Below are 54,921 nucleotides of genomic sequence, written 5' to 3'. Positions count from 1 at the left end.
GCTCGGAGTTGAGCGTGTCCACGGCTCCACCCGCGTCGCCGATCGTCGTGTAGTCGACGGCGACGAAGTTCACCGGCCGACCGCGTTCCCGCTCGCAGCGGTGGACGCGGTCGAGCACGTACTGGCGGGAGTTGACCTTCCCCGCGTCCAGTCGGCTGCCGCCGTCGATGGTGATGAAGTGGTTGAGCAGGAAGAGACGTTTGCCGGTGCCGCCGCGATACGGTACGCAGCTCATCGCGTCCGGCGTGCGGAACGCGAACGGTGTCTCCATCCCGTAGTCGTAGAAGTTTCGGTACCAGGGCGCCGGGCCGTCGGCCCGCTCGGCGAAGACGATGAGCCGGCGCCCGCTGTCGATCAGCTCACCCAGCGTCGGCCACGGCTTCGCGGGATCGGCGTCCGGGGTGTGCACGAGATCGCTCAACCCGGCCTGCGCGAAGGCCTGTTGCGTGTCCTCGCCGCTGATCGCGTCCTGCACGATCAGCGTGACGACCTCGGTCGGATGGGCACGCATCCAGTCACCGATCTCGCGCAGCACGGGCACCAGGGCGAGAGCGCCGGCCCGGCACACGGAGTGGCACAGCCACAGGCCTTCGCGCGGCGGGTTGAACCTGTCCACGGCCGCGGCGATGAACTTCCGCTGTTCCGGGGTGAAGTCGGACCCGGCGAGCCGCTGGGCGATCTCGTCCGGCCGCTCCCAGTGGTAGGTGTCGATCTGCAGGGCACGCACCCCGTCCTCCAACTGGGCGGAGACACCCGGGTCTTGAAGCGGGCCGATGAACCGGTCGACGGTCGTGGACATCGCGTTGTGCGAGGTGAGGTAGGCGACCTCGTCGTAGGACCGGTCGCACAGTGCCGCGCTGCCCTCACAGGTACGGGACGCGGCGGGCGTGACGGCGTACGGCACGAGCAGGATGCCGGCGACGGCGGCGCCGCCTGTGGCGAGCGCCAGCCAGCGGATGCGGGGCGGTGAGGGGACGTGCGGCCTGACCTGAAGGGCCCAGCCGACGCCGGTCAGGAGGGCGCCGGCCAGTACGGGGACGAGGGCGGTCGTGAGGGCGGTGGTCGTGAGCCGGTCCAGGGCGGTGCGCTGCACGTCGTCGACCAGCCGGGCCAGGCTCGGCGGCCAGGAACCCGGCGGGTCGATCACCCGCCCACCGCTGACCAGCCGGAACAGGACGGCGAGCAGCCCGGCCAGTACCCCACCGGCGGCGAGCGACCAGCCCAGGGGCAGCAGACGGCGGCCCGGAGGCGCGGAGCCCCCGGCGACCCACAGCACCAGCAGGGCCACGGCGAGGAGCGCTGCGGCGAGTGTCTCCGCCAGGCCGAGTCCGACGGCGGTGTAGGCGTGAGCGCGGTGGAGGGGTGCCAGGTCGTTGCCGGACGCGGCGAGGGTGTCCGTGAGGTTCCAGGTGCCGCCGTCGACGGTCGCGCGGAGCCGGGCGGCGGCCGTACGGGTGCGGTCCGTCACGACGGCGGGGGCGACGGTCGCGAGCGCGGTGGCGACATCGCCGTCCCGCAGCGCCGTCTCGACGGCAGGGCGCAGGGCATCCCGTTCGGCGGCGGGCAGACCGCTCACCAGCGTCCCGGCGGCCTGGTCCGCCTGCGCCTCGGTCAGCGGCAGGGCGGGCAGCCCGGCGGGCACGTGCCCCGCGACCACGGCACCCAGGGCGGCGGACAGGTCGGTCGAGAAGCGCTGGAAATCGGGCTCGGGCCGGTCCTGGACCGAGGCGACGAGATCGCCGAAGTAGATCTGGGCCAGGTCGTTCAGGTTGGCCAGCACCGGCCGCAGGTCGACCGTGAGGTCCAGCGCGTCGCGCTTGCCGCCCAGATAGCCCACCACGGCGTCGATCTGCTGCTCGGTGAGATCCCGGACCGTCTCCGGCGGCAGCACCAGCTTCAGATTGGAGGTGACCTGGGCCTCCGGAACGGGCAGCCGGGCCAGCAGCCCCCGGGTGACCGCAGCGGTCCTCGGGTCGACCAGCACCTGGTTGTAGAGGCGGTCGTAGGCCTTCTGCTCGTTCAGTGCGGACCGATAGAAACCTGGGGAGACCACGGTCGAGCGGGCCGTGGCGGTGACGGTGAGGACCGCCGTGGCGAGGACGGCGAGGATCAGGGCCGCGATGCGCGGCAGCCTGCGGGACGCGACGCCGACCGGGTCCATGACTCACATCGTCGTCCCGCCCCGCCGGCCCCGCAAACGCATGGGCGAGACGGCGGCGGACGTGTTTTGATCACCCCGGCTTTCCACGACGGGGAACGGGGACGGTATGAACGACGAGGACCTTCTGGCGGACCGCTTCGAGGAACACCGGGGCCGGCTGCGCGCGGTCGCCTACCGGATGCTCGGCTCGGTGCCGGAGGCGGAGGACGCCGTCCAGGAGACCTGGCTGAAGCTCAGCCGCGCCGACGCGGACGACATCAGGAACCTCGGCGGCTGGCTGACCACGGTCGTCGGCCGGGTCTGCCTCGACCTGCTGCGCTCCCGCGCGTCGCGCCGCGAGGACCCCATGGACGAGACCTTCGCCGAGACCTTCGTCCCCGACCCCTTGATCAGACCCCTCACGGAGCTCGACCCGGAGGAGGAAGTACTCCACGCCGACTCCGTGGGCCTCGCCCTCCTCGTCGTCCTGGAGACCCTGGAACCCGCCGAACGCCTCGCGTTCGTCCTGCACGACATGTTCGCGGTGCCCTTCGACGACATCGCCCCGATCGTGGAACGCGGCTCGGCCGCCACCCGCCAACTCGCCAGCAGAGCCCGCCGTCGAGTGCAGGACGCGAGCCCGTCGACCGACCCGGACCTCACCCGTCAGCGCGAGATCGTCGAGGCCTTCCTCGCCGCCGCCCGCGAGGGCGACTTCGACGCCCTCGTCGCCCTCCTCCACCCGGACGTGGCCCTGCGCGCCGACTCCGGAGCCCTCGTACGAGGCGCGGCCGCGTCCAAGGCGATGCGCGGCGCACAAGCGATCGCCGAGCAGGCGCTCATGTTCGCCCCGTTCGCCCGCCACGCCCAACTCGCCCTGGTCAACGGCTCGGTGGGCGTCGTCAACGCCCCCGAGGGACAGGTGCTCTCGGTCATGGGTGTCACCGTCGCCGACGGCCGGATCACCGAGATGTACATCCTGTCCGATCCGGATCGGCTCGCGCGCCTCGATGCGGGCGCCCTGGGGAAGTGAGTGCTGCCTCGTGCAACGAGGCCAGCAGGTCCAGGGGCCGCCGGTCCGGGAGCTCTGCGCGGGTCAGGTTCATCGTGTACGAGAAGCCGATCCGCTCACCGGGCCAGGCGCCGTGCCGTGAGCCTCCCGCGCCGGCATGGCCGAAGGTGTCCGGCGGCGGGCCGAACAGGCCCAGTCCGGTGCGGAGTTCGAACCCGGCGCCGTACGCCATGGGAGTGCCCCACAAGGCCGAGACGCCCCGGCGCAGTTCCCGCCGCCCGAGCCGTACGGTCGCCTCGTCGAGCACCCGGACACCGTCCAACTCCCCGCCCCGGGCGAGGCAGACGTAGAAGCGGGCCATCGAACGGGCCGTCACATATGCACCCACCGCCGGGAGTTGGGCCCGCCGGAAAGCGGCGGAGTTCCACAGGGCGGGCGCGTCGGGAGTCAGGAGGGGGTTGCGGGTCAGGACCTGCAAGGAGTCGTTCTCTTCGTCTTCGTCCTCCGGGCGCAGCACACCCGGTCCCGCGAGTGTCGTCGCGACCCGGTGGTGCTCCGTGTCCGGCAGGCCCAGCCAGATGTCCAGGCCGAGCGGGCCCGCGAACTCGTCGGCGAACAGGGCGCCCACGGTCCGCCCGTCCACCCGGCGCACCAGTTCCCCGGTCAGCCAGCCCCAGGTCAGCGCGTGGTAGATGAACGCGGCCCGCGGATCGGTCGACGGGGCCTGCGCGGCGAGGAGTCCCGCCATGTGCTCCGGGTTCAGCAACTCCTCGGCGCCGACCGGCTGTTGCACGCCGGGCAGCCGCGCCTGGTGGGACAGGATCTCGCCGACCGTGATCCGCTCCTTGCCGGCCGCGGCGAACTCCGGCCAGTAGCGGGCGGCCGGGGTGTCCAGTTCCAGCAGGCCGCGCTCGACCAGCAGCAACACGCACGCGGTCGTCAGGCCCTTGGCCCCGGAGAAGACGAGTTGGAGGGTGTCCGCGCGCCACGGGCGCCCTGTCTCGGGGTCGGTCACCCCGGCCCACAGGTCCACGACGGGTTCGTCGTCCCGGTACGCGGCGAAGGCGGCGCCCATCTCGCCGTACCGCTCGAAGTTGGCGGCGAAGACCTCCGCGACCTTCTCGAAGCCGGGCGCTGTGCGGCCCTGGACGTCCATCACGCCTCCTGCGCCGACAGCAGGGCGAGGGCCGCCAGTCTGGCGTCCTCGGCGGCTCGGCCGTCCGGGTCGTGGTGGTCGGCCACGACCGTGGCGCCCTCCAGGAGGATCAGCAACTGCCGTCCCAGGAGGGCGGGTTCGCGGGCACCGGCGCGTTCGGCGATACCGGTGAGCAGCTCTCCGTAGCGGGCCAGATGGAGGTCCGCCAGGATGCGCGCGGGCGGAGCGTGCCGTTGCGTCGCCGCGTTGACGATCGCGCAGCCCCGGAAGCCGGGTTGCCGGTACCAGCCGCCCAACACGTCGAAGAGCGCGGTCAGTTGGGCGCGCGGGTCCGGGCCCGCCGCCTCCACCGCCTCCGTCAGCCAGCGCACCACCCGGTCGCTCCGGGCCTCCAGCACTGCCTCGACCAAGCCGTCCTTCGAACCGAAGTGGCGGTACAGCGTCTCCTTGGAGGCGCCGACGGCCCGGCACAGCTCGGCCACGCCGACGCCGTCCAGTCCGCGTTCGTAGAGGATCTCCGTCGCGGAGGCGAGGAGCGTCGCGCGGGTGCGGTCGGGGTCCAGGGCCGTTCCTTTGGGTACGGGCATGGCAGAGATGGTACCGATCGGTTCGATGTGGGTCCAGGGTGTTGCCCGCGCATCAGTAGGCTGGACGTCATGGAAGATCACATAGCGGACCGGCCCGACCTCCGCGGCGACTGCGGCCGGTGCTTCGGCCTGTGCTGTGTGGCGCTGCCCTTCGCCGTCTCGGCCGACTTCGCGCTCGACAAGGCCGCCGGGACGCCGTGCCCGAACCTTCAGGGTGACCACCGTTGCGGAATCCACGCGAAGCTCCGGCCCAGCGGCTTCACCGGCTGCACGGTCTACGACTGTTTCGGCGCCGGGCAGCAGGTCTCGCAGGTCACCTTCGCCGGACAGGACTGGCGCACGGCTCCCCGGGAGCAGGCCCGGCGGATGTTCGACGTGTTTCCCGTCGTACGGCAGCTCCATGAACTGCTCTGGTACCTGACCGAGGCGCTCACCCTCCCCGCCGCCGGACCGGTCCACCCCGACCTGCGCCGGGCCCTCGCCCGTACCGAGGAACTCACGCGCGGGACCCCCGAAGAGCTCGCGGCGCTCGATGTGGGCGCGCATCGGCAAGAGGCCAACGCGCTTCTGCTCCGGACCAGTGAGCTGGTGCGGGCCGGAGTGCGTGGCAAGAAGAAGGAGCGGCGGGGCGCCGACCTCATGGGTGCCCGGCTCAGGGGCGCCGATCTGAGCCGGGCCGATCTGCGCGGTGCCTACCTCATCGCCGCCGATCTCACCGGGGCCGACCTGCGCGGTGCGGATCTGATCGGTGCCGACCTTCGGGACGCCGATCTCACGGACGCGGATCTGACGGGCGCGTTCTTCCTCACCCAGCCGCAGGTCAACGCGGCCCGGGGGAGCGCCGGGACGAAGTTGCCCGAGTCAGTCGTCCGTCCCGTGCACTGGACAGCGGGGCTCTGAGCGGCCGTTGTCGGGGATGGACACGGCTTCTGCGGCCGGGGTTGCTGCCGTGCGTCGGTCCAGGTGCAGGCGCAGGCCCTCCGGCATCAGCGTCAGGCGCTCGGTCACGCGCAGGCGGTACGCGGGGTCGGGGCGCAACTCGTAGCGGCGCAACAGCAGGCCCAGGACCAACGTCGCCTCGTGCAGGGCGAATTGGCGGCCGATGCACGCCCGCGCCCCCGTCCCGAACGGCTTGAAGGTGTGCGGGGCGCGGGAGCGTACGGCCTTGGCGTCGAAGCGGTCCGGGTCGAACTCCTCGGCGTCCGCGCCCCAGACCTCGGGGTCGCGGTGCAGCATCGGCGTGAGGATCAGCGCCCACGCGCCTCGGCGCATCGGGTGGACTCCGGTCAGTTCGGTGTCCCGGGTGGCCTCGCGGGCGTACGCGGGGGCCGTCGGCCAGAGCCGTAGCGACTCGTCGAGGACCCGGCGGACGTAGCGCAGCTTGGCGACCTGCTCGTAGCCGGGGGCCTCGGTGTCGCCCCACACCTGGTCCACCTCGGCACGCGCGCGGGCCGCGATCTCCGGGTGGCGGGCGAGGTAGTGCAGGGCGAAGGACAGAGAGCCCGAGGTCGTCTCGTGGCCGGCGACGAGGAACGTGATGACCTGGCGGCGGACGTTCTCGGGGGAGAGGCGTTCGCCGGTGTCCGGGTGGGTGGTGTCGAGCATCCGGTCGAGCAGGTCGCCGTCGCCGCCCCCGCTTTCACGGCGGCTCTGCACCATCTCGTCCACCGTGCGGTTGAGGTAGGCAATGTCCGCCTCGTTGCGGCGAGTTGCGGTGCGCAGGAGGAGCGGGGCCAGCGGGGACGGTACGGAGTTGAGGCGCTGCGCGTAGCTGAGCGTGCCCACCATCGAGGTCACGAAGGGGTGTGGGCGGCCGCGTTCGAAGGAGCCGAAGTCGTGGCCGAAGCCGGTGCGCGAGATCGTCTCGAGGGTCAGCTTGGTCATGTCGCCGGGGACGTCCACTGACCGTCCGGCCGTCAGTTCGCGGTCCCAGTGGTCGGTGAGGCGCGCGGCCACGGACAGCATCATCGGGTGGTAGCCCGCCATCGCCTCGCGGCTGAAGCCGGGAGCCAACACATCATGCGCCAACTGCCAGTTGGGCTCGTGGTTGTACGCCGTGAACAGGCCGTCCCCGGCGACCGGCCGCAGGTTGGCGACCCCCAGACCGACGTGTTTGGCGAACCGCGACTCGTCCGCCATGTCGGCGACCAGGTCCGCGCCCCACACGAACACGAACTCCTTGCCGAAGGCCTTCCGCCGGAAGATCGGGCCCAGCTGGCGGGCGAAGCGCAGCGAGTCCTGGAGGGGAGTGCGGCGGTCGGCGCCGAGGACGTCACCGAGCAGCGGGACCCGGCGCGGGGGATGCGGGATGCGGTCGAGGTGGGGCCAGCCCTGCTCGGCGTCCCGGAATCCCTTCGGCAGCGCGGGCGGCGTCGCCGTCGTCGTCTCCGCCATGACGCGATCTCCCTTGATCCTGCGGCAGGTTGAGCCTGTTGTACGTGGGTTCAATAACGGCTTTCAGTCTGATCCCGTTGTTGAACCGACGTCAAGTAAAGTGCGGGAATGGCCGCCAATCAGGGTGAGCGCACACGCCGCCGGCTCAGCACCGAGGAGCGCCGGGAGCAACTCCTCACGGTGGGCGCGCGGTTGTTCTCGGAGGATCCCTACGACGACGTGTGGATCGAGCAGGTCGCCGAGATCGCCGGGGTCTCCCGCGGGCTGCTCTACCACTACTTCCCGACCAAGCGCGACTTCTTCGCGGCCGTCGTCGAGCGCGAGAGCGAGCGGATGCTGCGGATGACAGCGGCCGTGCCGGGCGTGCCCGCCCGTGAGCAACTGGCCGTCGCCCTCGACACGTATCTTGAGTACGTGCACACCCACGCGCACGGCTACCGCGCCTTCCATCGCGCCGACGCCGCGGGCGATCAGACCGTACGGCGGGTCTATCAGCGGGCGTTGGCCGCGCAGGAGCGGCAGATCCTGGCCGCTCTGGCGGCGGATCCCGAGTTCGGGCGGGCCGTGGCGGAGCGGCCCGACGCGAAGCTCGCGGTGCGCGGGTGGCTGGCCTTCACCACCGCCGTCTGTCTGGAGTGGCTGCGGGGGCCGGAGCTGAGCCGGGAGCAGGTGCGTGATCTGTGCGCGCGGGCGCTGCTGGGCGTCATCTCGCCCTGAACTCGTCCTGGAGTCGGCCGGAACTCGTCCTGGAGGACTTGGTGGAGAGATTGCGTGGCGTGGTTGGCGTGCGCCCCGATCTTCGGTAAGTTAGGCAAGGCTTACCTAAGGAGGTTCAGGGATGGGTGACAGCCAGACGTGGACGGCCGTGCCTGCCGCGGCCGAGCGGGCCCGCTCGGTGCTCGCCGCCGCATGGTCCTGCGCGGTGACCGCGGAGGGCGGTCGCGAGGAGTTCGTCGGTGCGCACAGTGTGGACGACGACGGCCGGGTACTCCTTCAAGTACCCGAGGACAGCGCCCTGTTGGCGGCCGCGATCTGCGCGCCCCGCGGCGAGCCGTCCGCCGTCCTGGAGTTCGCGGACGTCGCGCCCGTCCCCGTGCGCAATCGTATCCGGGCCCGGCTGTGGCTCGCCGGGTGGTTCGTGCCCGAGGAGGGTCAACTCGCCTTCCGGGCAACGCGCGTGGTGCTGCGCCCGCCGACCGGCGCGGTCGTCATCGACCTCGACGAGTTCGCCGCCGCCGAACCCGACCCGCTGGCCCTGGCCGAGGCCCAGCTGCTGACCCACCTCGCCGACTGCCACTCCGACGCGGTCGAGCGGCTCACCCGGCTCGTCGAACCCGACAGCCTGCACGGCGCGGTCCGCGTCCAGCCCCTCGCCGTCGACCGGCACGGTCTGACCCTCCGCATCGAGCGCGCCCGCGCCCACGGCGACGTACGGCTGCCGTTCCACGCGCCCGCCGACACGGTCTCCCACCTCACCGAGCGCATGCACGTGCTGCTCACCCAGGCCAGCGCCGCGTCCTGCCCGCGCCCCCTACAGCGGCAGCGCACAGACGGCGACCGGTGACGCGAACGGCTCGCCCGCGAGCCGCAGTTGACCCGTGCCGGCGTCCACGTGGAACACGCTGACCGTGCTCGACTTCTGGTTCGCCGTGAACAGCAGCGTGCCGTCCGGAGAGAACGCGATCTGCCGCGGGAAGTCACCGGACACCGGCACCGTGCCGAGCAGCCTGAGCCGGGCGCCGTCCGCCTCGACGGCGTACCGGGCAAGGGTGTTGTCGCCCCGGTTGGCGAGATAGGCGTACGCGCCGTTCGAGGTCACCAGGATCTGCGCCGGGTAGTTGGTGGTACTGCCCGTGCTGCCGCTGGACTGCGGGGCGCCGATCGAGAGGGCGCCCGTGGCCGGGGTGTAGGCGCAGACCGCGATGGTGTCGTCGACCTCGTTGGCCAGGTAGGCGTACCGGCCGCCGGGGTGGAACGTGAGGCTGCGTGGTCCCGCGCCCGCGCGGGTGTGCGCCTGCGAGACCTCGGTGAGCGTGCCCTTCGTGGTGTCCAGGCGGTAGGTGTAGACCGTGTCGGTGCCCAGGTCGACGGCGAGGACATGGCCGCCGTCGGGACTGGTCACGAACTGGTGCGCGTGCGGGCCGTCCTGGCCGGGGCCCGGCTGCGGACTGGAGTGCTTGGCCAGCGCGGTGCGCTCGCCGAGCGCGCCCGCGGTGTCGATCGGGTGCACGGCCACGCTGCCGGACGTGTAGTTGGCGCTGAGCAGCCAGCGCCCGGTGGGGTGCACGGACAGGTGGCAGGGGCCCGCGCCGCCGGTGCTCCGCGCGCCGAGGACCTTGCGGTCCGCCAGGCGTACGGCGGTCACCGCGCCGGCCGTCTGCTCGTCGACCGCGTACAGCGTGCGGCCGTCGGGATGCACGGTGAGGTACGACGGGTCGGCGACCCCGGTGAGCGTGCCCGCGCCGGTGATCTGGCCGGTCGTCGCGTCGTAGGCGGCCAGGCCGATGCCCGTGCCGCCGCCGTCGACCGAGGTGTACGTGCCGAGGTAGAGGGGGCGGGGCCCGGAGTCCTTGCCCTTGTTGCGTGCCCCGGGTGCCGGTGCCTTCGCGGCCGACGATTCCGGTGTGGTCGTACGGGACGATTCGGGGGCCGCCGGTGCCGCGGCCGGTGCGGGGACCGCGACGACCGCCGCGGTTCCGCCCAGGGCGCCGATGAAACGGCGCCTGCTCCAGCCCTCGCGTGACGCCTCCGCACCACTCGTCATGCCCACACCCTCAGGTCGTCGCTCGCCTCGGTCGTCACAGCAACCTTGGCGTGCGGGGCCCGTTGAGCGCAAGACCGGCAACAGGCGTTGCAGACGGTGCAACGCCTGTCGGATGGGTGACTCACCCGGTCGACCGCCGGGTGAGTGGCCTACCAGTCGCCGTCCTCCACCGGCTTGCCCTTCGCGTCCTTGAGGGGCTGTATCTGATCGGCCGCGGGCTCCTGCCAGGGTTCGTGATCGTCGCCCAGCCAGTCGCCGACCGGCTGGACCGCGCGCAGGGTGTCGGTGGGGGCGAGATCCTCGGCATCCTGGTCGTAGTAGTCGAACCAGGGGAGCCCCGCCCGGGTGTACGCGGCCCGGTCCACCGGTGACGGCGGGGGTGCCTCGCCGGTGATGCGGCGCCACTCCGGGGGCGTCACCAGGTGCACGAAGACCCGCCCGGCGGGCGCGTCGGCCCAGGACGTCAGCGGGCGGTCGTCCTCGTAGACCTCCTGGTGCATCGAACCGCCGACTCCGAGGCCCATGGCGGTGGCCCGGGGGCTTGGTGCCGGCGGAGCGCCGGGCGCGGACATCATCGGCATGGCGGGCATGCCGTAGCCCCCGGTCGGCAGGGCTGTCGCACGCGCGCGTGCCTGCTGCGACCGGCGTCGCTCCGCCTCGCGCCACGTGGCCAACTCCCGTTCGTCGAGCGGGAAGGACTGCAGTTGCACGCCGCCCCACACCTCCTCGCCCGTGACCTGCCCCTCGACGGTCGCGCCGAGACCGAGCGGGACCGCGACGAACTGGCGGACCGTGCCCTTGCCGGAGTTGATGCCGTCGAGCCACGGCTGGCGGGGCAGCACCACGTAGTTCTGCGGGTCCCGCGAGAGTCGGTCGCTCCACGGCCTCCCCGAGACCGCGCACACCTTGCCCACCCCGACCTGGAGGGCGGCCGGCTCCCGCGTGCCCGCGAAGCTCAGCCACATCGCCTCGCGCAGATACACCGGCAGCATCACCCCGCCCCGCGCCCGCCACTCCGCGGGCACGGTGTCCGGGAAGTCCGCGACCCGCCGGACCGGGAACTCGCCGAGCCCCGGCGGCAACGCATGCGTGCCCGTCTCCGGCAGCCGTAGCGTGCGGATGAACCGCACCGCCACACCACCGGGCAACTGCAAGGTGTTCCCGTCGATCCGTACGGTGCTGTCCGTCATGCGCCCGCCCCCTCGTTCCCCTGTGTTCTGAGGGGCGACCCGCCCCCTGGGATCCACTGCTGGAAGCCCCCGCCCCCAGGTGACTTCGTCACCTAGAACGATCGGCGCCCCCGTCCCGGTTCCTGCGCAGCCGATCCGGCACGCCCACCCGCTCGCGCAGCCAGGTCAGCCACGGCATGCGTTCCCGCTGCTCGGCGGTGCACCGGTCGAGTTCCTCAAGGAGCCGGCGCGAGCGGTGCTCGGTGTCCAGCTCGTCCAGCATGCGGTTGACCTCGGTCAGCATGGCACCCAGCAGCTGCCACTGGGCGGCATCGCGCTGGACCTCCTCCAGGAGCAGCTGGGCCAGCTTGTCCCGGGTCGCGGCGGCCGTGTGCAGCTCGGTGGTGAGCCGTGACTCCGCGGACTCGGCGCTCACCGTCACATCGGTGGTCACCAGCACCGCGAAACTGACCACGGCGTCCCCGATCTCGGACAGCAGCTGTTCCACGGCGGCCCCCGTCGGCGGTGCGAACAGCGGCTCGGGGTCGCGCTGTTTCGCCAGGTCGGTGAAGGTACGGGCGAGGACACGGAGTACGACTGTGCAGATCTCCAGGGTGTCCAGACCGGTCCGCAGCACGACCCGGTGCAGCAGCCCCTCCCGTACGCGAGGATTGAGCCGCAGGCTGTCCTCCGCCTGCCGCAGGGCCGCGTCCACCTCGACGATGTCGTGGTCGAGCCGGCGCGCCTCGTGCAGCCGCGCGGTGGCGTGGTCGACGGGTGTGCGGCCCGCGGCTTCCTCGCCCATGCGCCGCATCAGCCGCCGTAGCCGACGGGCCAGGCCCTCGATCGACTCGCCGGCCTCGTCCACCCACACCGGGGGAGCGAGCAGCAGATTGCAGCCGAGCCCGACGACCGCGCCGATCAGTGTCTCGACGACCCGCGCCCAGGCCGTGTTCCCGACCGTGGTGACCCCGAGGACCAGCATCGCGCTGATCGCCACCTCGGGCACGTACTCGTCGACCTTCACCAGCCGCCCGACGACCAGCGCGGCCACGATCAGCAGGGCCAGGCTCCACCAGGTCAGACCGACCAGCAGGCTGAAGGCGATGGCGACGAGGACGCCCGCGACCACGGCGTTCACGCGCCGGATGCCGTTGGTGAGGGTGGCGTAGAGGGTGACCTGGACGACGAGGAGCGCGGTCAGGGGAGCGGTCAGCGGAGCGGGCTCCGGGCTCAGACGCAGCGCGACGACGTACGCGACCGTCGCCGCGGTCGCCGACCGCAGCGTCTGGACGACCACCGGGTCCCGGTGCCGCCCCAGGAACCGCACCAGCGGCGCCGTCCACTCCCGGACATCTCGCATCCTTGGCCTATTCCCTCTCACCAGATGCGCCGAACGTTTCTCTTGAGGACAGTAACTGTCCGCAAGTCGTCCTAGATTGTCGGCACCGAACAGAGCAACGGCGAGGGGAACGTTCATGACGAACATCCACGGCATCGAGGTACTGACCCGCTCGCACGACTATCTGCGCGCGGTGGTCGCCGCCGTGCCCGAGGCGGCTTGGGCGGCACCGACACCGTGCAGCGAGTGGACGGTACGGCAGGTCCTCAACCACGCGCGCATCGACCAGCAGGCCTTCGGCCTCGTCCTCACCGGCGACCAGCCCGACTCCGACCCCTTCCACCCCGCGGACGCCCTGGACGGGGACCCGGCCGCCGAACTCGACAAGGTGCTCCGCATGGTGGCGGACGCGTACGCGCACCTGCCCGCCGACGCCGAGCAGGTACCGTCGCCGCTGGGCCCGATGCCCCTCCCGCTCGCCGCGGCGACGGCCGCCATGGACGCGGCCGTGCACGCCTGGGACATCGCGGCGGCCACCGGCCAGAACCGGTCACTGAGCACGGACCTCGCCGAGGGGATCTGGCCGGCCGCGGACCAGCTCGCCGACCAACTCCGCGATTCCTACCAGGTGTTCGCGCCCGCGCTGGAGGTGACGGCCGAGTACGACCGGGCCGAGACGCTCCTCGCCTTCCTCGGCCGCGACCCGCACTGGACACCCGCCGCATCCTGAGGACACCCCACTCCGATACGGAGGACCACCGCATGGTGCGACCTCACTCGGTCACGGCGGCCCGACTGCGCGACCGATAACCCGCGATCTTCGCGAGGTTGCCGCATCGGTCCATCGAGCACCAACGGCGGCGGCGGGCCTGGGAGTCGTCGAGGAACAGCAGGGAACACTCCGGGTTCTCGCACTCCTTGACCCGCTCCAGCAGCGAACTGCCCACCAGCAGCACGCCGTCCCGGGCCACCGTCGCCAGCGCCGCGCGCGCCGGATGCGCCGACTTCCAGCGCTGGTCGCCCAGTTGGGGCGCGAGATCCGGCCGCGCGGCGGCCTCGTTGACCCGCTCGACATCGGCCGCCGCCGGTTCCCGGCCGGCCATCGCGTCCCGTACGACACGGTAGAGCGCCTCGCGCAGGGTCCGCGCGTCCGCCAGCTCCCGGGCCGTGACCCGCACCGGCTCGGCACCCACCGACAGCTCCGCCTCCGTGATCCAGCCGGCCAGGGCGGCGGGATCGGCGAGTCGCTCCAGGGGCGTGCCGTGCCGTTTGCCGAGCGTCGCCACGAAGTTCAGGCACGGGCGTCCGCCGATGAACGGGAAGACGGGCGGGTTGGTCATGCCGGCGAGCTTACCTCGCGTACACCGGTTCATGCGGTGTACGCGAGGACGGCGGCCGCCCTTGACACCAGTTCATCGGGTGTCGCATGGTGACACCAGTTCAACTGGTGTCAGGCGGATCGGCTCGAGTTCGGTGGCCGTGACAGGGAGCAGGTGCGGTATGCGTGCGGTACGGATCGACGAGTTCGGCGGGCCCGAGGTGCTGGTACCGGTCGAGGTGCCCGACCCGGTCGCGGGTCCCGGGCAGGTCCTGGTGCGGGTCGCCGCGGCGGGCGTGAACCGCGCGGACGCCCTGATCAGGTCCGGGAACTACCACCGGGCCGGGAAGCCGCCGCTGATCCCCGGAGTGGAGGGAGCCGGGACGGTCGCCGCGCTGGGGGAGGGCGTCACCGGATTCACGGTCGGGCAACGGGTCGTGGCCCTCGACGGCGTGAACTCACCTGGTTTCTACGCCGAGTTGACCGCCGTACCGGCCACCCGGGTCGCCGCCCTGCCCGACGGAATCGACCTCGCGCACGCGGCCGCGCTGCCCGTCGCCTGGCTGTCGGCCTGGTACTGCCTGCGGCGCCTCGCCCAGGTCACCAAGGAGGACACGGTGGTCGTGAAGGCCGCCGCGAGCGGGGTCGGCAGCGCGGCCGTACAGATCGCGGCCGAGACCGGCGCCCGGGTCATCGCCCTCGCCGGATCACCCGAAAAGGCGGCCTGGGCAGGGGAGTTCGGCGCCCACGCCACCCTCGACACGTCCTCCTACCCCGACGACGCGGAGGTCGACGAGGTGCTACGGCTCACCGGCGGACGGGGTGCGGACGTCGTCCTCGACACCGTCGGCGGCCCGGCCTTCGGGCGCAGCCTGCGCGAGATCGGGCACGGCGGCCGGGTCGTCGCGCTCGCCAATGTCGCCCTGGAGCCGAGCACCGTCGACACCCGCGACTTCTACCCGAAGAACGCGTCGATCCTCGGCTTCCAGCTCACCAACCTCCAGATCCACGGGGGCTACGACCCCCGCGCCGACCTGCGTGAACTGGCGGAGCGGGTGGCCGCGGGCACGTACCGGGTGCCGATCGAGACGGTCGTACCGCTTGCCGAGGCGCGTGCCGCCCATGAGCGGCTGGAGCAGCGGGACAACCGGGGGAAGATCGTGATCGCCGTAGGGCAGGAGTGATCTCGGGTGGGCGGCAGGGCTGACGTCAGACGTACAGCTTGTCCAGGAACGCGGTCAGATTGCCCACCGTCCGGGCGATCTGCTGCTCCACGGTGAGGCTCTCCTCGATGCGGATGCCCGACTCGGGGATCTTCCTGCCGCGTACGTAGAGGGAGCAGGCGAGGTCGGTGCACATGTACAGGCCGACCGAATTGCCCTCGCGGCCGGCCGGGCCGGCCTTGCGCGCGGTCATCAGGGAGACGCCGCCGCCCGGGCGGGTCGTCACGCACAGCGAACACATGCTCCGGTGCAGAAAGCCGCGCTGGGAGGACGGGAACCGCAACGTGACGCCGATCAGCCCGTCCGCCCGCTCGGTGACGAGGTAGCTGCGGTCCGGTGCCCCGGGATCTCGCCAGCCCAGGAAGTCCAGGTCGGCCCAGGGGCGGGTGTCGAGATCGCGGGGGATCGCGAGCCGCTTGGCCTCGCCCTTCGAGCAGTTGACGAACGAGGTGCGGATGTCCTGCTCGGTGAGTGATCTCATGGGGGAGTCTCCTGGTGGCGCCTGTTGGGGTGGTGCCTGTTTCCGAAACCTAGGGGGTCTAGGTTTCGGTCCAGGGTAGTGAGTCGAGAGGCGGAGGATCCAATGGATTTCGGGGGTGTCGGTGCGCGACAGGCACGGGCGTTGCGGCATGTGGCTGAGAGCTCTTCGGGTCCGGCCGTCGACCCACGCCTCCGCATCACCCTCAACTTCCACCCCGACCGTACGGCGACGGCGACCGGCCGCCCGATCCTCGACGCGCTGGCCCAAGACGGCACGTACCACTCGCAGTTCGTCACCGGTACCAGCAACGGCGGCCTCACCGCCCGTCCCGGCGGCGACCGTTGGCGCTGGGAGAGCCGGATCTTCGCCGGTGCCTACGACGACGCGCCCGCGCCCGAGCGACCGGTGTACGGCGCGTTGAACTTCCGGCGCCAAGTGGTCGGCGCCGCCCCGCGGTTCGGCTCCTCGCACTTCCGGCTGAGCGGTACGGTCCTCGCCCGCGCGACCTTCTGCTACCCGGACAGCGCGGCCGAACCGACCGACTTCGGCGTCGCCTCCGGCATGAGTCTGATCGCGCTCGCCGAGGCCGACGAAGACGAACAGGACGCCCTGAACGACTACATCGAGACACAGGTGCACGGCGGTGTCGTCCTCGCCCGGGACATGGAGGCCCTTGTCCTGGACGAGAGTTACCGAGGCACCCCCGTCGAGACCGCGGCCCGCCGCCTGCCCTGCCCCGTCGAATGGCACCCCGGATACCGGCTCGGCGTGCGGGAGTTGCACCGGCACGCGGACTACCGCGGGCAGGAGTACGCCGATCTCGGCGCCCTCATCGCCGAGCGCGGTGTCATCGACCCGAGGGTCATCGGCGACGCGGCCCGCACCGGTCGCCATGAACTCCAGGACCTGAAGATGGTGTGGCACACGCTTGCCCGCTTCGGGGCGCCGGAGGGGGCGGGTACGGCCTACCGTTCGTCGGTGTCCGTGACAGGCGCCGGCGGCCACACCCCAGGCGTCAGCACCCCGAGTGCGTAGGCGCGGGCGACCAGTTCGGTGCGGTTCGCCGCGTCCCACCGGGCCGACAGGCGCCGTAGGTGATAGGTCACGCCGTCCGTCGTGAGGCCGGTATCGCGGGCCGCGCGGGCTGTGGTGGCGCCGCCGGCCAGCAGGGCCAGGATGCGGGCCTCGATCGGGGTGACCTGCGCGGGGGTGTCCGCGTCGTGCCTGCCGTCGCCGGGTTCGCCCTCGCCCTGTACACGGAGCATGACGAGCAGTGCCGGGGTCTCCTCGACCGTGTCGCTGACCGGGTCGGCCGTCAACTCACCATAGCGCTCAGTGCCGTTGGTGGACCGCCACCGTACCGACACCTGGTAGCGCGACCGGTGCCGCAGCCGTAGCGCCTGCGCGATCCGCTCGACCTGTCCCGACTCCTGCGGCTGGAACAGGTCGAGTACATCCCGGCCGCGCAGCCGCCCCGGTGTCGTACCGCACTCCGCCGCCATCGCGGGATTGGCGACCTGCACCGAGCCGTACACGTCGCACACCGCGACCGGCACCGCCACCCGGTCGAAGAGCATCAGGGCACGGTTGCGCCACACCACGCCCTCTCGACGGTCCCAGTCCACCGGCCCCACACAACCACGTGAGGTGATCAGAGCGAAACGACCGGGTCGGGGCGGCTCAGTCGCAGGTCCCGCTGCCGCTGTAACAGGGCGAGTAGCCGGCGCGCGGAGTGGGCGCTGGGGCGGGATGAGTGCGGTGGTAGTCGTGCTGTGCGCTCACGAGCAGCACGGCGACGATGCCGGCGACAACGAGCTGTGACGCCATCGTCCAGGGCGCGCGGGACAGCAGCGCGAGCGCGGCGAAGGCGAGCGTGACGCAGAGGAAGCCTTCCATCCAGGCGATGTCCGCGAGCTTCGCCGCGTCGAGCGCGGCCGGGTACCTCTGTGCGGCCAGCCCATCCAGGCCGTAGGTGAACGTCATCCCCATGAAGACGGCGGCCTCGCCGACGAACAAGAAGACGGCGACGGCGATGTCCGCGCCACGGGACGTCCTGCTGGACCATGGCCGTCCGCGGCGCAGAGGCGGATGTTCGGGAAATGCTTGCGTCATGACCACACCCTGCCGGACCGGTCACGAGGTGCGCATGAGTACGCGCACTCACTAGCCGCACGGAGTTCTCGGCGCAAGACGCCATCCGTGCTTTCCGCTACACGAACATGTAGTCCCGTGGCGCGGGTCGCCGAGGCGGGGCGAGCACGCTGGAGCGCAGTACTCCCGTACCGCGAAAGGCAGTTGTCGCGCCATGCCCCCCACCGCGCCGCACCCCCAGCCCGCCGACACGCTCCCCGGCGTGCCCGTCGTCGACATCTCCGAGACCGGCCCCGGCCGTACCCCGATGCAGCAGATCATGGAGCTGATGCGCCGTCATGGACCGGTGTTCGTAAGGCGGTTGCACGGGCGGGACGCGCTGTTCGTCAGCGATCTGGACCTGGTGACCGAGCTCGCCGACGAGCAACGGTTCGCCAAGCACATCGGGCCCGCCCTGGAGAACGTCCGCGCCTTCACCGCCGACGGACTCTTCACGGCCTACAACGACGAGACCAACTGGGCCAAGGCGCACGACATCCTGATGCCCGCCTTCGCGCTCGGCTCGATGCGCACCTACCACCCCGTGATGCTGAAGGTGGCCCGTCGGCTCGTCGAGGCCTGGGACCGGGGCGCCCGTGACGGACAGCCGGTAGACGTGCCCGACGACATGACCCGGATGACCCTCGACACCATCGGACTCGCCGGATTCGACTACGACTTCGGGTCGTTCGAGCGGGCCGAGCCGCACCCCTTCGTCGAGTCCATGGTGCGTTGCCTGGAGTGGAGCATGACCCGGCTGGCGCGTGTCCCGGGCGAGGACCACTCGGCGGCCGACGCGGCCTTCCGCGCCGACGCCGACTATCTCGCCCAGGTCGTCGACGAGGTCATCGCCGCCCGCACCGGCACCGACCAGGGCGACGCCGAGGACCTCCTCGGGCTGATGCTCAGCGCCGAGCACCCGGTCGACGGCACGACGCTCGACACCGCCAACATCCGCAACCAGGTGATCACTTTCCTGATCGCGGGCCACGAGACGACGTCCGGCGCGATGTCGTTCGCGCTGTACTACCTGGCCAAGCACCCGGCCGTGCTCCAGCTCGTGCAGCGCGAGGTGGACGCGCTGTGGGGCGACACGGCGGACCCGGAACCGACGTACGACGAGGTCGGCCGGCTCACCTACACACGCCAAGTCCTCAACGAGGCACTGCGGTTGTGGCCCACGGCCGCCGCGTTCAGCCGGCACGCGCTGGAGGACACCGTGCTCGGCGGGCGTATTGCGCTCCGTGCCGGGCAGGCCGTCACCGTGATCGCGCCGATGCTGCACCGGCAGCCCGGCTGGGGAGACAACCCCGAGCTGTTCGACCCGTCGCGCTTCGCCCCCGAGGCGGAGGCGACCCGTTCCGTGCACGCCTTCAAGCCGTTCGGCACCGGTGAACGTGCCTGCATCGGGCGGCAGTTCGCGCTGCACGAGGCGACCATGCTGCTCGCGATGCTCGTCCACCGCTACCGGCTGCACGACCACGCGGACTACGAACTCACGGTGAAGGAGACCCTCACCCTCAAGCCCGACGGCTTCACGCTCACCCTCACCCCGCGCACCCCCGCCGACCGTGTGCACAGTCCGCTGCCGGGTGCCGTCGAGGCTCCTGTGGTTCCTGCAGCCGACACGGCCGCTCTGCCGGCCCGCGTCCGGCCCGGCACCGGCGCCCTCTTCCTGCACGGCAGCAACTACGGCACCTGCCGTGAGTTCGCCGCCCAACTGGCCGACAATGCAGCCGTGTTGGGGTGCTCCGTGGAAGTGGCGCCGCTGGACGCGTACGCCGACGGCCTGCCCACCGACCGGCCCGTCGTCATCACCTCCGCCTCCTACAACGGCCGCCCCACCGACGACGCCCTCGCCTTCGCCGCCTGGCTGGAGGAGACCCACGACCTCGACGGTGTGGCCTACGCCGTCCTCGGCGTCGGCGACCGCAACTGGGCCGCCACCTACCAGCACATGCCGACCCGCATCGACGCCCGCCTCGCCGAACTCGGCGCCACCCGCCTGACCGACCGCGCCGCCGCCGACGCCTCCGGTGATCTCACCGGCGCCGTGCGGGAGTTCACGTCCCGGCTGCGTACGGCCCTGCTGGCGACGTACGGCGATCCCGACGCCACGGACGCCGAACCCGTGGAGCAGATCTCCGCCTACGAGGTCCGCACCCTCACCGGCGGCCACCCGGACGCCCTCGCCGAACGGCACGGCCTCGTGCCGATGACCGTCACCGACGCCCACGACCTCACAGCCCCCGGCCACCCGCGCCGCAAGCGCTTCGTCCGCGTGGCCCTGCCGGACGGGACCAGCTACCGGACTGCCGACCACCTCACCGTCCTGCCCTCGAACGCCCCGGCCCTCGTCGACCGTGCGGCCGCGGCCCTCGGCATCGACCTCGACACCGTGCTCGACATCCGCCCGGCCCGCCCGCGCCGCGACGGCCTCGCGGTCGACCGGCCCGTGACGGCACGTCAACTCATCACCCACTACGTCGAGTTGCAGGACCGCCCGACCGCCGACCAACTGGTCGCGCTGGCCGCCGCGAACCCCTGCCCGCCTGAGCGCACCGCCCTGGCCGCTCTCACCGACGACCCCCGCACGTTCGTCGAACTCGTCGAGGACCACCCGGCGTTGCGCGGCGCCCTGGACTGGCCCACGCTCCTCGAACTCCTCACCCCGCTGCGCCCCCGGCACTACTCGATCTCGTCCTCGCCTGCCGTCGACCCCGGCCACGCGGACCTCATGGTCTCCCTGTTGGAGGCCCCGGCGCGCTCAGGCAGGGGCGTCTACCGGGGCACGGGCTCCGGTCATCTCAACACCGTCGCACCCGGCGACACGATCTACGCCCGCGTCCAGCCGTGCCGCGAGGCCTTCCGGATCGACGACTCCACCCCGGTCGTGATGATCGCGGCGGGCACCGGTCTCGCCCCCTTCCGCGGCACCATCGCCGACCGTAGGGCCACCCTCGCCACCGGAGCCCAACTCGCCCCGGCCCTCTGCTACTTCGGCTGCGACGCCCCAGACGCCGACTACCTCCACGCCGACGAACTCCGCACCGCCGAGCGCGCCGGAGCCGTCTCGCTCCGCCCAGCCTTCAGTGCGGCCCCGGAGGGCGAGGCGACCTTCGTCCAGCACCGCATCGCCGCCGAGGCCGACGAGGTGTGGACCCTGTTGGACGCGGGCGCCCGGGTGTTCGTCTGCGGCGACGGCTCGCGCATGGCACCGGGCGTGCGGGAGGCGTTCCGTACCCTGTACCGGGACCGCACGCCCGGCGCCGACGACGAGGCGGCCGAGCGGTGGCTCAACACACTGATGGCGGACGGGCGTTACGTCGAGGACGTGTACGCCGCCGGCTGACCGAGAGGGAGAGGTGGGCGCCCGGTGACGGACTCCTCGGAGCGAGCCCGACAGGTACTCCGCGCGGCGGGCATCCCGCCCGGCGACCTCGCCCACCTCCGCCCCCTCGGCGGCGGCACCTACAACACCGTCGAGGAACTCACCCTCACCGACGGCAGCCGCTATGTGTTGAAAACCGCGCCCACCGCCCCCGGCCTCGCGCACGAGCGCCAACTCCTCATCTCCGAGGCCGACTTCTACGGCGCCGCCGCCAAGGCCGGGGTGCCGGCGCCGCGCGTCGTGGTCCTCGACGGCGACACCCTCCTGATGACGCTCTGCCCCGGCGAACCCTGGGACGACACCCTCACGGACCCCGAAGTGGTCGACCTGCGCACGGAGTTGGGCCGTCAACTCGCCCGCCTGCACGAGATCACCGGCCCCGGCTTCGGCTACCCCTCCGGCGCCCTCGGCCCGCTCGCCCCCGACTGGCGGACCGCGTTCACCACGCTCTACGACGCCGTCCTCGACGACACCCGCCGCTACGCGGCCTGGCTGCCGCTCCCCGCCGACGACATCGCCCGCACGGCCCGGTCCGCCTACGACGCCCTGGACGAGGTCACCGTCCCCTGCGCCGTCCACTTCGACCTGTGGCAGGGCAACATCCTGGTCGACCGCACCACCGGAACGCCCCGTATCGGCGGCCTCATCGACGGCGAGCGCATGTTCTGGGGCGACCCGCTGGCCGACTTCGTCTCCCTGGCGCTGCTCGGGGACATCAGGAAGGACGAGGCGTTCCTCGCGGGCTACCGGGAGGCAGGCGGACGGGCCGAGTTCGACCGGTCGGCCGGACTCCGTTACGCCCTCTACCGCAGCTATCTCTACCTGATCATGCTCGCCGAGGCGGTCCCCCGGGAGTTCGGCGACGAAGAGAACCGCCGGCGGCGGGAGAAGGTCGGCCCCGAGCTCCTCGCCGCCCTGGGAGAGATCGACGAGACGGCTTCCACCACGTAGTGTGCATTCCGTCGCCCCTTAGTTCAGGGCGTGAATTAAGAGGGTGCGGGGTTCGGAGGGAGCCACATGGCGGGGCGGAACGGGCGCACGGTACGCGACCTGAGGCGGGCCAACCGCACGGCCGTACTGCAACGGCTGTACTTCGACGGACCCCTCAGCCGCTTCGAACTGGGCCCGGCGACCGGGCTCAGCTCCGGCTCGGTGAGCAACGTCGTCGCGGACCTCGTCGCCGACGGTCTGGTCGAGGAGGCCGGCAGCGTCGACTCCGACGGCGGCCGCCCCCGCACCCTGCTCCAAGTCGCCCCGCACAGCGGCCACATGATCGGCGTCGATGTCGGCGAGACCCGCGTCCGCGTCGAGCTGTTCGACCTCACCCTCACCGAACTCGCCCGCGCCGAACGCCCGTTGGAGCAGCAGCGTTACGAGGTCGAGGTCATCGTCGGCCACATCCGCGACGGCATAGCCGAGGTCCTCGCCGCCGCCGACATCGCACCGGAACAGCTCCTCGGCGTCGGCATCGGCGTCCCCGGCATAGTCGAGCACACCCCGGACCACGGCGCCGTCGTGCACGGCCAGACGATCGGCTGGGACGCGGTCCCCCTCGAAGAACTGCTCCGCTCCACCTCCCAACTCCCCGACGCCGTCCCGTACTTCATCGACAACGGCGCCAAGACCCTCGGCCAGGCCGAGATGTGGTTCGGCGGCGGCCGCGGCGCGCGCAACGCGATCGTCGTCCTCTTCGGCTCCGGCGTCGGCGCCTGTCTCGTCACCCCCGAGGTGGAGCACGGCCGGGCCGTCGAGTGGGGGCATCTGACCGTACGGGTCCGCGGCCGCCGTTGCCGCTGCGGTGCCCTCGGGTGTCTGGAGGCGTACGCGGGTGCCGAGTCGCTGCTCGACCGCTGGCGCGAGCAGGGCGGCCGTCCGCCCGAGGGTACCGACGAGGAGACCGCGATGACCGCGCTGCTGGTCGCCGCCTACCCTCCCGAGGGCACCGAGGCCGACCCCGTCGCCCTCGCCGTCCTGGAGGAGACCGCCGAGTACCTCGGCGCCGGCCTGTCCGACCTGATCAACCTCTTCCAGCCCGAGCGCATCCTCATCGGCGGCTGGGCCGGACTCCAGCTCGGCTCCCGCTTCCTGCCCGCCGTACGTCACCACGCCACCGCGTACGCGCTGCGCCACCCCGCCGGACGCGTGACCATCGAACTCGGCCGCCTCGGCCCCGACGCGGTCACAGTCGGCGCCGCGATCCTTCCCCTCGCCGACTTCTTCGCCCGCGGCGGCCGCCGGGCCGAACCCGAACCCGAGGGCCCGCCGCCCGCCTGGCGCACGGCACTTGAGGAACGGGCCCCGCACTGAGCGGACGGGCAGGTGGGGGATGATCACTCCATGAGCGAGATCATCCTGATGTCCGACGCCCGGGTCGCCGCCATCCCCGTCGAGGAGTGCGGGGAGCCCCTCGTCGATGTGAGCGGCGCACTGCTGGTCGACGACCGCAAGAGCGACAGCGGCGCCGAACTCCACCTGCGCCAGGGCGTGTTGGACCGGCTCCTGGAAGCGGAAGCCCTGCTCCCCGAAGGCCTGCGCCTGCTGTTCGTCGAGGGATACCGGCCGCCGGCTCTCCAGCGCCGCTACTTCGAGGGCTACGGCGACGAGCTGCGCGCCGCCCACCCGGACTGGTCCGCCGACCGCATCCGGTCCGCCGCCAGCCGGTACGTGTCCCCGCCCGAGATCGCCCCGCACTCCGCCGGCGCGGCCGTCGACCTGACCCTCGCCGACACCGACGGCCGCGAACTCGACCTGGGCACCCCGATGAACGCCAACCCGGAGGAGAGCGACGGGGCTTGCTACACCGGCGCCGACAACATCACCGCCGAGGCCAGGGCCAACCGCGCCGTGCTGGGCAAGGCGCTCGACGCGGTCGGCCTGGTCAACTACCCGACGGAGTGGTGGCACTGGTCGTACGGAGACCGCTACTGGGCGTTGACGATCGGCGCGCCCGCCGCCCTGTACGGGCCGAAGGATCTCGACCTTTCGTGAGGCTGTGTCCGGGACTATCCGGCAAACGCGTCCACACCGGTTAGGTCGGCGGACAGCTTCCACAGCCGGGCGGCCTGCTCGGGGTCGATCGCCCACTCCTTGACGCCGGTGCGCTCGCCGTCGGCGGGGGCGGGCTCGGCGATGTCGCAGTCCTCCAGGTAGACGCCGCCGAGGCCGTCCAGCTGGGGCGAGGTCGCGGCCCAGACCTGGGTGGCCGCGCCCTGTTCCGGGGTCTTGAAGAGCTCGGGGTGCAGCATGTTGCCGTCCTCGTCGATCCAGCCGCGCTCCACCATCTCCTCCGTGGCCAGGTGGCGCTGGAGCGGCGTGAGGATGCCACCCGGGTGGAGCGCGAAGGCCCGTACGCCGTGCTCGGCGCCCAGCCTGTCGAGGTGGACGGCGAACAGGACGTTCGCGGTCTTCGCCTGCCCGTAGGCCTCCCACTTGTCGTAGCCGTGGCTCCAGTGGATGTCGTCCCAGCGGATCCCGGAGGCGTGGTGGCCGGTCGAGGACACCGAGACCACCCGCGCGCCGCCCGCCGCGATCGCCGGCCACAGCCGGTTGACGAGGGCGAAGTGGCCGAGGTGGTTGGTGGCGAACTGCGCCTCCCAGCCGGGCCCGACCCGGGTCTCCGGGCAGGCCATGATGCCGGCGCTGTCGATCACGAGGTCCACGGTGCGGCCGGAGGCGAGGAAGCGGTCGGCGAAGCCGCGCACGCTCTCCAGATCGCCGAGATCCAGCTCGTCCAGCTCGACGCCGTCGATCCCGGCCACGGCCTCGCGCGCGCTGTCGGGACGGCGGGCGGGGACGACGACCCGGGCCCCCGCCTTGGTGAGCGCACGGGTGGTCTCCAGGCCGATGCCCGAGTAGCCGCCGGTGACGATCGCGAGCCTGCCGCCGAGGTCGAGGCCCTCCAGGACGTCGTCGGCCGTGCTCTTCGCGTCGAATCCCGAACCGATCTTGTGCTGTGCAGTGGTCATGAGAGGAACGCTACGAATTGAAGTGCGCTCGAAGTCAAGTGAACGGGAGCGGGTGCGCGAACCCGGACATGGGGAAGCCCCGACCGCGACGGGGGAATCACGGCCGGGGCGGCCAAGTGGTGGGCACGGATGGCGGTCGCCTCGCGGCGAAAGGCTCCACAGGGCTTCAGCCGAACGATCTTCCCTGTGGGCGGAGGTTGAGGCCCGGGGACACTGTCCCATCCGCACCCACGATCTGTTCAACGGCGAACTACCGGCGGGTGTTCCTGCGTAGGTCACAGCGAGCGGTGATGTGCATCACTCGCCATTGGTCCAGTCCAGTAGTGCGCCGGCCGACCAGGTCGTCACCACCCGTTCGGCGGGCACCCCGCACTCCTCCGCCCGCGCACAGCCGTTGATCTGCCAGTCGAGCTGCCCCGGCGCGTGCGCGTCGGTGTCGACCGAGAACAGCACCCCGGCGTCGACGGCCTTCCGCAGCAGCCGCCTCGGCGGGTCCAGCCGCTCCGGACGACTGTTGATCTCCACGGCCGTACCCGACTCGGCACAAGCGGCGAACACCTCGTCCGCGTCGAAGGCGGACTCCGGCCGCGCGGCACCCCCGTCCCGCCCGATCAGCAGCCGCCCGGTGCAGTGCCCGAGGATGTCCGCGTGCGGATTCCGTACGGCGGCCACCATGCGGCGGGTCATGGCACGGGACTCCATCCGCAGCTTCGAGTGGACGGAGACCACGACGACGTCGAGCCGCTCCAGCAGCTCCGGTTCCTGGTCCAGCGAGCCGTCGTCGAGGATGTCGCACTCGATGCCCGTGAGCAGCCGGAAGGGCGCCCAGGTCTCGTTCAGCGCCGCCACCACGTCCAGCTGCTCGCGCAGCCGCTCCGGGGAGAGTCCGCGGGCCACGGTCAGCCGGGGGGAGTGGTCGGTCAGCACCGCCCACTCGTGGCCGAGCCGGGCCGCCGTACGGCCCATCTCCTCGATCGGGCTGCCGCCGTCCGACCAGTCGGAGTGGAGGTGGCAGTCGCCGCGCAGCAGCGCCCGCAGTTTCTCGCCGCCGGGGCCGGGCGGGGCGGGGGCCTCGGCCTCCAGCTGCTCCAGATAGGCGGGTACCCGCCCGTCCAGGGCCTCGCGGGCCACCTGCGCGGTCTTCGGGCCGATGCCCTTGAGGGACTCGAGCGTCCCGGCCGCGGCGCGGTCGGCGACCTCGCCCTCGGGGAGCGCCGTCAGGACCCTGGCCGCCGTACGGAAGGCGCGTACGCGGTACGTGGGGGCCAGGGAGCGTTCCAGCAGGAAGGCGATCCGGTCCAGTGCCTGCACGGGATCCATCGAGCCTCCTCCCGCGAGCGGCCCCCGGCCGGGAACCGTGGACCACTCGCGTCCGCGTGATGCGTTCTAGGCTCTATTGCATGACCGAAATGTCCAGCCCGCACATCTCCAGCCCGCGGATCATGGTGCTCAAGGTGCAGCCCGGTACCCCGCCGTTCCGCATCGTGGAGATCGACGGGGAGATGGTCGCCCAGGCCACGGGGATCACGGACGTGCTCCAGGTCGCGGCCGTGTGCGGCATCACGGTCCGCGACCTGGACGACCCGGACGTGGTCCGCTGGGTCGGGGGAGACAAGTTCACCTGGTTGCCGCACTAGGCGCTACGGATTCAGCCGACGGTCCACTTCTGGTTGGCGCCGCCCGAGCAGGTCCAGATCTGGAGCGGGGTGCCGTTGGCCGAGGTGTTGCCGGTGACGTCCAGGCACTTGTTGGCCTGGGGGTTGACGATGTCGTTCGCCGAGCTGACGGCCCACTGCTGCGCGGCGGACCCGTTGCAGTCGTAGAGCTGCACCTTGGTGCCGTCCGCGGTGCCGCCGGCGTTCACGTCCAGGCACTTGCCGAGCGCGCGGATCGTGCCGTCCGAGCCCACGGTCCACTGCTGGGCGGCCGAGCCGTTGCAGTCGTAGAGCTGTACGGCGGTCCCGTTGGCGGAGTTCGCGCCGTTGACGTCGACGCACTTGCCGGCGAGGCCCTTGATGGCCACGCCGGTGGCCGTGTCACTCGTGGTCACCGACACCGAGTCCACCAGCAGTTGGGCCGGGAAGGCCGTGGCGCTGTTCGGGTCGCCGGGCCAGTCGCCGCCGACCGCGAGGTTGAGGATGAGGAAGAACGGCTTGTTGAACGCCCAGGTGTTGCCGCCGACGTCGGCGGGCGTACGGGTCTGGTAGACGACCCCGTCGACCGACCACTTGATCGAGTTGGGCGCCCAGTCGACGGCGAACGTGTGGTAGGCGTCGGCGAAGGCCGCGCCGTTCGCCAGCGTGTAGCCGGCGCCTATCCCGTTGGCGCCGGAGTAGCCGGGGCCGTGGATGGTGCCGTGGATCGTGGAGGGCTCGAAGCCGACGTTCTCCATGACGTCGATCTCACCGGAGTTGGGCCAGCCGACCGACCCGATGTCGGTGCCGAGCATCCAGAACGCGGGCCACATGCCCTGCCCGCGCGGGATCTTCATCCGGGCCTCGACATGCCCGTACTGCGCGCTGAACTTCCCGGAGGTGTTCATCCGTGCCGAGGTGTACTGGCAAGTCCCGTACCAGCACTGGTAGTTGGCCGGGTTCTCCTTCTTCGCCGTGATCACCAGATGGCCCTGGCCGTCCAGGGATGCGTTGTTGGTGCCGGACGTGTAGTACTCGCGCTCGTGGTTGTTGACGTTGTCGCCGGTCTCCTGCGTCCACTTCGAGGAGTTGACCGCCGAACCGGCGGCCCCGTCGAAGGTGTCGGAGAACGTGACGGCGTCGGCCTGGTCGGCCGACGTGGAAGCCGCCCGCGCCGGACCGATCGCGGCGGACGCGACCAGTGCGGCGGACAGGGCGGCGAAAAGACATCTGCGGAGCATGCGTGGGGAGGCCACGGCATTCCCTTCTGTACGGCGGACGTGGGGACCGACACGCCGACTGAGGTGGGGGGTGAAAGCGTCGCCTCTTGATTTAAGGAGTGAGATAAGGAAAGCGTCAATACCTTGGTACGGACCAGTAGTTGAATGTTACGGACCGGTAGTCGAGCGTCATGAAGCGGCCTTCGGAGCTTTGGACGCCTTCGATGCCTTTGGTGTCCTTGCCGCCTTCTCGACGGGCTTCCGTGCGTGCACCGCCCGGCCCAGCCGGCGCCCGAGCAGGACCCAACCGATCAGCGCGCCCGAGGTGTTGAGGATGACGTCATCGATGTCGAAGGCCCGCCCGGTGATCAACGCGCCCTGCGCGAACTCCACCAGGAGCATGACGGTCGCCGTCAGCAGCAGCACCTTCAGGATGCCGCGTGCCCGTGGCGCGAACACGGGCACCAGCACACCGAAGGGGATGCCGAGGACCACGTTCCCGCCGATCTGCTTGATGGCGTCCCGCATGGCCGGCTGGTCGAGATAGGCCTTCAGGGAGCGGCCCGGGTGCAGATTGGTGTGCACGAGGGCCTTGGACGCGGGGGACGGCTCCAGCGTGAGCTTGGCCAGTACGACGGCGAATCCCACCATGAGGACGAACCCGATCAGCATCGCCAACACACGCACGGGGAGGGACATTTGGTGGCGTCCGCGATCGGGCCGGGCCGGCTTCGGCTCGGGCTCCGTCTTCTTGGTGGTGCGCAGGCGCGGGACGGTACGGGCCATGCGGTGGGCCTCCAGCTTTCCATGGTTCAGCAGCGCCCGGTCAGGCGCTGTACGAGATGTTCACGGTCGTGAAGCCGAGCGAGCCGAGGAGACCCTTGAGCATGCTGGTGGTGTTCGTCTGGGCACGCGTGGTCAGCCCGCTGGTCTTCGCCGCCTCGGCGATGTGCTTGGAGGCGAGTTTCTGCACGGCCTGCTCGCTGTTGGGGTTGTCGGAGAAGATGTCACCCAGGCGGTCCAGCAGGCCCCGCTGCTTGGAGACCGTGTAGGAGTGGTCCGGGTCCAGCGCCGGCTTGCCGAGCGTCGCCTTCGGCAGCTTGATGCTGGCCGTCGTGCGGTCGGCGTTGACCGTCACGTCCTGCTTCCCGAGCTTGCCGAGGTCGACATAGCCCTCCACGGTGCCCGCGCCGACGTACAGCGTGCGGGTGCCGCGGATCGCGTCGGGCAGGAACTTGGCGTCCTTCTCCAGGTCCACGACGACCTGGAAGTTGCCGGAGGCCGCGTCGTAACGGCTCATGTCCTGGATGGACTTGAGCAGCGCCGGACCCGAGTTGTCGTGGGTCTCGGTGCCGAAGATGTCCCGCAGGCCCGGGAGCACGGCCAGCCGGAGCCCGGCGAACAGCACGGCGATCACAACGACGACGGCGGTGAGCACCTTCGCCCAGCCCGGCATGCGCCGGGGTATACGGCTGATGGAAGTCGTCATGGGGACGGCCCTCCCTTCCTCGGTATGCGCATGCCCCCCAAATGCCTTGTCAGACCGACCTGTTGGTCGAATGGTCCATCTGACGGAGGCATGGAGGGCGCACAGGGGTGAAAAGTCACAGTTCCGGCCCGCCAGGAGTCCCGGCCGGTCGCAGACAGCATTTCCCGGCAGCTTCGCCTCATGCGTCCCGTGACCTTTCCGGAGCACGGTCCGTTCCGTGTCGTGACACTGGCCCCGGGTACCCCGGCCGCGCCGTCCGTTTCCTGCCTCCCGCGCTGGTGAACACCCTTCAGTGCGGCCGCAGTTCACGGTCCCCGGACGGCCGCGACCACCACATCCCCTCCCCGTGCGTGAGCCCGGGCAGGGCCAGTTCCACGTCCCGCACCCGCCGGGCCGGCAGCTCGCCGGTGATCAGCCAGGAGCCGACGCCACCCGTCGTTCCCGCGAACTCGGCACGGCAGGACGCGAGACGAGCGGTCACCGGCGCGAGCGCGTCCACCGGGACCTCCGTCTCGAAGGCGACGTACGGCTCGTACAGCCGCGTCCGCGCCAGCCGCAGCGCCCGGCGCAGCACGATCGGGGTGAGACCGCGGAAGTCCGCCGCCGTGCTGAGCGGGGCGGCATAACCGGAGCGGGTCAGGGTGACCCGGTAGTCCGTCACGGGCGCGCTCTCCAGCCCGCGGAGCAGCGTCGCGTGGACCGTGTCCTCGATGGCCTGGTGGAACGCCCGTGGGAGCGCGCCGAGTTCGGTCTCGTAGCCGAAGACCCCGCCCGAGCCGCGCTCCGCCGGTTCGACGCGCAGCCCGATCGTCGCCCAGTAGTGGGTGTGGTCGTGCCACGGGAACTCGTCGCAGGCCTCGCCGGTCCCGGCCGGGCGTTCCAGGAACCGCACCCGGCTCGGTTCGAAGTCGGCCTCGATTCCGAAGTCCTGCACCAGCGTCGCCGCGAGGACCTCCTTCTGGACCTCCCCGTACAGGAGCAGCACGGTCGCCCCGGACGCGGCCGGCCGCGCGTGCAGCAACGGGTCCTGGTCGGCCAGCGACAGGAGTGCCCTGCGCAGTGCCGCCGCCTGCTCGGGCCGCCTCGCCCCTACGACCGTCTCCAGCGTCGGCGGCGCGAACTGCGGTGCCCGCTCGGTGAGTTCACCGAGCCGGTCGCCCACCCGGAGGTCCTTCGGGCCGGTCAGCGCCCCGATGTTCCCGGCGGTGAGCGGGCCGGACCGGCCGATGACATCGAGGCGCGTGACCCGTCCGGAGACTTCGAGAGTCCGTCCGTCGGCTCCGTGACGGCGGAACGTGAGCCGCTCCTGCGGGGCCACCTCACCGTCGTAGAGCCGCAGATACGCAGTGCGTTCGCGGCCCGGGCCGGGGCGTACCGCGAAGACCGTGCCCCTCGGGGTGCCCGAGCCGGTGGCCGAGGGTGGGATCAGCCGGACCAGGTGCTCGACGAGTTCGGGGATGCCCTGGCCGCCGAGGGCCGAGCCGAACAGGAGTGGGTGGATCGAACCGTCGGCGGTGCGGGTGGCCAGGGACTTGCGCAGGTCGTCCGGGGTGGGGCGGGGGCCGTCGACGACGGCCGCGAGCACGGATGGGTCGACGTCGGCGAGAGCCTCGGCCAGGTCCGGGTCGGCGGGTGGGCGGGGGTGCACGCGTGCCGCGGGTGTGCCGAGTGCCGTCACGTCCGTCAGCGGTACGACGTGCGGGGTCAGGCGGCGGCGGATGTCCGCGACCAGGTCCTCGGCGCGGGCGCCCGCCCGGTCGATCTTGTTGACGAAGACGAGCGTGGGCAGCCGTAGCCGACGTAGGGTCCGCATCAGGACGCGGGTCTGCGCCTGGACGCCCTCCACGGCGGAGAGGAGCAGAACCGCGCCGTCGAGCACCTCCAGGGCGCGCTCGACCTCCGCGATGAAGTCCGAGTGGCCCGGGGTGTCGATCAGGTTGATCTGGGTGTCGCCGGACGTGAACGCGGCGACGGCCGAGCGGACGGTGATCCCGCGCTGCCGCTCGATCGCGCCGTCGTCCGTACGGGTGTCACCCGCGTCGACGCTGCCGAGCCGGTCGATCGCGCCGTGGTCGAACAGCAGGCGCTCGGTGAGGCTGGTCTTACCGGCGTCGACGTGGGCCAGAATTCCGATGTTCAGGGTGTGCATGCGTGGTCGAGTCCTCAAGAACCGTCGTCCAGTGGGCAGGGCGGTGGATTCCGAGGAGTCGGCGCATCTGGGGCTCCTGACATGCGGGGGAGTACGGGCGCCGCCATCATGGCGTGCAGGAGTGGGCGGTACGCAAGCCGTTTTCGCGGGTCAGTAGCATGAGGCACGGCCGGGAATGATCATGCGAGGAGCAGATCGTGCGAGACATCGCCGTGTTCAGCGGGAGTGCCCATCCCGAGTTGGCCAGGGAGGTCTGCGCGCATCTCGACGTACCGCTCAGCCCCACCCGGGTCAGCCGGTTCGCCAACGACTGCCTGGAGGTACAGCTCCAGGCCAACTGCCGGGAACGGGACGTCTTCCTGATCCAGCCGCTGGTCAAGCCGGTGCAGGAGAACCTCGTCGAACTGCTGCTGATGTGCGACGCGGCACGCGGTGCCTCCGCCGGGCGGATCACCGTCGTCATGCCGCACTACTCCTACGCCCGCTCCGACAAGAAGGACGCCCCGCGCATCTCGCTCGGCGGCCGGCTGGTCGCCGACCTGATGGTCGCGGCGGGCGCGAGCCGCGTGCTGGCCATGACCCTGCACTCGCCGCAGGTGCACGGCTTCTTCTCGGTACCGGTCGACCATCTGCACGCGCTGCGTGAACTGGCCGCGCACTTCCGGCAGTACGACCTCTCCCGCACCACCGTCGTCTCCCCGGACCTCGGCAACGCCAAGGAGGCCGCCGCGTTCGCCCGGCTGATCGGCGCCCAGGTGGCCGCCGGCGCGAAGCAGCGGTACGCGGACGACCGGGTCGTGATCAGTTCCGTCATCGGTGACATCGCCGACCGGGACGTCATCGTGCTGGACGACGAGATCGCCAAGGGCAGTACCGTGCTCGAACTCCTGGACCGGCTGCGGGACTTGGGGCCGCGCTCGATCCGAGTGGCCTGCACCCACGGTCTGTTCGCGGCGGGGGCGCTGAAGCGGATCGGGGAGCAGCCCGACGTCCTGGAGATCGTCTGCACCAACACGGTGCCGGTGCCCGAGGAGGAGCGCACCGAGAAGCTGCGCATCCTGTCCATCGCCCCGGCCCTCGCCGAGGCCGTACGCCGCATTCACAACGGTGAGTCCGTCAGCGCCCTGTTCGACGCGCCGCCGAACGAATAGACATGAGGGGACGGAGCAACGCTCGGCATCAACCGAGGTGATCAGGAGGACTCGCCGTGGCGAAGGCGAAGTTCGAGCGGACCAAACCCCATGTGAACGTCGGCACCATCGGTCACATCGACCACGGCAAGACCACCCTCACAGCGGCCATCACGAAGGTGCTGCACGACCGGTTCCCCGACCTCAACCCCTTCACGCCGTTCGACCAGATCGACAAGGCGCCCGAGGAACGGCAGCGCGGCATCACCATCTCGATCGCCCATGTCGAGTACCAGACGGAACACCGGCACTACGCGCACGTCGACTGCCCCGGGCACGCCGACTACATCAAGAACATGATCACCGGCGCCGCCCAGATGGACGGCGCGATCCTGGTCGTCGCGGCCACCGACGGACCCATGCCGCAGACCAAGGAACACGTCCTGCTGGCCCGGCAGGTCGGGGTGCCGTACATCGTCGTCGCCCTCAACAAGACGGACATGGTCGACGACGAGGAGATCCTGGAACTGGTCGAGCTGGAGGTGCGGGAGCTGCTCACCGAGTACGAGTTCCCCGGCGACGACCTCCCGGTGGTCAAGGTGTCCGCGCTTCGGGCCCTCGAAGGGGACCCCGAGTGGACCGCCTCGGTGCTCGAACTCCTCGCTGCCGTAGACGAGTTCGTGCCTCAGCCGGTACGGGACGTCGACCGGCCGTTCCTGCTGCCGATCGAGGACGTCTTCACCATCACCGGGCGCGGCACGGTCGTCACCGGCCGGATCGAGCGCGGGATCCTGAAGGTCAACAACGAGGTGGAGATCATCGGCATCCACCCGCAGAAGACCAGGACGACCGTCACCGGCATCGAGATGTTCCGCAAACTCCTCGACGAGGGCCGGGCCGGCGAGAACGTCGGACTGCTGCTGCGCGGCGTCAAGCGCGAGGACGTGGAGCGCGGCCAGGTCGTCATCAAGCCCGGATCGGTCACCCCGCACGTGGAGTTCGAGGCCCGCGCCTACATCCTGTCCAAGGACGAGGGCGGCCGGCACACGCCCTTCTTCCACAACTACCGCCCGCAGTTCTACTTCCGCACGACCGACGTGACCGGTGTGGTGACCTTGCCGAAGGGCACCGAGATGGTCATGCCGGGTGACAACACGACCATGCACGTCGAGCTGATCCAACCCATCGCCATGGAGGAGGGGTTGAAGTTCGCGATCCGTGAGGGCGGCCGGACCGTGGGGGCCGGTCAGGTCACCAAGATCCTCAAGTAGCCCTGCCCGTAAGGGAGTTCACGGAGGAGCGCGGCAGATCGCGGCTCACAACGTGCCGGACGTGGCCTCGGGCTGCCCCAGGGCCGCGTCCAGCGTCGGCTGCGGAGGGAGCAGCCGGTTGAGCCCGGTGACCCGCAGGATGCGCAGCGTCAACGGGTGGGTGCAGACGAGGTGCAGCCGACCGTCGCGCTCCAGCACCCGCTGCCGCGCCCGGAAGAGCAGGCGCAGCCCCGAGCAGTCGAAGAACTCGACCTGCGTCAGGTCGATCACGATCCGGGCGCGGGGCCGCGCCGTCACCCGGTCCAGATACGGCAGGATCTCCGTCGCCGCGGCGATGTCGATCTCCCCGCGGAACTCCAGGACCGTGAACCCGCGGTCCCGGTGGACACGCAGATACCGGGTCAGCGGCGCGGGTTCCTGCTGCACGTCCACTTCGCCTCCAACCGGCCCTCGGTGAAGCGGGGTTGAGCGTAGAAGCGCTCCCCGCCCTGCAAGTTACCCTCGATGGAGTGAATTTGAGCATGTTCGATTGACATATGTCTTCGAATCTAGCCAGAGCTTTCTGTGATGTGCGCGGCAGCCACGGACCGGCGTACGCCCGGGCTCACGACAGTGCGTGCCAGGCCTTGGACAGTGCCTGCCGGAACTGCTCGCTCTGATGTGCCGTGAGCTGCGCGACCATCCGTTCCTCCAGCTCCCGTACCGGCCCGGCGCACCCCGTCAGCAGCGCGCGCCCCTCCCCGGTCAGCAGGATCAGCAGCTCGCGGCGGTTCCGCGGATTGCGCTCCCGGCGGATCAGCCCGCGCCCCTCCAGGGAGCGCACCAGATCGGCGATCGACTGCGCGGTGACGAAGGAGTCCCGGGCGAGCTGCGCCGCGGACAGGCCGTCGTGTCGCTCCAGGACCGTGAGCGCGGTGTACTGGAGTGCGGTGATCCCGTACGGCCTGACCAGCTCGTCCAGGCGTGAGCGGACGACCAGCTCCACCTGCTTGACCATGTACAGCAGGGACGGGGGTGCCTTCGTCGCGTGGGCGCCAAGCAGGGATTCAGCCATGGATTCACCCTAGAGCATTGACAGGAAACCTGTCTGTAATGAGACTGCGAACCAGACGGGAAACCAACAGGAATCCTGTTGGTTGAAATCTTGGCAACGATAATCCTGGCAACGATGCTGAGGAGTGGCGATGACCGCCTTCGAGATCGAACCCGGCCGCCTGTTCGTCGGGGGGCAGTGGCGCGAGGCCGCCGACGGAGCGCGCACCGAGGTGGTCGACCCGTCCCGGGGCCGGGTCGTCACCACGGTCGCGGAGGCGGGCCCCGCCGATGTGGACGCGGCCGTCCGCGCCGCCCGCGAGGCCTTCGACAACGGCCACTGGTCCGGGCTCAGCGGCCGCGAACGCGGCCGGATCCTGCACCGCGTCGCCGAGCTGATCCGCGAGAACGCCGACGAACTGGCCGAGTTGGAGAGCCTGGACGTAGGCAAACCCATCACCCTGTGCCACGCCGTCGACGTGACCAACGCTGCCAACGACTATGAGCACTACGCCGCCCTCGCGTTCTCCCTGGACGGCTCGACCCGCGACACCCCGCTCAACGCGCTCGCCTACACCAAGCGCGAGCCGCTCGGCGTGGTCGCCGCGATCACCCCCTTCAACTTCCCGCTGATTCTGGCCGGTTCGAAACTCGCCCCCGCCCTCGCGGCCGGCAACACCGTGGTCCACAAGCCCGCCGACGAGACCCCGCTCAGCGCCCTCTACATGGCCGGACTGCTCCAGCGGGCCGGCGTCCCGGACGGCGTCGTCAACGTCGTCACCGGCGCGGGCCAGGTCGCCGGCGAGGCCCTGCTGCGGCACACCGGCGTCGACAAGATCGCCTTCACCGGCTCCACCGCCGTCGGCCGGCACGCCGCGAGCGTCGCAGGCGAGAACCTCACGCCCGTGACCATGGAACTCGGCGGCAACGCGGCCCACCTCGTCTTCGAGGACGCCGACCTGGAGAAGGCCGTCGGCGCGGTCATCAAGGGATTCGTCTTCAACACCGGCCAGTTCTGCATGGGCGGCCCCCGCCTGCTGGTCGCGCGCCCCGTCTACAGCACCCTCCTCAACATCCTCGCCGACGCCGTCCCCGGCGTACCGGTCGGCAACCCCCGGCTGCCCGAGACCGTCGTAGGGCCGATGGCGGGGGAGAGGCACCTGCGGAAGGTCGAGGAGTACGTCGACCTCGCCCGCAAGGAGGGCGCCCGCATCGTCTGCGGCGGCGAACGCCTCGACCTGGACGGCGGCTACTACTACAAGCCCACCGTCATCGCCGACCTCGCCAACGACTCCCGGGTGATCCAGGAGGAGATCTTCGGCCCGGTCCTCACCGTGCAGCCCTTCGACACCGAGGACGAGGCCGTCGCACTCGCCAACTCCACGCCCTACGGCCTGGCTTCGGGCATCCAGACCGGCAACGTCGGCCGCGCCCACCGCATCGCCGACCGGCTCCAGGCGGGCATCGTCTGGATCAACGACTGGGCGATGCTCGACCCCAACGTCCCCTTCGGCGGCGTCAAGGACTCCGGCTTCGGCCGCGAGTACGGCCCCGAAGGCCTCGCCGCCTACACCCGGACCAAGTCCGTCGTCGTCTCCCTCGACTGACCACGCCCACCAACGCGACCGACCACGTTCGTCTGCTCAACTGACCACGCCCACCAAGGAGTTCGTACGATGCCCACCACCACGCGCGCGGCCGTCGTCGAGTCGGGCGGCGCGCCCTTCACCCTCACCGCCGTCGAACTGGCCGAGCCGGGCCCGCACGAGGCGCTGGTCCGGGTCGTCGCAACCGGCCTGTGTCACACGGACCTCGGCGCGGCGAGCGGCGGACTGCCCTTCCCGCTCCCCGGAGTTCTCGGTCACGAGGGCGCCGGTGTCGTCGAGGAGGTCGGCTCGGCCGTCACCGGGATCGCACCCGGCGACCACGTCGTCCTGTCCTTCACGTCCTGCGGCGACTGCCGCAACTGCCAGGGCGGGCACCCCGCTTACTGCGCGACCTGGCTGCCGCTGAACCTGATCGGCGGGCGCCGTGCCGACGGCAGCAGCACCATCAGCCGCGACGGCGAACCGCTCGGCGGCCACTTCTTCGGCCAATCCTCGTTCGCGGAAAGGGCGTTGGTCGACGAACGCAGCCTGGTGAAGGTCGACCCGGACGTGCCGCTGGAGTCGATCGCCCCGCTGGGCTGCGGAGTTCAGACCGGGGTCGGCGCCGTGTGGAACGTCTTGAAGCCCCGGCTCGGCGACACGATCGTTGTGCTCGGCGCTGGAGCCGTCGGCCTGTCCGCGGTGATGGCGGCCGCGCTCACCCCGGCCACCCGGATCATCGCCGTCGACCGCGTCGGCGAACGCCTCTCGCTGGCAAAGGAGTTGGGCGCCACCCACACCGTCAACGCGGGTGAGGCCGACCTCGGCGAGACCCTTGCGGTACTGACCGACGGCCAGGGCGCCGACGGCATCGTCGAGACGACCGGCAACGTCGGCGTCCTCCGTCAGGGCGCCGACGCGCTGGCCGCCCGGGGCACGCTGGTCGTCGTGGGGGCACCGCCCTTCGGCAGTGAAGTCGCCCTGGACGTCAACGGGTTGCTCCCCGGGAAGCGGATCGTCGGTCTCACCCTCGGTGACAGCGAGACGCAGAGCTTCATCCCCGCGCTGGTGCGACTGGTCAAGGAGGGGCGGCTGCCGCTGCACCGCCTGATCACCACGTATCCGTTCGCGGACATCGACCAGGCGGTGCGGGACATGAGCGCGGGCAAGGCCATCAAGCCGGTACTCACCTTCTGACCCTTCGGCCCGGCCCGTGCTCAACCTCAGACTCGCCAGCCCGCGTTGACCCTCAGACTCAGTCGACCGTCAGCACCAGCTTGCCCGCGGTGCGGCCGGTGGCGCCGAGCGCGTGTGCCTCGGCGGCATCGGCCAGCGGGAACGTCTTGGCGACGGTCGCGCGCAACTTGCCCGCCTCGACGAGTTCCGCGATCGACTCCATGTCGGCGCGGTCGGCATCGACGAGCATCCGGACCGCCCGCACACCGAGCCGCTCGGCCTCCTCGTAGAAGTCGTCCTTGCCGATCGGCACGATGGAGACCACGATCCCGCCCGGCCGCAGCACCCGCAGCGACTTGAGCGCGGTCTCGCCGCCGAGCATGTCCAGGACGACGTCGACGTCCTTCACGGCCTCGGCGAAGTCGGTCTCCCGGTAGTCGATCGCCTCGTCGACGCCGAGTTCGCGCAGGAAGTCGTGCTTGGCCGCGCTCGCCGTGCCGATCACGTGGGCGCCCCGCGCCTTGGCGATCTGGACGGCCACGTGCCCGACGCCGCCGGCCGCGGCGTGGATCAACACCCGCTGTCCCGGCTGGAGTTCGGCGTTCTCCACCAGCGCCTGCCACGCGGTCAGCGAGACCAGGGGCAGCGCGCCCGCCTGGACGTGGTCGATCCCGGCCGGCTTGCGTACGAAGGCGCGGGCCGGGGCGGCGACGTACTCGGCGTGCGAGCCGTGGCCCCACGGGTACGACAGCATCCCGAAGACCTCGTCGCCTGGTGCGAAGCGGGCGACACCGACGCCGACGGCCTCGACGACGCCGGAGACGTCCCAGCCGAGGGTGAACGGCGGCTCGCCGAGGAAGCCGCCGGTGGCCCGGTGCTTCCAGTCGGTGGGGTTGAGCCCGGCGGCGCGGACCCGGATCAGGATCTCGTTGGCGCGCGGCGCGGGCCGCTCGACCTGTACTTCTTCCAGGACCTCGGGACCGCCGAGGGCGTTCTGCGTGATGACGCGCATGGTGTTCACAGTGCTCATGGTCAGTCAGCCTGCCGGGTCCCGCACGACAAGGAAATGGCACGATGGCCAACCTTCGATAGAATCGTGCCATGCAGCATGTGGAACGGGTCGTGGTCCTGGCGCTCGACGGCGTCTACCCCTTCGAGCTGGGCATCCCCAGCCGTATCTTCGGTGCGGCCGACGGCCACTACGAGGTGCTGACCTGCACGGTCGACGGCCGCCCGGTCCGCACCAACGCCGACTTCTCGGTCGCGGTGGAGCACGGCCCCGAGATCCTCGAAACGGCGGACACGGTCGTGGTCGCCTCCATGGCGACCCCGCGCATCCCCACCGGGCTGCCCACCGAGATCGCCGACGCCCTCGCCCGGATCCGCCCGGACGCGCGGATCGTCTCGATCTGCACGGCCGCCTTCGTGCTCGCCGCCGCCGGTCTCCTCGACGGCCGCCGCGCCACCACCCACTGGCAGGTCGTCGACCGCTTCCGGGCCCTGTATCCGCAGGTCGACCTGGACCCGGACGTGCTCTTCGTCCAGGACGGCCGGATCCTCACCTCCGCCGGCGCGGCCTCCGGAGTCGACATCTGCCTGCACATCGTGCGCACGGACCACGGCAGCGAACTCGCCAACGCGGTCGCCCGCAGCTGCGTCGTTCCGCCGTTCCGCGACGGCGGCCAGGCCCAGTACATCCAGCAGCCGGTGCCGGACGTCGGCGCCACCAGCACGGCCGCCACCCGCGACTGGGCCCTCACCCGCCTCGACGAGCCCCTCGCCCTGACCGACCTCGCCCGGCACGCCGGCATGAGCCTGCGCACCTTCGCGCGCCGCTTCAACGACGAGGTGGGCCTCAGCCCCGGCCGCTGGCTGATCCAGCAGCGGGTCACCCGCGCCCGCGACCTCCTGGAGGCCAGCGACCTGTCCGTCGACCAGATCGCCGGCCGCGTCGGCTTCGCCACGGGCGCGTCCCTACGACAGCACCTGCACGCGGCGATCGGCGTCTCCCCGCAGGCGTACCGGCGTACGTTCCAGACAACCCGCTGAACCCCAACGTTTCGGCCCGCCCGTGCGTCGTAGGAACAGGACGTGAGGGGGATGGCATGCGCAGAGGACTGGCAGGGGTCGCCGTGCTGGTGGCCGTGACGGCGGCGGGATGCGGTACGGGGGACGGGAAAGACGTCGTGGTCGCGGGCACCCCGCCGGCCACGCCCTACGCCGGACCGCTGTACGTACCGGCCAACGCCTCCGACGAATCGGGCGCCGCAGGGCGGGCGTTGGAGTGCGACGGCCCGATGTACGCGGGCGGCGGCGCCGAGACATGGAGCAAGGGCGACGGCGGCAAGACCCCCGAGGGCGGCCTGCGGGCGTACTTCGACATGGAGCAGCCGGACGTGCCGCGCACGGGCTATCGCGTCGAGCGCAAGGCGGACGGTCGCGTCCTGTTCTCGTACGACGTCGGCGGTCGCACGAAAGTCGCCGTCGTCGTCGCCAAGGACCGCAAGAACAGGCCGGGTTGGGGCCCGGAGACCAGCGCCTCCTGCGACCCGGCCGAACTCCCGGAGAGTTTCACCAAGGCGCACGGGTACGAGATCTGGACGGACAGGGACGGGAAGCGGGTCGCGACCACGGTAGTGAGCAGTTCGGCCGGCGCCGCGCATTGCGACTGGCAGAAGGCGCACTTCCTGCAGACCGGCGACGGCGAGAAGGGCAGGCTGTACGCCCGCGATCCGGACGGAGTGCTGGAGCCCGGCATGCTCACCTCCCCGTACGACGGCGACGTCCGCATGCCCAGGACCGCTCGCGACACCGGATACCGTTACCAGGACTGGCAGTTGTGGCTCGCGGCCGACGCTTCGAAGGCCTACGTCCACACGCCCGACGGCGTGGAGGCGTGGCCGCTGGTCAAGGACGGCATGGGCTGCCGCTGAGCGACCGTCACCGGCTCATGTGCAGCGCGACCAGCAACTGCCATACTTGGTCGGCGATTTCTTCCGGCGTGCCCTCCAACAGCCCGTGCAGCCAGTCCGCGAGGACCCCGCCGAAGGTCCCGGCGACGGCCGAGGCGACCAGCGGTGCGTCCGCCGCGCCCGCGAGTTCACGCTCGCGGAGGCTGTAGGCGCGCAGGTCCCGGTGCAGGACCCGGCCGAGCGGTCCGCCGCCGCCCGGGCTCAACAGGGCGCGGTACAGGGCCGCGTGGGGCAGCAGGCCGGCGAAGAACTCCGGCAGCGCGGGCGGCGCGTGCACCGGATCGGGTCGGCCGCGCCACGCGTGCAGTGCCTCCACGGCCTCCCGTACGACGTCCGCGCAGGCGTCGACGGCAAGCGCTTCCAGGCCGTCGTAGTGGACGTAGAAGGTGGCCCGGCCGACCCCCGCGCGGCGTGCCAGGGCGGCCACGCCGACCTCCTCCAGTGGGTGTTCGGCGCACTCGTCGAGGAGGGCCTGGCGCAGCCGTGCCCGGGTGCGGGCGGTCCGCCGGTCCTCGGGCTCGGCGCGGCTCACCGGGCGATCAGGACGGCGGCCAGGGCCACCGCGCCGGGCAGCGCCTGGGCGAACAGGATGCGCCGGTTCGCCGTCACCGTGCCGTAGACGCCCGCGATCACGACGCAGCTGAGGAAGAAGACCTGGGCGCGGAAGCCGGTCGGATCGGCGGCGATCAGGCCCCAGACGAGACCCGCGGCGAGGAAGCCGTTGTACAGACCCTGGTTGGCGGCGAGCGGTGCGGTGGCTCTGGCCATCTCGGGGTCGAAGCCGTGCAGACCGCGCCCGGGCTTCTTCTCCCAGAGGAACATTTCCAGCACCAGGATGTACAGATGCAGCGCGGCCACCAGTCCGACCAGCACGTTCGCGAGCGTTTCCATGATCGATCGACTCCTCGTCCTCTTGGATCGTCTTCTTGGGCAGGTGTCTACTATAACTGGACACCTGTCCATGTTCAGACTTCTCGGAGCGTGACGGAACCCTCACTTCCGCACCACCTCGAGGTTGATCTTTTACCGTTCAAACCCGATAAGCTCCCCTGCGGCGCAGCGAGTTGACGTGATCGTGACCGGTCGGCTCGTGGTGCGTCCTCCCGAGTGCGGTCTGTCCTCGCACACCCCCCTGTTCGTTCGTGTCGCTTCGAAGGATGCAGATGGAACTCGCCACTCCGCCACCGGCGGCGCGGGCACCTGTCGCCTGGTACAGCTGGTGGCTGATGCCGCTGGCCTTAGGGGGTGGGACCGTCGCCGCCACGTTCATGAGCTCGGAGCGAATAGCCGTGACCGCGGCCGGAGCGGCGGCCACGGCGGCCAGTGCCATGTGCGTGCGACTGCTCGTCCGAAGCCAGGCTCAACTGCGCCGTTCCGAAAGCGTTTTCCGCACCGCGCAGGCCGAGCACTCCCAGCAGTGGCAGCAGCATGTGGCGGGTCTGGAGCGGAAGTTCAGCGCCGAGCGTGCCACGCTGGAGGCGCAGCTGACCGAGCACGCCGGTGCCTACGAGACCCGGCTCGCCGACAGTTCCGGCGCCTACGAGGTCCAACTCGCCGAGCAGGCGAGGGCGTTCGAGGAGCGGCTGACCCAGCAGGCGGCGTCCTACGAGGCGCAGCTCGCCGACCAGGCCGAGGTCTGGCAGGAGCAGCTGGCCCACCAGCTCGCCGCCGTGGCCCGCCTCGCCGACGAGCAACTCCCCGTGGCTCTCAAGCAGTTGCGTGCCGGTGACGCCATCGACGACCTGCTGCCGGCCGCGAGCCAGTGCGCGAAGGTCAGCGCCGAGCTCCAGGCCGAACTGCGCAAGGTGCTGCGGATCTCGCTCATCGGCGTCGAGGAGGAGTTCAACCGCTCCACCGCCGCAGAGCAGGCCGTCATCAGCATCGGCAACCGCATCCACGTACTGACCAGCAAGCTCCGCGGCCGGCTGCACGAACTGCAGGGCGAGCACGGGCGGTTGCCCGCCGTCGCCCGCGGTCTCATGGAGCTGGACCAGGAGATCGGCCCCGCCGACTGTCTCGCCGCGAGCGTAGGTGTCCTCGGCGGCTCGGACCGGCCCGGCCGGCAGTGGCAGGAACCGCAGCGCCTGCTCAGCGTGGTGCGCGGCGGCATCGGCCGCATCAAGGACTTCCACCGCGTCGACGTACGCCGGCTGCCCGAACTCGGCGTCGACGGCGGTCTGGTGGACCACCTCACGCTGATCTTCGCCCACCTCCTGGACAACGCGGCCCGCTACTCGCCGCCCACCGAGCCGGTCATCGTCTCCGGCAAGGAGGTGCCGAACGGCGTCGGCATCGAGATCCAGGACTCCGGCAAGGGCCTGAGTGGGGAGTCCAAGCGCGAGGCCGAGCACGCCCTCGCCGGCACCGGTGCCGGACCCGGACTCGGCGGTGTCTCGGAGGACGCCAGCATCGGCCTGCGCGTTGTCGGCACGCTCGCCCGCCGCTACGGCATCCGTGTCACCTTCGCGGACTCGCCCTGGCTCGGCACCTCGGTGGTCGTCGTGGTCCCGCACAAGTACTTCAGCCGGCTGCCCGCGTCCGCCGTCACCCCCTCGTTCCAGGCCGCCGCGACGGCCGCGACCGCGGCGGTGAGCCGTGGCACCGGTGTCGCGGAGACCTCGGCGGAGACCGTAGAGGCGGAGGACACCACACCCGGCGGGCTGCCCAGGCGCCGTAGCAAGCGTGGCGAGACGGCTCGGCCCCAACCGGCCGGGCGGGCCGGGGAGATGGCCGTCTCCGCCGTACCACCCGACGCCTCTTTCACCGGCCTGGCGGCCTTCGCCACGGCCGGACGGGAGGCCCGGGAGGAGGAACCGGCGTCCGCAGGCCGCGAGTTCACCGAGCACAGCACTGAAGAGAGCGACGAGTCCACATGACGCAACAGGGAACCGACGTGAGCTGGGCGCTCCGGGATCTGGTGGAGAGCATCCCGGAGATCCGCTTCGCCCTCGTGGCCTCCAGCGACGGCAAGGCGATCACCTCCTTCGGCGCGGAGGACCCCGACGACGTGGACCGCTTCGCGGCCGTGGTGGCCGGCCTGCAGGCGCTGGCCCAGCCCGTCGCCGAGCAATTCCCCAAGTACGCGGGGCAGTTGCGGCTGGCGATGATCGAGGTCGACGGCGGCCACCTCTTCGTCGTCCGCGCGGGTGTGGAGACGTATCTCGGCGTGCTGGCCCGGGAGGGCCTCGACCAGGGCCTGCTCGGACACCAGATGCGGGACCTGGCCCGCAGGATGGGTGAACTCCTCGGCACCACCGCGCGCCTGGAGGAGCACTCTGGATGAGTGCTCCCCGCCGGCCAATTGACCCCTCCGGTCTGGAGCGTTACTACGTCCTCACCGGAGGGCGCAGCGGACCGGGCGGTTCGGCGTCGAGCCTCGACGTGGCGACCCTCATCGTCTCCCGCGCCGCACCCGTGCCGGGCATGCAGCACGAGCACGAGGAGATCCTCCGGCGCTGCCGCGAGCCGCTGTCGGTGGCCGAACTCGGCGCCCACCTCGGACTGCCCTTCAACATTCTCGCGGTGCTGCTGGCGGATCTGCTGGAGGCAGACCGCGTCGAAGCACGTGACCCCATCCCGGCGCACGACGCCGGTCGCGGGCCCGACCTCGCGCTCCTTGAGGAGGTACTCAGTGGACTTCAAAGGCTTTGACCGGCCCGGTTCTCCGGCCGGTGACGGTACCCGCTCGGTGAAGGTGATGATCGCCGGCGGTTTCGGCACCGGGAAGACCACGATGGTCCGCTCGGTCAGTGACATCAAGCCGCTCACCACCGAGGAGACCCTGACTGAGGCGAGCGCCGGCGACGACCGTCTCATCGGGGTGGCCGACAAGACGGAGACCACCGTCAGCCTCGACTTCGGCAAGATCGGCCTCAACGACGAACTGGTCCTCTACCTGTTCGGGACCCCGGGCCAGGAGCGGTTCTGGTTCCTGTGGAACGGCCTGTTCAAGGGCGCGCTCGGCGCGGTGGTTCTCGTCGACACGCGCCGCCTCGCCTCCAGTTTCCGGGCGATCGAGGAGATGGAGCGGCAGGACGTCCCCTTCGTCATCGCGCTGAACGTCTTCCCCGACTCCCCGGAGCATCCGGTCGACGAGATCCGGGACGCCCTCGACATCTCCCCGGACATCCCCGTCGTGGCCTGCGACGCCCGCGACCGCTCCTCCAGCCGGGACGTACTGGTCGCGCTGATACGGCACTTGAAGGACCGCTCGGCCGTCGCCGCACTGGAGCCCCGATGACCGACCAGACGTTAAACGGCCCCGATGCGCCGAGGGGCTGCCCTGTCGCCCACGGCTCGGGTGACGACCTCACCCGGCTGTACGGGCCGGACGCGGCGACCGATCCGCGCGGCATCTACGAGCGGCTGCGCGAGCAACACGGTTCTGTGGCACCGGTGTTGCTCGAAGGGGACGTGCCCGCCTGGCTGGTCCTCGGGTACCGCGACAACCGGCGGGTGCTGGACAGTCCCCGGCAGTTCTCCCGGGACGCGCGGATCTGGCGGGACTGGCGGGAGGGGCGGGTGCCGGACACCTCGCCGATCATGCCGATGGTGGGATGGCGGCCGGACTGTGTCTCCCAGGACGGCGAACCTCATCGTCGGTTGCGGGGTGCGGTGACCGACGGGCTGTTGGCTGCGGCCGGGCGGGGTGTTCGGCGGCACGCAACTTACTTCGCCAACAAGCAGATTGACGCGTTCGCCGAAGTCGGCCGGGCTGATCTGGTGGCGGATTATGCCGAGTATCTGCCGATGCTTGTCCTCACCCGGATCCTGGGGCTTCCCGCGGGGGACGGGAATCGGCTGGTCGAGTCCAGTGCGCAGGTTCTCAAGGGTGGGGAAGACGCCCTGCTGCACAACGACCGCATCATCGAGATTCTCGGTGAACTCGCCGAGCGTAAGCGGGCCGAGCCCGGTTCCGACTTCACCACCGCGTTGATCGGGCATCCGGCTGGGCTCGATGCGGAAGAGGTCGTCATGCATCTGCGGCTTGTGCTGATTGCCGCGCATACGACTACCAGCAACTTGTTGGCTCGGGTGTTGCAGCGGATCCTCACGGACGCGTCGCGGCTGTCCGGGCTGGTGAGCGGGCAGTTGACTGTCTCGGCCGTTGTTGAGGAAGTCATGTGGGACACCCCGCCGTTGGCTGTTCTGCCGGGGCGGTTCGCTACGGTGGATCTTGAGCTCGGGGGGCATCGGATCGAGGAGGGGGATCTGCTCGTCCTGGGGCTCACTGCGGGGAATGGGGATCCGGAGGTTCGGCCTGATGCGGGCGCTTCTATGCAGGGGAACCATTCGCATCTGGCGTTCAGTTCGGGGCCGCATGAGTGTCCGGGGCAGAGCATTGGGCAGGCGATTCTTGAGGTCGGCGTCGATGTGTTGCTGCATCGGTTGCCGGGGTTGCGGTTGGGGGTGGCTGTGGAGGAGCTGACTTCTACGGCGTCTACGTGGGAGTCTCGATTGGACCGGCTGCCGGTTGAGTTTGCCGTGTGAGTCGGTTATTTCTTTGTCTGCAGGCGCGTTGGGGCTGGTCGCGCAGTTCCCCGCGCCCCTAAAAACAGGCGAGCTGCCCAGCCCTTGGTTGGGCAGCTCGGCCCCGTCTCACACTGCCAGCAGGTCGTCCACCGAACCCTTTGCCGCTGGGCCTTCTTTCGCTGCCGTGTAGCGGCCTGACACCAGCGCCCACTCGTAGTTGCCGTTGATCCAGTGCTGGATGGCCTCCACGCCCTGGTGGACTCGGAGGCGTTCGTCCTCGTTCAGGGCCAACTCGTCGCACATCTGGGGGACTTGGGCTTCCAGGTCGAGGTACTCGGTGAGGCGGGCGTTCGTCATGCGGTACGCCTCATCCGCCGCCGCTTCCCATGACAGGGCGCGGTCGCGGTGGAGGACGGCTATCAGGTTGTGGCCGTCGCCCCGGCGGCGTTCGCGTTCGAAGGAGTGGATGTCGTTCATGAAGCCGATGGTGTCGGCGGCGAGGTCGCGCATGCGTTCCATCAGCGGGTGGGCCTGAACCTGGGCCGGGACCTCGAAGCCCCGGCTGCGTTCGCCGGCGTCGATGCTGTGGTGGATGCCGACCGTGCGGCGCCGGAACTCCGTGTACTCGTCGAGGTCCAGCGTGCCGGCGATGCCCCGGGCCGCCAGGTCGACCTCCTCGCAGTGCGCCACCAGGAACCGGCCCCAGGACGCGGCGAACCGGGTTCGCCAGGTCAGGGACATGCCATCCGAAAGGTGGTCCCAGACCTGCGCCCAGGCCACGGTGACCGGGCAGACCACCCGGGGCCTGCTGCCCGCCGGACGCAGGGGCGTGACGATCAACTCCCGCGCCACTTCGAGTATTCGGTCGGCGCGGTCGTGCCGGCCCGCGTCGAACTGGTCGTCGAAGAGGAACGCCAGCGAGAACCAGTTCATCAGGACGACCATGTCCGCGGCCGACGCGTGCGGATAGGTGCGGGCCGCGGCCTGCGGGAGATCCCACGACCGGTACTCCTCGAACCCGGCCTGGCTGCGCACCAGGCCCATGTCCCAGATCCAGCGCAGATGGCGGGCCCGGGCGTACTCCAGATGGTCGCTGACGGGGGTGTCGAAGGGGAGGTCGAAGGTGACGTCCTGAGGCATGCGCTTCCTTTCGGGAGACGGAACACTGGTCCCCCCACTGCGAGCGGGCGGTCCGTTCGACCGCCCGCACCCTCGAACTGCGCTTCGTGGTACGAAAGTTGGTCCCACAAGCGCTTACGAGGCTGCCCAGAGCCTAGATGATCTACACCGCGCCCCGATCGTGATCCCTGTTACTGCTCACGCCTCCTGAGCTGCGTACACTCCCGTTCCTCCCACGTAGGTAAGCGCTACCTGCGTCTCCGCGATCTCCTCCGGCGGAGCGGCGAACGGGTCGCGGTCCAGGACCACCAGATCCGCCAACGCCCCTGCCGCGATGCGGCCCGTGTCGTCCAGGTGGTTCGCGTACGCCGAACCCGCCGTGTATGCCGTGATCGCCGCCGCGAGGTCGAGGCGCTCGCCCGGCAGGAACACCGGCCCGGAGCCCCCGGGTTCGACCCGGTTGACCGCGACATGGATGCCCTCGAGCGGGTCGGGACTGCTCACCGGCCAGTCGCTGCCCGCGGCCAGGGTGGCTCCGGAACCGAGCAGCGCCCCGAACGGGTACTGCCACAAGGCCCGTTGGGGCCCGAGGAACGGGATCGTCAGCTCGTCCATCTGTGGTTCGTGCGCGGCCCAGAGCGGTTGGATGTTCGCCACGGCGCCGAGCCGTGCGAAGCGCGCCACGTCGTCGGGGTGCACCACCTGGAGGTGTGCGAGGTGCGGTCGGGTGTCGCTCGGCCCGTTCGTGGCCCGGGCGGCCGCGACCGCGTCCAGAGCATCTCGTACGGCTCGGTCGCCCAGCGCGTGGAAGTGGCACTGGAAGCGGAGCGCATCCAACTCGGTCACGTAGGCGGGGAGTTGCTTCGGGTCGATGAAGCTGGTGCCCCGATTGGCCGTCGCGCAGCCGCACTTGTCGAGGTACGGGTCGAGCAGGGCGGCCGTGCCGGTCTCGGCGACCCCGTCCAGCATCAGTTTCACGCTGCTCGCGCGGAATCGTCCGTGGCTCAACTCGGCCCGCCGCTCGACCAGTTCGGGGATCTGCTCGGCCCCGCGCTCCCGGTCCCACCACAGCGCGCCGACGACCCGCGCGGTGAGCGAACCGTCCCGGGCGGCGGTCAGATAGGCGTCCGACGCATCGGCCATCCCCGCATACCTCCCGACGATCGCGTCCTGCCAGGCCGTGATGCCGAGCGCGTGCAGATGCCGCTGGGCGTGCAGCAGCGCGGCCAGCCGGTCGGCCGGAGTGGTGGGCGGCGTGAGCCGTCCGACCAGTTGCATCGCGCCTTCCTGGAGCGTCCCGGCCGGTTCGCCGGACGCGTCCCGCTCGATCCGGCCGTCCACCGGGTCGGGCGTGTCCCTTGTGATACCCGCGAGTTGGAGGGCCCGGCTGTTCACCCAGGCGCCGTGATGGTCCCGGTTGGGCAGATACACCGGCCGGTCCGGCACGACCGAGTCCAGCAGCTCCTTCGTCGGCGTACCCCCCTCGAACGCCTCCATCGACCACCCGCCCCCGGTGATCCACTCCCGCTCGGGATGCGCGTCGGCGTAGGCCCGTACAGCGGCGATCGTGTCCTCGGCCGTCTTGGCCCGCGTCAGATCGCACTGGGTCAGCTCAAGCCCCGCCGGCACCGGATGCACATGCGCGTCCTGGAACCCGGGCAACAGCAACCGCCCCGCCAGATCGACGACTTGGGTGCGCGGCCCGGCGAGGTCGTGCACCTCGGCATGGCCCACGGCGGTGATCCGGTCGCCGGTGACGGCCACGGCGGTCGCGGTGCGGCCCTCGGGGGTGAGGACGGGGCCGTTGGTGAAGAGGAGGTCTGCGTGCATGGTTCGTATCCTTGCGGGGTTAGCGGGAGGTGGCGAGGAGCTGCGGCGCGTCGGCGTCGGTGCCTCGGCCCGAGTGGAAGTACGGCGATCTGCGCACCCACTTGGCCCACGCGGCGGCCAGGAAGCCGGACGCGATCATGGCCAGCGGGGTGAGCAGCAGGAACCAGCCGTTGTCCGCGCTGACTTCGAGGTGATCGGTGGACGTGTAGAAGGACCAGCAGAGGTAACCGCCCAGTGCCAGCAGGGACATGGCGCTCAGCGTGGGCAGGACGACGGCGCGCACGCCCTGCCGCCGGTCCTCCCGGAGGAGCGAACGGAAGCGGACGGCTGCGGCCAGAGCGGTCAGGGCGTAGGAGAGCGCTACGACGATTCCTACGGCGTTCACCGTGGCCATGATCATGTCGGCCAGGCGGGGTATCACGAGCGACAGTGCCGCGACTGCCGTTGCCAGCGCGCCGATCAGCAGGGTGCCGAGGGCCGGAGTGCCGTAGCGGGCGCTGACCTTGCCCCAGACCGGGCCGAGGGTGCGGTCGCGGCTCATCGCGAACATGCCTCGGGCGGTGGGGATCACGCCCGCCTGGAGGGAAGCGACCGCCGAGAACATCAGGGCGACCAGGGGGAGTGCGGCCAGTGGCCGGGAGGCGAGGCGGTCGCCGAAGTACGCCAGGCCCTGGGCGCCGTGGCCCGCCAACTCGTCCTCGGACAGCACCCGTTGGAAGGCGATCGAGCCGAGCAGGAACAGGCCCAGCATCGTCACCAGGGTGATCAGCCCGGCCCGGGACGCGTCGCGTGGGTCGCGCACTTCCTCGTTCACGGTGAACGCGGCCTCGAATCCCCAGTAGCAGAACACCGACAGCAGCAGGCCCTGCGCGAGCGCCGACGCCGAGGGGATCGCGAACGGGTCGAACCAGCTCAGGCTGAAGGCGTGCGGGCCGGTGACGATGCCGTAGCCGCAGAAGCCGAGGAGGACGACGTACTCGAAGATCAGTAGTCCCGTCTGGAGGCGGGCCGCGGTGCGGACGCCGGTCACGGCGGTGAGGGTGACGGCGACGAGGATCAGGATGCCCACGGCGGTTGTCTGTGCCGTCGAGCCCGGGTCGAGGGTGAGGCCGCCCGCTTGGTGTACTCCGGCCTCGCCGGCCAGCTGGATCATCGCCGAGCCGGTGACCGCCGTGGTGTAGGCGAGGAAGGCGATCGTGGCGACGATGTTCACCCAGCCGACCAGGAAGCCGAGCCACGGAGTGAGTGAACGGCCCACCCACACATAGCCGTTGCCCGCGTTCGGCTCCACCTTGTTCAGCCGGGAGTAGGCGCCCGCGATGCCCAGGATCGGCAGGAACGCGAGCAGCATGATCGCCGGCAGATGCAGCCCGACCACCCCGGCGGTCACGCCCAGACCGATGCCGATGCTGGTGGTCGCGGCCGTGCTGGACGCGGCGATGGCGACGCCGTCCAGCAGACCGAGGGACTTGCGCAGTGCGGGCCCCGACGGGGGTGGCGTGTCGTTCATGGCGTGCTCTCCGCTCGCACCGGGGGGCCCGAACGGCCCCGGTGAACGCACATGAAACTGCCCGCGCACTTAACAGGTCAACGGTGTTGTCGTAAGGTGCGGACACCCGGACGGACCATCGAGGAGGTTGCGTATGAGCGAGCGTGTCGTCCCGGCCGCCGCCCGGCAGCGCAGGCGCCCCACCAAACAGGGCGTCGTCCTGTCCGAGGAACTGATCGTCGAGACTGCCTTGAGATTGATCGAGGAGCATGGGGCCGATGCCCTGTCCGTGCGCCGACTCGGGCGCGCTCTCGGCGCCGATCCCAGCTCCTTGTACCGCTACTTCCGGCACACCGACGACCTGATGCTGGCCGTCGCGGACGAGCTGATCGGGCGGACGCTGCGCACCTGGCGGCCCAGCGGCGACTGGCGGGCCGACCTGCGGGAACTGGGGCTGCGCGTGCACGCAGGGGCGCTCGCGCATCCCCGGGCGGCGGTGCTCAGCTCCTACCGGGTGACCGGGCGGGTGTACGAGATCCAGGCCGTGGAGGCGATCCTCGGGGTGCTGCGCGGGGCCGGGTTCCCCGATGTCGAGGCGGTGCGGATCTACCACGCCTACGTCGACCAGGCCCTCGCCTTCGGCGCCCTCGACTCGGCGAACACGGCGCTGCCGAAACCGGCCCGCGAGGCGGAGGCGGCCGTATGGCAGGCGACGTACGCGCGGCTGCCCGCTGACACGCACCCGCACATCGCGGCGACGGCCCGGCATCTTGTGGCCACCATGCGGCACAGTTCCTACCCGGCGGCCCTGGATCTGCTGCTCAGCGCGGCTGCGGCGCGGCTCGCCGAGATCCGTGCGGCGGCGGAGGGCTGAGCGGCAGACTGGGGTCATGACTCACGAGCCCGCACGCACCGCGAAGCAGCGCAAGCAGGACACGCTCCGTCGGCTGGAGCAGGATGAGGACGCCTGGGTCGCCACGGCCGGTGAGGACGGGGGAGCGCCCTATCTCGTTCCGCTGTCGTTCGTGTGGGACGGCACGACCCTGCTGTTCGCCACCCCGGCCGCGAGTCCCACCGGCCGTAACCTCGTCTCGACCGGCGTCGCCCGGCTCGGCATCGGGCCGACCCGGGACGTCGTGATGGTCGAGGGCACGGTGGTGATGCTGACGCCGGACGACCTGCCCGAGGAGGACGCCGAGATCTTCGCCTCGAAGACCGGCTTCGACCCGCGCGAACTGACCACGCCCTACCTGTACTTCAGGATCCGGCCGCAGCGCGTGCAGGCCTGGCGGGAGGCCAACGAGCTGAAGGGGCGGGACCTGATGCGGGACGGGGAGTGGCTGGTGGCCGACTGAGCCCGATCGCTACGACGAGGGCGGGGTTTGCGAGGCGCGCGGGGCGAAGGCCGTCGTCGTGAACGTCGCCCTGTTCGCCGCCGTCGTGCCCTCGGTGATCCACCAGCGTGTGGCGCGCTCGCCGTATGTGCCGAACTTCGCGTCCGCGCCCCAGTTCAGGACCAGTTCGTCCCTGCCGTCGCCGTTGAAGTCGGCGGCCCCCGCGGGCCGGGCGTGCCGCCACTTCGCCGGTATCTTCCTGCCGTCCTCCGCGGCGGGCCCGTCGCGCAGGACCGTGGTCCGCCGGGTGCCGTCGATGAGTGTCGCGCCCTCGTACGTGGCGACGAGGATGCCGTCACGGCCGTCGCCGTCCGGGTCGGCGGACACATAGCCACCGGGCCCGTACTGGGTGCGCGCGGACTTCGGCGCCTCGGGGAGCCGGTACGTCACCGGTGCGCCGCCGGTACCGGGATACACGGCGAGCGAACCGTCGACATCGGCCGGCTCGGTCTCGTAGCCGGGCTCGTCGTTGCGGCTGCCGTCGTCGCCGACCGCCACATCGCGCTGCCCGTCACCGTCGAAGTCACCGAACGCGTGGGCGTTGCCGCTCCTCAACTGACGTCCGGTAGAGGACAGTTGGGAACCTCGGTGGGCGGTGTAGAGCGTGTTGCCGGACTGCTCGCCGTCGCTCACCGCGTGCATCAGGAGCGAGGTCGCGCGCGGCGTGCCGGACGGGGCGACGGCGTCGGCGGTGAGATCGCCGTCCGCCCAGGGAAGGCTCGTGTCGGTGCGGGCGGGTGCGCCCGAGCGCGAGAACGGGCCGTACATCACCACCAGGGACGAGTGGTTGTACGCGAACCCGGCGAGATCGTGGTGCCCGTCGCCGTCGAAGTCGCCGCGCACCACGGACTGGATGCCCAACTTCGTCGCGCTCCGCGGGAGTTGGACCGGCGTGGCGGAGGTCTTCCCCGTCGGTCCGCCCGGGCCGCCCCACGCTATGTACGGGAGGGTGCGCGGGGCGATGACGTTGTTGTCCGACGTCATCGCGCCCTGGACGGTGGTGATGAAGTCGGGGAAGCCATCGCTGTCCAGATCGGCGGTGGTGAGGTCGGCGGCGGACAACGAGCCCTTGGGGGCGAGGAGTTGCCTGCCGGGTTCGGGCAGGCCCAGGTCGGCGCGGCCGTAGACCGTGCGCGTCGACGGGTCGAGTCCCTTCGCCGATCCGTAGACCACACCGACCCGTTCGTCGGTGGCGCCCTCGCCGCCGCCGACGACGATCGGCACCACGAGGTCGCGGTGACCGTCGCCGTTGATGTCGTCGGGGTCCTTGGAACCCTTGCCCGGAGCGGGAGTTCGGCTCGCGGCGGCCGTCGTAGGTTCTTCCGGGGACGGCGACGATTCATGGGCGCCGGTACCGCTCCCGCATCCGCTGAGCGGAGCGAGCGCGGTGCAGACGGCGAGGGTCACTACGGCGATACGAGGCTTCACCCGTCTCACTCTTGCATCCTGTGTCCCACCCGAACCAGGAGAGCCGTGCGGTTGTTGCATGTTCGTCGATCGACTCCGGTTCTCGGCATCAACTGACGGAACGGGGATATCCGTTGGGGGCGAGGCAACCGGACTCGACCCTTGCCCGCCCCAGTCTTCGGAGGACACATGGCATTGGTCAACGCTAGCTTCGTGGTGCTCGACGCGGTCGAGCCGGAGAAACTCGCCGTGTTCTACACGGAGTTGCTGGACGGCGAGCAGACGGACATCACCCTCGACCAGGTGGAGATCAGGGGTGCCGACGGGACCCGGCTGGCGTTCCGCCGGGACCTCAGCGCCACCCCGCCGAGCTGGCCCCGCGCCGAGAACAACCAACAGGTCCACCTGGACTTCCTGGTGGAGGACATGGACGAGGCCGAGCGCAGGATCGTCGGACTCGGCGGCCGCCCGCTGGAGACCAAGGACATGCCGGGCCCGCACGAGGAGCGCGTGTACGCGGACCCGGCCGGCCACTCCTTCACGCTCCGCCCGGTACCGCCGACGGCCGCCGGCCAGGTCTGAGCGACCTCGCTCCCGGCCGCCCCGGTCCCAACTGCCTTACTCCCGGCCGCCCTTGTCCTTCGCCGGCCAGATCCCGGTCGAGCGTTCGATGGCCTTCGCGCCGGTGCGGTCCGCCGCGCCGCGCGCCACCGCGAAGAGGGCGCCCTGGAGCGCGGCGGCGATCAGGATCTCGGCCCAGCCGCGGTCCCGGTCCAGTGGATCGGGGGCGTTGTCCTCGTGCCGTATCGCCTTCCACGTGGCGCGGAAGGCACGGCCGGCGAGGGCACCGCTCACCAGACCCAGGACGAGGCCGACGGGCTGGTAGAGGAGGGGGAGCTTCTTCTTCTTCTTCTTGATCTTGGCCACGGGGATCTCCTTCTGCGCACGAACTGACGGGTCGGGACGGTCGCCGTCCCGACGGTGTCATCGAAACCGGTCCTCCGGTAGAGGGTGTGAGCAGTACCTTCAGGGGCAGTCGGGGTGGATGAGCGACACAGCTGCCGACCACGAATCCGACCGCAAGACCCGCGTCACCGTCCTCGTGGCCCTCGCCGCCAACCTGGTGATCGCGGCCGCCAAGGCCGTCGGTGGTCTGGTCGCGGGGTCGCCCGCGCTGCTCTCCGAGGCCGCGCACTCCGTGGCCGACAGCCTCAACGAGGTCTTCCTCCTCGCGGCCCTGCGCCGCAGCCGCCGCCCCGCCGACAGCCGGCACCCCTTCGGCTACGGCAAGGAGCGGTTCTTCTGGTCGCTGCTCGCGGCCGTCGGGATCTTCGTGATGGGCGCCTGTTTCTCCGTGTTCCAGGGGATCGAGGCCCTGCGCAACGGGGCCGAGGAGACGTCCACCGGCTACCTGGTGGGCCTGATCGTGCTCGCCGTCGCCCTGGTCGTGGAGGGGATCTCCCTGCTTCGGGCCCTGCA

Annotated in this window: 54 protein-coding genes (2 of these 54 only partly in view); 27 read left to right on the top strand and 27 right to left on the bottom strand. The window is 71.0% G+C overall.

What is annotated here, in order from left to right; all coding sequences use genetic code 11:
* On the bottom strand, window positions 1–2,161 hold the 5' portion of the coding sequence (locus tag OG504_RS07130; RefSeq protein WP_405988964.1) for a PI-PLC domain-containing protein. The gene continues 5 nt to the left of window position 1, outside the view; only the first 2,161 of its 2,166 coding nucleotides appear in the window; the start codon lies at window positions 2,159–2,161; the stop codon falls past the left edge of the window.
* Between the two features lie 106 nt (window positions 2,162–2,267).
* On the opposite strand from OG504_RS07130, the gene sigJ reads away from it, so the two are divergent.
* Window positions 2,268–3,173 carry an RNA polymerase sigma factor SigJ gene (gene sigJ, locus OG504_RS07125; protein ID WP_405988963.1) on the top strand — a complete coding sequence of 302 codons (906 nt, stop codon included), beginning with the start codon at window positions 2,268–2,270 and terminating at the stop codon, window positions 3,171–3,173.
* Here sigJ and OG504_RS07120 read toward each other — a convergent pair.
* On the bottom strand, window positions 3,103–4,308 hold the full coding sequence (locus tag OG504_RS07120) for a serine hydrolase domain-containing protein (protein ID WP_405988962.1): 1,206 nt from the start codon (window positions 4,306–4,308) through the stop codon (window positions 3,103–3,105). The two genes, sigJ and OG504_RS07120, sit on opposite strands and share 71 nt — an antisense overlap.
* Window positions 4,308–4,895 (bottom strand): TetR/AcrR family transcriptional regulator, encoded by a 588-nt coding sequence (locus OG504_RS07115; RefSeq protein ID WP_405988961.1) that lies wholly within the window; start codon window positions 4,893–4,895, stop codon window positions 4,308–4,310. The genes OG504_RS07120 and OG504_RS07115 overlap by 1 nt, the downstream gene beginning before the upstream one ends.
* 69 nt (window positions 4,896–4,964) lie before the next feature.
* Between OG504_RS07115 and OG504_RS07110 the strand changes: the two genes are divergently transcribed.
* On the top strand, window positions 4,965–5,795 hold the full coding sequence (locus tag OG504_RS07110) for a pentapeptide repeat-containing protein (RefSeq protein WP_405988960.1): 831 nt from the start codon (window positions 4,965–4,967) through the stop codon (window positions 5,793–5,795).
* Here the strand turns inward: OG504_RS07110 and OG504_RS07105 are convergent.
* Window positions 5,757–7,289, bottom strand: coding sequence for a cytochrome P450 (locus OG504_RS07105; RefSeq protein WP_405988959.1), 1,533 nt, complete (start codon window positions 7,287–7,289; stop codon window positions 5,757–5,759). The two genes, OG504_RS07110 and OG504_RS07105, sit on opposite strands and share 39 nt — an antisense overlap.
* Before the next feature lie 108 nt (window positions 7,290–7,397).
* Here OG504_RS07105 and OG504_RS07100 point away from each other — a divergent pair, with 108 nt between their 5' ends.
* Window positions 7,398–8,006, top strand: coding sequence for a TetR/AcrR family transcriptional regulator (locus OG504_RS07100; protein WP_405988958.1), 609 nt, complete (start codon window positions 7,398–7,400; stop codon window positions 8,004–8,006).
* 121 nt (window positions 8,007–8,127) lie between these two features.
* Window positions 8,128–8,853 carry a DUF2470 domain-containing protein gene (locus tag OG504_RS07095; protein ID WP_318020559.1) on the top strand — a complete coding sequence of 242 codons (726 nt, stop codon included), beginning with the start codon at window positions 8,128–8,130 and terminating at the stop codon, window positions 8,851–8,853.
* Here OG504_RS07095 and OG504_RS07090 read toward each other — a convergent pair.
* The 3 genes from OG504_RS07090 to OG504_RS07080 form a co-directional block, all read right to left on the bottom strand.
* The gene (locus tag OG504_RS07090) at window positions 8,821–10,053 is read right to left on the bottom strand and encodes a lactonase family protein (RefSeq protein WP_405988957.1); all 1,233 of its coding nucleotides are present in this window, start codon (window positions 10,051–10,053) and stop codon (window positions 8,821–8,823) included. The two genes, OG504_RS07095 and OG504_RS07090, sit on opposite strands and share 33 nt — an antisense overlap.
* A gap of 149 nt (window positions 10,054–10,202) precedes the next feature.
* Complete coding sequence (locus OG504_RS07085) at window positions 10,203–11,243, bottom strand: hypothetical protein (protein ID WP_405988956.1); 1,041 nt, start codon at window positions 11,241–11,243, stop codon at window positions 10,203–10,205.
* Between the two features lie 88 nt (window positions 11,244–11,331).
* Window positions 11,332–12,585 carry an FUSC family protein gene (locus OG504_RS07080; RefSeq protein WP_405988955.1) on the bottom strand — a complete coding sequence of 418 codons (1,254 nt, stop codon included), beginning with the start codon at window positions 12,583–12,585 and terminating at the stop codon, window positions 11,332–11,334.
* 115 nt (window positions 12,586–12,700) lie between these two features.
* On the opposite strand from OG504_RS07080, the gene OG504_RS07075 reads away from it, so the two are divergent.
* Window positions 12,701–13,294 carry a TIGR03086 family metal-binding protein gene (locus OG504_RS07075; protein WP_405988954.1) on the top strand — a complete coding sequence of 198 codons (594 nt, stop codon included), beginning with the start codon at window positions 12,701–12,703 and terminating at the stop codon, window positions 13,292–13,294.
* Between the two features lie 43 nt (window positions 13,295–13,337).
* On the opposite strand, the gene OG504_RS07070 is transcribed toward OG504_RS07075, so the two are convergent.
* Window positions 13,338–13,904, bottom strand: coding sequence for a CGNR zinc finger domain-containing protein (locus OG504_RS07070; protein WP_405988953.1), 567 nt, complete (start codon window positions 13,902–13,904; stop codon window positions 13,338–13,340).
* A gap of 160 nt (window positions 13,905–14,064) precedes the next feature.
* On the opposite strand from OG504_RS07070, the gene OG504_RS07065 reads away from it, so the two are divergent.
* Window positions 14,065–15,066 (top strand): zinc-binding alcohol dehydrogenase family protein, encoded by a 1,002-nt coding sequence (locus tag OG504_RS07065; RefSeq protein WP_405988952.1) that lies wholly within the window; start codon window positions 14,065–14,067, stop codon window positions 15,064–15,066.
* 25 nt (window positions 15,067–15,091) lie between these two features.
* On the opposite strand, the gene OG504_RS07060 is transcribed toward OG504_RS07065, so the two are convergent.
* A complete protein-coding gene (locus tag OG504_RS07060; RefSeq protein WP_405988951.1) occupies window positions 15,092–15,586 on the bottom strand; it encodes an FBP domain-containing protein in 495 nt (164 codons plus the stop codon).
* A 102-nt stretch (window positions 15,587–15,688) separates the two neighbouring features.
* Here OG504_RS07060 and OG504_RS07055 point away from each other — a divergent pair, with 102 nt between their 5' ends.
* A complete protein-coding gene (locus tag OG504_RS07055) occupies window positions 15,689–16,621 on the top strand; it encodes a DUF3626 domain-containing protein (protein ID WP_405988950.1) in 933 nt (310 codons plus the stop codon).
* Here the strand turns inward: OG504_RS07055 and OG504_RS07050 are convergent.
* Both OG504_RS07050 and OG504_RS07045 read right to left on the bottom strand, forming a co-directional pair.
* Entirely contained in the window at window positions 16,552–17,163 is a 612-nt protein-coding gene (locus OG504_RS07050) for a PAS domain S-box protein (RefSeq protein ID WP_405996270.1), read from the bottom strand. The two genes, OG504_RS07055 and OG504_RS07050, sit on opposite strands and share 70 nt — an antisense overlap.
* Window positions 17,164–17,266: 103 nt before the next feature.
* A complete protein-coding gene (locus OG504_RS07045; RefSeq protein ID WP_405988949.1) occupies window positions 17,267–17,698 on the bottom strand; it encodes a DUF6234 family protein in 432 nt (143 codons plus the stop codon).
* A 193-nt stretch (window positions 17,699–17,891) separates the two neighbouring features.
* Here OG504_RS07045 and OG504_RS07040 point away from each other — a divergent pair, with 193 nt between their 5' ends.
* The 4 genes from OG504_RS07040 to OG504_RS07025 all read left to right on the top strand — a co-directional run bounded on the left by OG504_RS07040 (window position 17,892) and on the right by OG504_RS07025 (window position 24,095).
* On the top strand, window positions 17,892–21,068 hold the full coding sequence (locus OG504_RS07040; RefSeq protein ID WP_405988948.1) for a cytochrome P450: 3,177 nt from the start codon (window positions 17,892–17,894) through the stop codon (window positions 21,066–21,068).
* Window positions 21,069–21,092: 24 nt separating this feature from the next.
* Window positions 21,093–22,058 carry a phosphotransferase family protein gene (locus OG504_RS07035; RefSeq protein WP_405988947.1) on the top strand — a complete coding sequence of 322 codons (966 nt, stop codon included), beginning with the start codon at window positions 21,093–21,095 and terminating at the stop codon, window positions 22,056–22,058.
* Between the two features lie 66 nt (window positions 22,059–22,124).
* Window positions 22,125–23,414, top strand: a complete 1,290-nt coding sequence (locus tag OG504_RS07030; RefSeq protein WP_329263081.1) for an ROK family transcriptional regulator — start codon at window positions 22,125–22,127, stop codon at window positions 23,412–23,414.
* A gap of 30 nt (window positions 23,415–23,444) precedes the next feature.
* Window positions 23,445–24,095: a M15 family metallopeptidase gene (locus tag OG504_RS07025; RefSeq protein ID WP_405988946.1), complete on the top strand. Its 651-nt coding sequence runs from the start codon at window positions 23,445–23,447 to the stop codon at window positions 24,093–24,095.
* 14 nt (window positions 24,096–24,109) lie between these two features.
* Here the strand turns inward: OG504_RS07025 and OG504_RS07020 are convergent, their stop codons facing one another.
* Both OG504_RS07020 and OG504_RS07015 read right to left on the bottom strand, forming a co-directional pair.
* The gene (locus OG504_RS07020; protein ID WP_405988945.1) at window positions 24,110–25,072 is read right to left on the bottom strand and encodes an SDR family NAD(P)-dependent oxidoreductase; all 963 of its coding nucleotides are present in this window, start codon (window positions 25,070–25,072) and stop codon (window positions 24,110–24,112) included.
* A 297-nt stretch (window positions 25,073–25,369) separates the two neighbouring features.
* Window positions 25,370–26,392: a PHP domain-containing protein gene (locus OG504_RS07015; RefSeq protein ID WP_405988944.1), complete on the bottom strand. Its 1,023-nt coding sequence runs from the start codon at window positions 26,390–26,392 to the stop codon at window positions 25,370–25,372.
* Between the two features lie 80 nt (window positions 26,393–26,472).
* Here OG504_RS07015 and OG504_RS07010 point away from each other — a divergent pair, with 80 nt between their 5' ends.
* Window positions 26,473–26,709 carry a hypothetical protein gene (locus tag OG504_RS07010; protein WP_405988943.1) on the top strand — a complete coding sequence of 79 codons (237 nt, stop codon included), beginning with the start codon at window positions 26,473–26,475 and terminating at the stop codon, window positions 26,707–26,709.
* Between the two features lie 11 nt (window positions 26,710–26,720).
* On the opposite strand, the gene OG504_RS07005 is transcribed toward OG504_RS07010, so the two are convergent.
* From OG504_RS07005 to otr(A), 4 genes are all read right to left on the bottom strand, one after another.
* Window positions 26,721–27,962, bottom strand: a complete 1,242-nt coding sequence (locus OG504_RS07005) for a ricin-type beta-trefoil lectin domain protein (RefSeq protein WP_405988942.1) — start codon at window positions 27,960–27,962, stop codon at window positions 26,721–26,723.
* A gap of 153 nt (window positions 27,963–28,115) precedes the next feature.
* Entirely contained in the window at window positions 28,116–28,712 is a 597-nt protein-coding gene (locus OG504_RS07000) for a VanZ family protein (RefSeq protein WP_405988941.1), read from the bottom strand.
* 40 nt (window positions 28,713–28,752) lie between these two features.
* Window positions 28,753–29,415, bottom strand: coding sequence for a DUF4230 domain-containing protein (locus OG504_RS06995; RefSeq protein ID WP_405988940.1), 663 nt, complete (start codon window positions 29,413–29,415; stop codon window positions 28,753–28,755).
* Window positions 29,416–29,704: 289 nt separating this feature from the next.
* Entirely contained in the window at window positions 29,705–31,564 is a 1,860-nt protein-coding gene (gene otr(A), locus OG504_RS06990) for a tetracycline resistance ribosomal protection protein Otr(A) (RefSeq protein ID WP_405988939.1), read from the bottom strand.
* Between the two features lie 197 nt (window positions 31,565–31,761).
* On the opposite strand from otr(A), the gene OG504_RS06985 reads away from it, so the two are divergent.
* Together OG504_RS06985 and tuf are read left to right on the top strand one after the other, a co-directional pair.
* Complete coding sequence (locus OG504_RS06985) at window positions 31,762–32,715, top strand: ribose-phosphate pyrophosphokinase (RefSeq protein WP_033278914.1); 954 nt, start codon at window positions 31,762–31,764, stop codon at window positions 32,713–32,715.
* Between the two features lie 56 nt (window positions 32,716–32,771).
* Window positions 32,772–33,965: an elongation factor Tu gene (gene tuf, locus OG504_RS06980; RefSeq protein WP_033278913.1), complete on the top strand. Its 1,194-nt coding sequence runs from the start codon at window positions 32,772–32,774 to the stop codon at window positions 33,963–33,965.
* A gap of 45 nt (window positions 33,966–34,010) precedes the next feature.
* Here tuf and OG504_RS06975 read toward each other — a convergent pair whose 3' ends face one another.
* Window positions 34,011–34,391 carry an anti-sigma factor antagonist gene (locus tag OG504_RS06975; RefSeq protein WP_405996269.1) on the bottom strand — a complete coding sequence of 127 codons (381 nt, stop codon included), beginning with the start codon at window positions 34,389–34,391 and terminating at the stop codon, window positions 34,011–34,013.
* Window positions 34,392–34,569: 178 nt separating this feature from the next.
* The gene (locus OG504_RS06970) at window positions 34,570–35,019 is read right to left on the bottom strand and encodes a MarR family winged helix-turn-helix transcriptional regulator (protein WP_405988938.1); all 450 of its coding nucleotides are present in this window, start codon (window positions 35,017–35,019) and stop codon (window positions 34,570–34,572) included.
* Between the two features lie 130 nt (window positions 35,020–35,149).
* On the opposite strand from OG504_RS06970, the gene OG504_RS06965 reads away from it, so the two are divergent.
* Window positions 35,150–36,604, top strand: a complete 1,455-nt coding sequence (locus tag OG504_RS06965) for an aldehyde dehydrogenase family protein (RefSeq protein WP_405988937.1) — start codon at window positions 35,150–35,152, stop codon at window positions 36,602–36,604.
* Window positions 36,605–36,673: 69 nt separating this feature from the next.
* Window positions 36,674–37,780: an NAD(P)-dependent alcohol dehydrogenase gene (locus tag OG504_RS06960; protein WP_405988936.1), complete on the top strand. Its 1,107-nt coding sequence runs from the start codon at window positions 36,674–36,676 to the stop codon at window positions 37,778–37,780.
* Between the two features lie 58 nt (window positions 37,781–37,838).
* Here OG504_RS06960 and OG504_RS06955 read toward each other — a convergent pair whose 3' ends face one another.
* On the bottom strand, window positions 37,839–38,789 hold the full coding sequence (locus tag OG504_RS06955; RefSeq protein WP_405988935.1) for an NADP-dependent oxidoreductase: 951 nt from the start codon (window positions 38,787–38,789) through the stop codon (window positions 37,839–37,841).
* A 71-nt stretch (window positions 38,790–38,860) separates the two neighbouring features.
* Here OG504_RS06955 and OG504_RS06950 point away from each other — a divergent pair, with 71 nt between their 5' ends.
* Together OG504_RS06950 and OG504_RS06945 are read left to right on the top strand one after the other, a co-directional pair.
* Window positions 38,861–39,808 carry a GlxA family transcriptional regulator gene (locus tag OG504_RS06950; RefSeq protein WP_405988934.1) on the top strand — a complete coding sequence of 316 codons (948 nt, stop codon included), beginning with the start codon at window positions 38,861–38,863 and terminating at the stop codon, window positions 39,806–39,808.
* A gap of 56 nt (window positions 39,809–39,864) precedes the next feature.
* Window positions 39,865–40,692, top strand: a complete 828-nt coding sequence (locus OG504_RS06945; RefSeq protein ID WP_405988933.1) for a hypothetical protein — start codon at window positions 39,865–39,867, stop codon at window positions 40,690–40,692.
* A 7-nt stretch (window positions 40,693–40,699) separates the two neighbouring features.
* On the opposite strand, the gene OG504_RS06940 is transcribed toward OG504_RS06945, so the two are convergent.
* Entirely contained in the window at window positions 40,700–41,263 is a 564-nt protein-coding gene (locus OG504_RS06940) for a TetR/AcrR family transcriptional regulator (RefSeq protein ID WP_405988932.1), read from the bottom strand.
* Window positions 41,260–41,622 (bottom strand): DUF1304 domain-containing protein, encoded by a 363-nt coding sequence (locus OG504_RS06935; protein ID WP_318020587.1) that lies wholly within the window; start codon window positions 41,620–41,622, stop codon window positions 41,260–41,262. Before OG504_RS06935 ends, OG504_RS06940 begins: the two co-directional genes overlap by 4 nt.
* Window positions 41,623–41,894: 272 nt before the next feature.
* Here OG504_RS06935 and OG504_RS06930 point away from each other — a divergent pair, with 272 nt between their 5' ends.
* From OG504_RS06930 to OG504_RS06910, 5 genes are read left to right on the top strand one after another with little or no spacing between them, the layout of a single operon-like run.
* Entirely contained in the window at window positions 41,895–43,607 is a 1,713-nt protein-coding gene (locus OG504_RS06930; protein WP_405988931.1) for an ATP-binding protein, read from the top strand.
* Window positions 43,604–44,014 carry a roadblock/LC7 domain-containing protein gene (locus OG504_RS06925; RefSeq protein ID WP_019057749.1) on the top strand — a complete coding sequence of 137 codons (411 nt, stop codon included), beginning with the start codon at window positions 43,604–43,606 and terminating at the stop codon, window positions 44,012–44,014. Before OG504_RS06930 ends, OG504_RS06925 begins: the two co-directional genes overlap by 4 nt.
* Window positions 44,011–44,382 (top strand): DUF742 domain-containing protein, encoded by a 372-nt coding sequence (locus OG504_RS06920; protein WP_318020589.1) that lies wholly within the window; start codon window positions 44,011–44,013, stop codon window positions 44,380–44,382. The genes OG504_RS06925 and OG504_RS06920 overlap by 4 nt, the downstream gene beginning before the upstream one ends.
* The gene (locus OG504_RS06915) at window positions 44,363–44,971 is read left to right on the top strand and encodes a GTP-binding protein (RefSeq protein WP_405988930.1); all 609 of its coding nucleotides are present in this window, start codon (window positions 44,363–44,365) and stop codon (window positions 44,969–44,971) included. Before OG504_RS06920 ends, OG504_RS06915 begins: the two co-directional genes overlap by 20 nt.
* Window positions 44,968–46,221 (top strand): cytochrome P450, encoded by a 1,254-nt coding sequence (locus OG504_RS06910; protein WP_405988929.1) that lies wholly within the window; start codon window positions 44,968–44,970, stop codon window positions 46,219–46,221. Before OG504_RS06915 ends, OG504_RS06910 begins: the two co-directional genes overlap by 4 nt.
* Before the next feature lie 108 nt (window positions 46,222–46,329).
* On the opposite strand, the gene OG504_RS06905 is transcribed toward OG504_RS06910, so the two are convergent.
* The 3 genes from OG504_RS06905 to OG504_RS06895 form a co-directional block, all read right to left on the bottom strand.
* Window positions 46,330–47,343 carry a terpene cyclase gene (locus OG504_RS06905; RefSeq protein ID WP_405988928.1) on the bottom strand — a complete coding sequence of 338 codons (1,014 nt, stop codon included), beginning with the start codon at window positions 47,341–47,343 and terminating at the stop codon, window positions 46,330–46,332.
* Between the two features lie 177 nt (window positions 47,344–47,520).
* A complete protein-coding gene (locus OG504_RS06900; protein ID WP_405988927.1) occupies window positions 47,521–49,152 on the bottom strand; it encodes an amidohydrolase in 1,632 nt (543 codons plus the stop codon).
* 19 nt (window positions 49,153–49,171) lie between these two features.
* Window positions 49,172–50,662 carry an APC family permease gene (locus OG504_RS06895; RefSeq protein WP_405988926.1) on the bottom strand — a complete coding sequence of 497 codons (1,491 nt, stop codon included), beginning with the start codon at window positions 50,660–50,662 and terminating at the stop codon, window positions 49,172–49,174.
* Window positions 50,663–50,795: 133 nt separating this feature from the next.
* Here OG504_RS06895 and OG504_RS06890 point away from each other — a divergent pair, with 133 nt between their 5' ends.
* Entirely contained in the window at window positions 50,796–51,515 is a 720-nt protein-coding gene (locus tag OG504_RS06890; RefSeq protein WP_405988925.1) for a TetR/AcrR family transcriptional regulator, read from the top strand.
* 16 nt (window positions 51,516–51,531) lie between these two features.
* Window positions 51,532–51,996 (top strand): pyridoxamine 5'-phosphate oxidase family protein, encoded by a 465-nt coding sequence (locus tag OG504_RS06885; RefSeq protein WP_405988924.1) that lies wholly within the window; start codon window positions 51,532–51,534, stop codon window positions 51,994–51,996.
* 9 nt (window positions 51,997–52,005) lie between these two features.
* Here the strand turns inward: OG504_RS06885 and OG504_RS06880 are convergent, their stop codons facing one another.
* A complete protein-coding gene (locus OG504_RS06880) occupies window positions 52,006–53,463 on the bottom strand; it encodes an FG-GAP repeat domain-containing protein (RefSeq protein ID WP_405988923.1) in 1,458 nt (485 codons plus the stop codon).
* Between the two features lie 168 nt (window positions 53,464–53,631).
* On the opposite strand from OG504_RS06880, the gene OG504_RS06875 reads away from it, so the two are divergent.
* Window positions 53,632–54,024 carry a VOC family protein gene (locus tag OG504_RS06875; protein ID WP_405988922.1) on the top strand — a complete coding sequence of 131 codons (393 nt, stop codon included), beginning with the start codon at window positions 53,632–53,634 and terminating at the stop codon, window positions 54,022–54,024.
* A gap of 36 nt (window positions 54,025–54,060) precedes the next feature.
* On the opposite strand, the gene OG504_RS06870 is transcribed toward OG504_RS06875, so the two are convergent.
* On the bottom strand, window positions 54,061–54,369 hold the full coding sequence (locus OG504_RS06870) for a DUF4235 domain-containing protein (protein ID WP_405988921.1): 309 nt from the start codon (window positions 54,367–54,369) through the stop codon (window positions 54,061–54,063).
* 118 nt (window positions 54,370–54,487) lie between these two features.
* Here OG504_RS06870 and OG504_RS06865 point away from each other — a divergent pair, with 118 nt between their 5' ends.
* A protein-coding gene (locus OG504_RS06865; RefSeq protein WP_405988920.1) for a cation diffusion facilitator family transporter crosses the window boundary here: on the top strand, window positions 54,488–54,921 show its beginning. 538 nt of this gene lie beyond the right edge of the window; only the first 434 of its 972 coding nucleotides appear in the window; the start codon lies at window positions 54,488–54,490; the stop codon falls past the right edge of the window.

The organism is Streptomyces sp. NBC_00986, from assembly GCF_045162565.1.
In the GTDB taxonomy this organism is placed as follows: domain Bacteria; phylum Actinomycetota; class Actinomycetes; order Streptomycetales; family Streptomycetaceae; genus Streptomyces.
The sequence above is the reverse complement of the archived record's forward strand: the minus strand, read 5'-3'. Positions and strand labels throughout refer to the sequence as shown.

What these genes read in the sequence shown, in the direction of transcription:
- sigJ (WP_405988963.1), top strand. Translation starts at nt 2,268, where the DNA reads ATGAACGACGAGGACCTTCTGGCGGACCGCTTCGAGGAACACCGGGGC.
- OG504_RS07120 (WP_405988962.1), bottom strand. Translation starts at nt 4,308, where the DNA reads ATGGACGTCCAGGGCCGCACAGCGCCCGGCTTCGAGAAGGTCGCGGAG.
- OG504_RS07115 (WP_405988961.1), bottom strand. Translation starts at nt 4,895, where the DNA reads ATGCCCGTACCCAAAGGAACGGCCCTGGACCCCGACCGCACCCGCGCG.
- OG504_RS07110 (WP_405988960.1), top strand. Translation starts at nt 4,965, where the DNA reads ATGGAAGATCACATAGCGGACCGGCCCGACCTCCGCGGCGACTGCGGC.
- OG504_RS07105 (WP_405988959.1), bottom strand. Translation starts at nt 7,289, where the DNA reads ATGGCGGAGACGACGACGGCGACGCCGCCCGCGCTGCCGAAGGGATTC.
- OG504_RS07100 (WP_405988958.1), top strand. Translation starts at nt 7,398, where the DNA reads ATGGCCGCCAATCAGGGTGAGCGCACACGCCGCCGGCTCAGCACCGAG.
- OG504_RS07095 (WP_318020559.1), top strand. Translation starts at nt 8,128, where the DNA reads ATGGGTGACAGCCAGACGTGGACGGCCGTGCCTGCCGCGGCCGAGCGG.
- OG504_RS07090 (WP_405988957.1), bottom strand. Translation starts at nt 10,053, where the DNA reads ATGACGAGTGGTGCGGAGGCGTCACGCGAGGGCTGGAGCAGGCGCCGT.
- OG504_RS07085 (WP_405988956.1), bottom strand. Translation starts at nt 11,243, where the DNA reads ATGACGGACAGCACCGTACGGATCGACGGGAACACCTTGCAGTTGCCC.
- OG504_RS07080 (WP_405988955.1), bottom strand. Translation starts at nt 12,585, where the DNA reads ATGCGAGATGTCCGGGAGTGGACGGCGCCGCTGGTGCGGTTCCTGGGG.
- OG504_RS07075 (WP_405988954.1), top strand. Translation starts at nt 12,701, where the DNA reads ATGACGAACATCCACGGCATCGAGGTACTGACCCGCTCGCACGACTAT.
- OG504_RS07070 (WP_405988953.1), bottom strand. Translation starts at nt 13,904, where the DNA reads ATGACCAACCCGCCCGTCTTCCCGTTCATCGGCGGACGCCCGTGCCTG.
- OG504_RS07065 (WP_405988952.1), top strand. Translation starts at nt 14,065, where the DNA reads ATGCGTGCGGTACGGATCGACGAGTTCGGCGGGCCCGAGGTGCTGGTA.
- OG504_RS07060 (WP_405988951.1), bottom strand. Translation starts at nt 15,586, where the DNA reads ATGAGATCACTCACCGAGCAGGACATCCGCACCTCGTTCGTCAACTGC.
- OG504_RS07055 (WP_405988950.1), top strand. Translation starts at nt 15,689, where the DNA reads ATGGATTTCGGGGGTGTCGGTGCGCGACAGGCACGGGCGTTGCGGCAT.
- OG504_RS07050 (WP_405996270.1), bottom strand. Translation starts at nt 17,163, where the DNA reads ATGCTCTTCGACCGGGTGGCGGTGCCGGTCGCGGTGTGCGACGTGTAC.
- OG504_RS07045 (WP_405988949.1), bottom strand. Translation starts at nt 17,698, where the DNA reads ATGACGCAAGCATTTCCCGAACATCCGCCTCTGCGCCGCGGACGGCCA.
- OG504_RS07040 (WP_405988948.1), top strand. Translation starts at nt 17,892, where the DNA reads ATGCCCCCCACCGCGCCGCACCCCCAGCCCGCCGACACGCTCCCCGGC.
- OG504_RS07030 (WP_329263081.1), top strand. Translation starts at nt 22,125, where the DNA reads ATGGCGGGGCGGAACGGGCGCACGGTACGCGACCTGAGGCGGGCCAAC.
- OG504_RS07025 (WP_405988946.1), top strand. Translation starts at nt 23,445, where the DNA reads ATGAGCGAGATCATCCTGATGTCCGACGCCCGGGTCGCCGCCATCCCC.
- OG504_RS07020 (WP_405988945.1), bottom strand. Translation starts at nt 25,072, where the DNA reads ATGACCACTGCACAGCACAAGATCGGTTCGGGATTCGACGCGAAGAGC.
- OG504_RS07015 (WP_405988944.1), bottom strand. Translation starts at nt 26,392, where the DNA reads ATGGATCCCGTGCAGGCACTGGACCGGATCGCCTTCCTGCTGGAACGC.
- OG504_RS07010 (WP_405988943.1), top strand. Translation starts at nt 26,473, where the DNA reads ATGACCGAAATGTCCAGCCCGCACATCTCCAGCCCGCGGATCATGGTG.
- OG504_RS07000 (WP_405988941.1), bottom strand. Translation starts at nt 28,712, where the DNA reads ATGGCCCGTACCGTCCCGCGCCTGCGCACCACCAAGAAGACGGAGCCC.
- OG504_RS06995 (WP_405988940.1), bottom strand. Translation starts at nt 29,415, where the DNA reads ATGACGACTTCCATCAGCCGTATACCCCGGCGCATGCCGGGCTGGGCG.
- OG504_RS06970 (WP_405988938.1), bottom strand. Translation starts at nt 35,019, where the DNA reads ATGGCTGAATCCCTGCTTGGCGCCCACGCGACGAAGGCACCCCCGTCC.
- OG504_RS06965 (WP_405988937.1), top strand. Translation starts at nt 35,150, where the DNA reads ATGACCGCCTTCGAGATCGAACCCGGCCGCCTGTTCGTCGGGGGGCAG.
- OG504_RS06960 (WP_405988936.1), top strand. Translation starts at nt 36,674, where the DNA reads ATGCCCACCACCACGCGCGCGGCCGTCGTCGAGTCGGGCGGCGCGCCC.
- OG504_RS06955 (WP_405988935.1), bottom strand. Translation starts at nt 38,789, where the DNA reads ATGAGCACTGTGAACACCATGCGCGTCATCACGCAGAACGCCCTCGGC.
- OG504_RS06950 (WP_405988934.1), top strand. Translation starts at nt 38,861, where the DNA reads ATGCAGCATGTGGAACGGGTCGTGGTCCTGGCGCTCGACGGCGTCTAC.
- OG504_RS06945 (WP_405988933.1), top strand. Translation starts at nt 39,865, where the DNA reads ATGCGCAGAGGACTGGCAGGGGTCGCCGTGCTGGTGGCCGTGACGGCG.
- OG504_RS06935 (WP_318020587.1), bottom strand. Translation starts at nt 41,622, where the DNA reads ATGGAAACGCTCGCGAACGTGCTGGTCGGACTGGTGGCCGCGCTGCAT.
- OG504_RS06930 (WP_405988931.1), top strand. Translation starts at nt 41,895, where the DNA reads ATGGAACTCGCCACTCCGCCACCGGCGGCGCGGGCACCTGTCGCCTGG.
- OG504_RS06925 (WP_019057749.1), top strand. Translation starts at nt 43,604, where the DNA reads ATGACGCAACAGGGAACCGACGTGAGCTGGGCGCTCCGGGATCTGGTG.
- OG504_RS06920 (WP_318020589.1), top strand. Translation starts at nt 44,011, where the DNA reads ATGAGTGCTCCCCGCCGGCCAATTGACCCCTCCGGTCTGGAGCGTTAC.
- OG504_RS06910 (WP_405988929.1), top strand. Translation starts at nt 44,968, where the DNA reads ATGACCGACCAGACGTTAAACGGCCCCGATGCGCCGAGGGGCTGCCCT.
- OG504_RS06905 (WP_405988928.1), bottom strand. Translation starts at nt 47,343, where the DNA reads ATGCCTCAGGACGTCACCTTCGACCTCCCCTTCGACACCCCCGTCAGC.
- OG504_RS06900 (WP_405988927.1), bottom strand. Translation starts at nt 49,152, where the DNA reads ATGCACGCAGACCTCCTCTTCACCAACGGCCCCGTCCTCACCCCCGAG.
- OG504_RS06895 (WP_405988926.1), bottom strand. Translation starts at nt 50,662, where the DNA reads ATGAACGACACGCCACCCCCGTCGGGGCCCGCACTGCGCAAGTCCCTC.
- OG504_RS06890 (WP_405988925.1), top strand. Translation starts at nt 50,796, where the DNA reads ATGAGCGAGCGTGTCGTCCCGGCCGCCGCCCGGCAGCGCAGGCGCCCC.
- OG504_RS06885 (WP_405988924.1), top strand. Translation starts at nt 51,532, where the DNA reads ATGACTCACGAGCCCGCACGCACCGCGAAGCAGCGCAAGCAGGACACG.
- OG504_RS06875 (WP_405988922.1), top strand. Translation starts at nt 53,632, where the DNA reads ATGGCATTGGTCAACGCTAGCTTCGTGGTGCTCGACGCGGTCGAGCCG.